The organism is Stenotrophomonas sp. Iso1, assembly GCF_027497995.1.
Lineage (GTDB): Bacteria > Pseudomonadota > Gammaproteobacteria > Xanthomonadales > Xanthomonadaceae > Stenotrophomonas.
Genome location: NZ_JAODBT010000003.1, coordinates 172525 through 229591, shown reverse-complemented (window position 1 = coordinate 229591; position 57067 = coordinate 172525). Strand labels below are relative to the sequence as shown.

The following is a 57067-nucleotide window of genomic DNA, read 5'->3' as shown; positions in this document are numbered from 1 at the left end:
CACTTCGGCGCGCTGGGTGATGCGGGTGGCGGGTATGCCAAATACCCGGACCAACGCAGCGAAATCGGGGTTGTCGGACAGATCGATCTCGCTGTAACGCTCGGCGAAGAACAGCTCCTGCCACTGGCGGACCATGCCCAGCGATGCGTTGTCCAACAACACGATCTTCACAGGCAGGCGGCAGCGGGCAATAGTGACCAGCTCCTGCACGTTCATCATGAAACTGCCATCACCGGAGACCAGCACCACGGTACGGTCCGGACAGGCGAACTGCGCGCCCATCGCGGCTGGCAGGCCGAAGCCCATCGTGCCCAGTGCACCGGAAGTCAGGTGATTGCGCGGATGGTTGAAGCGGCAGTGCTGCGCCACCCACATCTGGTGCTGGCCCACATCGCAGGCGATGACGGTGTCCGGCGGGGCCACTTCGCTCAGGCGTTTGAGCAGCGCCGGTGCATAGATGTCCTTGCCCGGCGCGTCATACCGCGCAGCGAATTTCTCGCGGTTGGCGGCACAGCGGGCACGCCAGCTGTTGCAGTTGCCACGGATGCGGGCCAATGCCTGCACACCGGTCTTGAGGTTGCCCGGGATGGCCAGGTCGGCGCTGCGCAGCTTGGAGATTTCATACGCATCGGCATCCAGGTGGATGACGCGTGCGAACGGCGCGAACTCGGCCAGCTTGCCGGTGGCACGGTCATCGAAACGGGCGCCGACCACGATCAGCAGGTCCGACTCCTGCACCGCCATGTTGGCGGCGCGGGTGCCGTGCATGCCCAGCATGCCCAGGTACTGCGGATGACTGGCCGGCAATGCGCCCAGGCCACGCAGCGTCAGCACGGTGGGAATGCCGGTGGATTCGACGAACTGGCGGAACTCGTTCACCGCATCGGCCAGACCGATGCCGCCGCCGCCATAGATCACCGGTTTTTCGGCAGCGGCAATCATCTCCACCGCATCGGCCAGACGTTGTGCATCCGGTGCCGGCACCGGATCGACCGACGCCGGCACGTGGTCAGGCAGATGCGAGGCATCGCCCAACTGCACGTCCTTGGGCAGGTCGATCAACACCGGGCCGGGCCGCCCTTCACGGGCGATACGAAAGGCTTCGGCAACCACCTGCGGCAGCTCGTCAACGCTGCGTACCAGCCAGCTGTGTTTGACGATCGGCATGGTCATGCCGAACACATCCAGTTCCTGGAACGCATCAGTGCCCAGCAGCGAGGTGCCTACCTGTCCGGTCAGGCACACCATCGGTACCGAGTCGAGCATCGCATCGGCGATACCGGTGACCAGGTTGGACGCGCCGGGGCCGGAGGTGGCCACGCATACGCCTACCTTGCCGCTGGCGCGGGCGTAGCCATTGGCGGCGAGTGCCGCACCTTGTTCGTGGCGTACCAGGATGTGCTTGAGGCTGGAATCCACCAATGCGTCATAGAACGGCATGATGGTGCCGCCTGGATAACCGAACAGCGTTTGCACGCCTTCGGCCTCCAGGGCCTGCGTCAGCCAGCGTGCACCATTGCGGGATGCAGCTTGGGTGGAAGTGTTCATGCAGCGACCTTTGCCTTTTGCGGGTGGGGGACCGCGGGATTTACGCGTTCTGGGCTTGCAGCCAGACCATCTTGGCGCGCAGTTCCTTGCCCACCTTTTCGATCGGATGTTCCATGTCAGCCTGCTGGAACTTCTTGTAGTTCGGCAGGCCGGCGTCGTACTCGGCTTCCCAGTTCCGGGTGAAGGTGCCGTTCTGGATATCGGTCAGCACGTCCTTCATGCGCGCCTTCACCGACGCGTCGATCACGCGCGGGCCGCTGACGAAATCGCCGTACTGCGCGGTTTCGGAGATGAATTCCAGCATGCGGGTGATGCCGCCTTCGTAGAACAGGTCCACGATCAGCTTCAGCTCGTGCATCACTTCGTAGTAAGCGATTTCCGGCTGGTAGCCGGCTTCCACCAGCGTTTCGAAGCCGGCCTGCACCAGCGAGGACGCGCCGCCGCACAACACGGCTTGTTCACCGAACAAATCGGTTTCGGTCTCTTCCTTGAAGGTGGTCTTGATGATGTTGGCGCGTGCGCCGCCCAGGCCGGCGGCATAGGCCAACGCCAGCTGCTCGGCCTTGCCACTCTTGTCCTGGTGGACCGCGTAGATGCACGGCACGCCGCGGCCGATTTCGTACTCGCGGCGTACCAGCGCACCCGGGCCCTTCGGCGCCACCAGTGCCACGTCCAAGTCTTCGCGCGGGGTGATCATGCCGAAATGCACGTTCAGACCATGGGCGAACAGCAGGCAGGCACCCTGCTTCATGTTCGGTGCCAGCACCTCGTTGTACAGGCTCTTCTGCACCATATCCGGGGTCAGCACCGCGACCAGATCGGCATCCTTGACCGCTTCGGCCGGGGTTTTGACGGTGAAGCCGTCGGCCTTGGCCTTGATTTCGGTGGGGCCGCCGGCGCGCAGGCCGACCACAACGTCGTAACCGGATTCACGCAGGTTCAGGGCATGGGCGCGGCCCTGGCTGCCGTAACCGACAACGGCGATTTTGATCTGGGGCAGTTCGTTGGTGCTCATGGTGCTTGGGTTCCTTGCGATGAAGAGAATCGTGCAGTGATAAAAAAACGGCCGTCGCGTCAGGACGCAGCGGCCGGGTGGGGCTGACGGATCACCCTGCACGCCGAAGCGGAGCGCTTGGTGTCGCATGCGGTGTGTTCGGGTTTGGCGGTATCGGTCGAGAACATGGTTTCAGATGAAATAGAGGCTGGAAACGAAAAACCCCGCACCGGGGTCGGCGCGGGGTCTTTTATCGAATCTGGCTTTTTCTTGTTACGCGCCAGTTCGCCCCGCACCTGTTGGCTCGGTAATAAGTACGAGTACAAGCAGCGACGCCGCGGCGGAGGCCGGGGTCGAAGTCAGGTGGGCGGTGGTGTGGCGTTGCAACATAAGACCGAGATAACCATCTGTGCGATGGGCGTGTCAACGCTTGCAGCTGTGATTGTCAGGAAATCCTTCGTAAGCCGCTTCACAGCGGCTTGGTTTCGACTGAAACCTAGGCGCCTTGGGGAAAGTACGGGGCCACATTGCGCGGAAAACTGGGGTTGGTGGCCTTCTGTTTTGAAGAATGCGGCAACCGAATGAGGGGATCTGGTCGCTTTCAACGGTTTGTCAGATAGAGGGCTGCTTTTGCGTGGCTCAGGGCGGGGGATTTCATGGCGCTGTCATCGGAACTGAAAATGGCTGTGACGTCGAAGGTCAGCTGTGAATGGTCAGAAATGGGCCAGGGCCGGCAGCTGGTGCAACTGATGGGGCGTAACGAGGGATTGCCTGCGCCCCTGATCTATCGCAAGGGCTGGGCGCTGCTGGGCTATCTGGCCGTGGAGTCCAATCGACTGCATTCACGCACGATGCTGGCGTCCTTGTTCTGGCCGGGGCTGGGCGAGACCAGTGCGCTGACCAATCTGCGGCAGGTGTTGAGCAATCTCAACCGCTATTGCAGCCAGGAATTGGGGCCGGGCGTGTTGTGTATCGAGCGCACCCGTGTAGGGCTGATGCGCGACGCCCAGCCATTATTCGACGTCGACCTGGTACGAAGCGCGCCTTGCCGGCTGCTGCAGATGGTGCCTGAGCAGCGCAACTTCCTCGACGACATGGAGGATCTGGGGGGAGTGGACTTCCTCAGCTGGCTGGAGACCACGCGCCAGGAAATGGAACGTCAATTGGTGGATGCAACCGAAAGATGTTGCGACGAATCATTGGAGGCCGGTGAGTGGGAGCACGCGGTGATGTTGGCGCGTGCGCTGGTCGAACGTGATCCGTGGAGCGAAGCGCATGCGCGACGGATGATGCGTGCGCATGCCGGTATTGGCATGCCAGCCTCGGCGTCGCACGTGTACTACCGATTCGAGGCATTGCTGCGCGAAGAGCTGGGCCTGGCCACGGCCGTGGAGACCCGGGAGTTGTTGGCACAGATCAATGCCTCGTCGCTTCCGTCGTTGCAGTCGCAGGAGTTCGCCATGCAGGCGACCGCTTAAGGGGGCGCGCTGCCCGTCGAGATAGGGCGGTATGCGGGACCGGCCTGATGTGACGGGATTCCCGCGTATCAGGTAACAAGGCGTTGCCCGCCATTCTGGCTCGTCGCCGAGGGTTAGGGCCGAGGCATGGGCACATGGGCTATCGTTCGGGGAAGTCCCTGCCTGGTTCGTCCCATGATCCGTACGACCCCGCTTTTGCTCATGCTTGCCGGCATGCCGTTGCTGTCTGCTCACGCCGCAGATCGAATCACTGGTCACGAATTTGCCACCCGCTCGGAGGTGATCGCGCCGCACGCCATGGCCGCCACCTCGCAACCGCTGGCCACGCAGATTGCATTGGATGTAATGAAAGCTGGCGGCTCGGCGGTGGATGCAGCCATTGCCGCCAATGCCGCGCTGGGGTTGATGGAGCCCACCGGCAATGGTGTCGGCGGTGATCTGTTTGCCATCGTCTGGGACCCGAAGACGCAGAAATTGCATGGCTACAACGGCTCGGGGCGCTCGCCGCGTTCGTTGACGCTGGCCGAGTTGCAGCGTCGCGGTTTGAAGGAGATTCCAGCGACCGGACCGCTGCCGGTGTCGGTGCCGGGCGCGGTGGATGGCTGGTTCGCGCTGCATGAACGCTTTGGTCGCAGGCCGATGGCTGACAACCTGGCCCCAGCGATCCGCTACGCCCGCGAAGGCCATCCGGTCGCCGAAGTGATTGCCTATTACTGGGACCGCTCGGTGCCGAGGTTGTCGCCGCAGCCAGGCTTCAAGGAGCAGTTCACCCTTGATGGCCGGGCGCCGCGCAAGGGTGAGATGTGGCGCAACCCCAACCTGGCCGACACCTTGCAGAAGATCGCTGACGGCGGCCGCGATGCGTTCTACAAAGGTGAAATCGCCCACACCATCGGCGATTTCTTCAAGGCCAATGGCGGTTATCTCAGTTATGAGGACATGGCCGCACATCAAGGCGAATGGGTGGACCCGGTCAGCAGTAACTACCGTGGCTACGATGTGTGGGAGTTGCCACCCAACAGCCAGGGCATCGCCGCGCTTCAGATTCTCAACATTCTGGAAGGCTACGATTTCTCGAAGATTCCTTTCGGCTCGGCAGAGCATGTGCATCTGTTTGTCGAGGCCAAGAAGCTGGCTTTTGCCGATCGTGCACGTTTCTATGCGGATCCCGCGTTTTCACCGGCACCGGTGTCGCGGTTGGTCTCGAAGGAGTACGCCGCCCAGCGCCGTGCGTTGATCTCGATGGACAAGGCGTTGAAGGAAGTGCAGCCGGGCACGCCGAAGCAACTGGAAGAGGGCGACACCATCTACATGACCGTGGCCGATGCCGACGGCATGATGGTGTCGTTGATCCAGTCCAATTACCGCGGCATGGGCAGTGGCATGGCGCCGCCGGGGCTGGGCTTCATTCTGCAGGACCGCGGTGAGATGTTTGTGCTGCAGAAGGACCACCCCAATGGCTACGCGCCGGGCAAGCGGCCGTTCCAGACCATCATCCCGTCCTTCATCACCAAGGACGGCAAGCCGTTTGCGAGTTTCGGCGTAATGGGCGGTGCGATGCAGCCACAGGGCCATGCGCAGATCGTGATGAACCTGGTGGACTTCGGCATGAACCTGCAGGAGGCCGGTGACGCGCCGCGTATCCAGCATGAAGGTTCCACCGAGCCGACCGGGCAGGCCACCGTGATGCGCGAGGGAGGTGAGGTCAACCTGGAAACCGGCTTCCCGTATGAAACCGTGCGTAGCCTGATGCGCAAGGGGCATCGGGTGGTGTTCGCGGATGGCCCTTATGGTGGCTATCAGGCGATCCAGCGTGATCCGGAAACCGGGGTGTATTACGGCGCTTCGGAAAGCCGCAAGGACGGGCAGGCAGCGGGGTATTGATCTGCCGTTTCCTGGCCTTTGTCGCCCGGTCAGCACCGCGCTCCCGGGAGGCATGTAGGGCTGCAGACGGAGCATGACGCTGGCTGATCTCGCGCCTTCTGCCGCAGGGTGAGCGTGTCGGCACACGCTGCACCTCCGGCCCTCACCAGCGCGATGCGCCGAGAGGGCCGAAAGCAGGGGCTGCTAACGCCTTTGCCGCTGGTGAGGAGAGAACCAGAAAGGGGTTTTCTGCCACCACACCTTTGTCAAAGGCGAAGCGGTGGATTCGGGAGCAGGCTGGTTTTTGCTCCAGCGTCAGTTTCCTCCAGCCAAACCCCAAACAGCCTTCAACCTACTGGCCGCTATTGGCCACCCGTTCGGCTTCTATCCGCGCTTCTTCTTGCGAGGCCTGCTCACGTTCAATCCACGCCTCGATGATATGCCGTGTGCGCTGCGCCAACCGGCGCTGTCGGTTGTACTCGGCATCCAGCACGCGATAGAGCGACACCATCACCAGTAACATCAACAGCGCAAACGGCAATGCGGCGATGGTGATCATGCCCTGCAGCGCGTCCAAGCCTCCGGCGAGCAGCAGTACTGCTGCAATCAATGCGACCGCCACGCCCCACACCAGCTTGCGTGACAGCGGCGGGTCGCCTGGTTCGTCGATGGACATGCTGGCCAGTACCAGCACTGCCGAGTCAGCCGAGGTGACGAAGAAAATCACCAGCAATACCAGCGCCAGCACCGACAACAGCAGCGAGGCCGGCAGGCTATCGAACAGCGTGAACAGCACGGTTTCGTAGCCATTGCCCAGCGCCTGCACCAGATCGACATGGCCGAACAACTGCGCCCACAACGCCGTACCGCCGAATACCGAGAACCACAGGAAGCCGAGCATGGTGGGTGCCAGCACCACGCCTACGACAAACTCGCGCACGCTGCGGCCACGCGAGACGCGTGCGATGAAGGCCCCGACGAATGGTGCCCACGCAATCCACCACGCCCAGTAGAAAATCGTCCAATCCGCCACCCAGGTGCTACCCGAGAACGGTGACATGCGCAGGCTCATCGTCACCAGCTGATTGAGGTATGAGCCGAGCGTGGTGGTGAACGTATCAAAGATGAAACCGGTGGGGCCGAGCACCAGTACTGCGGCCAGCAACAACGCCGCCAGCGCCAGGTTGAAGTTGGAAAGCCACTTGATACCGCGGTCCACGCCACTGGTGGTGGACAGCATGTACAGCACGAACGCCACCGCGATGACGGTCAGCTGCAATGGCACGCCATTGGTCAGGCCGAACACGCGATGCATGCCGGCGGCAATCTGGATGGTGCCGAAGCCGAGCGTGGTGGCGACGCCGATCGCGGTGGCCACCACCGCCGCGATGTTCACCATCTGGCCAAACCAGCCACGATGGTGGCGGCCGATCACCGGCTGCAGCATGTCACTGATCAGCCCCCGCCCATTGCGGTTGTACTGGAACCACGCCATGGCCAAGCCGATCAGCGCGTAGATTGCCCACGGATGCAGGCCCCAATGGAAGAAGGCGTAGCGCATCGAGGCGCGAGCTGCGTCCATGCTGAGGGGAGGGAGCCCCTCCGGAGGTGTGACGAAATGCGAGACCGGCTCGGCCGCACCCCAGAACACCAAGCCGATGCCCATGCCGGCGGCGAACAGCATTGACAGCCAACTGGCACGGGAGAAATCCGGCTCGGCATCCTCACCGCCAATGCGCAGGCTGCCGAAGCGCCCGAAGGCCAGATAGGCGAGGAAGGTCAGGGTGAGGAACACGATCACCAGGTACAACCAGCCGGCGCCACGGACGACATGGACCAACGCGGTCTGCACCACGTCGTTGAAGGGACCGGGCGCGACGCCGGCGATCAGCACCAGTACGGCGACCAGTGCGATGGAGATACGAAACACCATGAAGGAGCTTCTCCGATCAAAAAAGGGATTGAGGGAGGCGAGCCTGGGCTTGCAAAGAAACCGGTGGCATCCGGACACGGCCGGTTGGGACCGGTGAAAGGCAGAGGACAATTAAGTCGGTATGCTGCGGCGCAATGTTACTGAACGGCACGTCATGGTTCTGTTAGGACGGCATGACGCACCGCACTGCATCGCGCCGTTTCCGGTGCTTTGTGATCTAATGCCGCCCGAAGCGGGGGTACCGCGGCCAATGGGCCACGGTTGAGATATACCCTTCGAACCTGATCCGGCTCATACCGGCGTAGGGAAGCTTCGTATGCCGGCAATCGCTGCGCCCGAGAAGGGCCTCTGCTTGACCCGCGTGCGCCTTCGCTTCGTTCCGTCATGCGAATCCCTCGCAGACACCCGCACCGCAAGTGTGGGGATTAACAGGACGAATGCCGATGAACGCACAGCCCAGCCTGCAGCAGCAGGCCCAGCAACTCTCTGAATCCGTGACCCAGCCGATCCCCGGCTCGCACAAGATTTTCGTGCCAGGTTCACGCGCTGGCCTGCAGGTGCCGATGCGCGAGATCGCGCAGACCCGCACGCCGACCCTGTTTGGCGGTGAAGAGAATCCGCCGATCACGGTGTACGACACGTCCGGCCCGTACACCGATCCCAATGCCCGCATCGATCTCGCCGCCGGGCTTGCGCCGCTGCGCGCGGGCTGGATCGAGGAACGCGGTGATACCGAATTGTTGACCGGACTGAGTTCGGCGTTTGGCCGCAGCCGCCAACAGGATTTGAAACTGGATGCCGTGCGTTTCCCCGGACGCATGCTGCCGCGTCGCGCCATGGGCGGTGCCAACGTGACGCAGATGCATTACGCGCGTCGCGGCATCGTCACTCCGGAAATGGAATACGTGGCCATCCGTGAGAACCAGCGGCTGGATGCGGTGCGTGAGGCAGGTCTGTTGGCCCAACATCCGGGGCAGAGCTTCGGTGCCAGCATCCAGCAGATCATCACCCCGGAATTCGTGCGCGATGAGATCGCCCGCGGCCGCGCGGTGCTGCCCAACAACATCAATCACCCGGAAAGCGAGCCGATGATCATCGGCCGCAATTTTCTCACCAAGATCAATGCCAACATCGGCAACAGCGCGGTGTCCTCTGGCATTGCCGAGGAGGTGGAAAAACTGGTGTGGGCGATCCGTTGGGGCGGTGACACAGTGATGGACCTGTCCACCGGCAAGCACATCCACGAAACCCGCGAATGGATCATCCGCAACTCGCCGGTGCCGATTGGTACGGTGCCGATCTACCAGGCGCTGGAGAAAGTGGATGGCCGTGCGGAGGAACTGAACTGGGAAATATTCCGCGACACGCTGATCGAGCAGGCTGAGCAGGGCGTTGACTACTTCACCATCCATGCCGGTGTGCTGCTGCGCCACGTGCCGCTCACTGCCAAGCGGGTAACCGGTATCGTCTCGCGCGGTGGTTCGATCATGGCCAAGTGGTGTCTGGCGCATCACAAGGAAAATTTTCTCTACACGCACTTTGAAGACATCTGCCAGATCATGAAGGCCTACGACGTGTCCTTCAGCCTGGGCGATGGCCTGCGCCCGGGCTGCATTGCCGATGCCAATGACGCGGCGCAGTTTGGTGAGCTGGAAGCGCTGGGTGAGCTGACCAAGATCGCCTGGAAACATGATGTGCAAACCATCATCGAAGGCCCGGGCCATGTGCCGATGCACCTGATCAAGCAGAACATGGAGAAGCAGCTGGAAGTATGCGGCGAGGCGCCGTTCTACACGTTGGGGCCGCTGACCACCGACATCGCACCGGGCTACGACCACATCACCAGCGCCATCGGCGCGGCGATGATCGGCTGGTATGGCACCGCAATGCTCTGCTATGTCACGCCAAAGGAACACCTGGGCCTGCCCAACCGCCAGGACGTGCGCGACGGCATCATGGCCTACAAGATCGCAGCACACGCGGCTGATCTGGCCAAGGGCCACCCGGGCGCGCAGGTGCGTGACAACGCATTGAGCAAGGCGCGTTTCGAATTCCGTTGGGAGGACCAGTTCCACCTCGGCCTGGATCCGGAAAAGGCCAAGGAATTCCACGACGAAACCCTGCCCAAGGACGCGCACAAGCTGGCCCACTTCTGCTCGATGTGCGGCCCGCACTTCTGCTCGATGAAAATCACCCAGGACGTGCGTGATTACGCTGCCGAGCAAGGATTGGAGGAAGCGGGCGTGCTGGAGGCGGGCATGGCCGAGAAGTCGATGCAGTTCCGCGAGCAGGGCGCTGAGGTTTACCGCATCGAATGATGCCTGCCTGCCGCAGGCCTCCCCACCGGGCGGCCCGCGGCAGGCGGTTGACGCACGCCAACGGCAGGGCGTGCTAGCGTTCTGCCGTCCACAACTGGGGAGGTTGTCATGAAGCTTCGATCCGTATTCCGGCTGGTCTCGTTGTCCTTGGTGTTGGCGCTGGCCGCCTGCGCCAGCACCCCGCGCGTCAGCAGCCAGGCTGACCCGACCGGTGAGTTCGCGCGTTACCGCAGTTTTTCGTTCTTTACGCCGCTGGCGCTCGAACAGAACGGCTACACCACCATCACCAGCAATCGCATCCGCGATGCGGTGCGCACGCAGATGCAGGCACGCGGCTATGTGTATGACGAGGCCAACCCGGACCTCTGGGTGAACCTCAATGCCTACCTGCAGGACAAGACGCGCGTGACCACGATGCCGGAAGTGGACTACGACTATTACTACAGCTACCGCGCACGCAGCTATGTGGCGGTGCCGTACTGGCGCGACCGCACCGACGTGCGTCAGTACACCGAGGGCACGCTCAACGTGGACATCGTGGATGCCCGCCAGAAGCGGCTGGTCTGGGAAGGCGTGGCGGTCGGCACCGTGGGCCGTGCCACGCCCGAGAAGCGGGCTGCAGAAATAGATGCGGCCGTGGCCGCGATCTTTGACCAGTATCCCTACCGTGCCGCAGGGCTCGCCCGTTAAGCCGGGTAGCCACATGCAGCCACGGCATTTGTTGTCGCGCGTGCACAGGGAGGTGCAGCCATGCCATCGCATTTGAGGTGGATTGCGTACGCGCGGCGACATCCGTCGGCCTGGTTGTTGGCCGTGCAGTTGTTGGGTGTGTTGTTGTACCCGGCGATGGAGCACATGCCGGCTGGCCGCGCGTTGTTTGGCGCGTTCGGAATGGCGGTGCTGGGCTTGGCGGTGTGGGTGGTGCGGCGCAGTCCGTTGACGATCTGGCTCGCTTTGCTACTGGCGGTTCCCGCCGTGATCTTCTCGGTTGCCGGTGCGCTGTTTGATCGGCCGTCATTGATGACAACGGCGCAGGTGTTTGAGTGTCTGCTGTATTTCTACACGGCCTGCAGTCTGACGGCCTACATGCTGCAGGACCATAAAGTCACCCGCGATGAATTGTTTGCTGCAGGAGCTACTTTCACCCTGCTGGCATGGGCATTCGCATTCGCGTATTCAGTGTGCCAGCAGTGGTATCCGGGCAGTTTTGTTGCCAGCAGTGATGGCGATTTCAGAAGCTGGATGGAGTTGCTTTATCTCAGCTTCAGTTTGTTGTCAGGCGTAGGACTGAGTGACGTGGTGCCGGTGCATCCGCAGGCACGCGCATTGGTCATGCTGGAGCAGTTTTCAGGCGTTATGTATGTCGCGCTGGTGGTATCGCGCTTGGTGGGTTTGACCATACACAAAGCGTCAAAAAGCTGAACGCCAGATAAAAAATCGCGCCCGAAGGCGCGAATCGTGCAGCGATTATGTGAATTCCGTCGGCGAGAGAGAGCCTGATGTCTTCCGGTGTGAGCACACCGGCAACTTGCTTAGAGTAATATTCGTTCCAGTTGGAACATTTGCTCTTTGCGTCGATGACTTTTGCTGATCTTGGCGATTGGGCGCTGTATTTTTTCGCATGTTGGACACCGGAGTTGTGTCTGGCCTGCGTTCTTTCCTGATCGTGATGCAGACAGTCGACAATTCGAGGCCGGAAGCTGACCGGCTCAACATCGGCGCATGCGTGGTACTGCTCTCCTCGCGTGAGGTGCATGGCCCCGGCGCACGCAACGTGCAGCGTTTGACGCCGAAGAGTGTGGGCGTATTGCTGGTGCTTGCGCGTCGTGCCGGCCAGGTGGTGACGCGCGACGAATTGTTTGCGGATGTGTGGCCGGACACCATGCCGACCAACGACGTACTCACCCAAGCGGTGACCCAGCTGCGCAAGGTATTTGCGGCGGCCGACGGCGGTGACGACAGCGCTCCTTATATCGAAACCATCGCCAAGACCGGCTATCGGTTGTTGGCACCCGTGGTGTGGGACGAAACGGACCTCTCCGGCGCCACGCCGGAAAATAGCGAGATTGCTGCAGCCGCGCGCAGTGACGTGCCAGCGGCGGTGGCAACATCAACCAAATCTGCACGCGAGCTGCGTCGAAAGCTGCGCCGTCGTGTACTGCTGGCCGTGGGCCTGGTGCTGTTGGCCAGTACGGTAGTGATGGCGTGGCTGTTGTGGGGCCGCGCTTCGCCGAACTCGCCGGGTGATGAAGTGGATGCCAGCGGAACCCGCGTGGTGGGTAGCCCGGCGCGACCCTATCGGCTGATTACGTCCAATGCGGCGTTCGAGACCACCCCCACGTTGTCGCCCGATGGTGCACTGGTGGTGTTTGCCAAAGAGGCAGTAGGGCGCTCGACATTGTGGATACAGAGCACCGGCAGCACCCCGCCGGTAGCGCTGGTTACGACGCCCGCCGATGCGTCTGACCGCTTCCCGGTGTGGTCACCGGATGGGCGCCAGATTGCGTTTGCCCGCTTCATGCCGCACGCGGGCTGCGAAGTGCTGCTGGTGTCGGCCACCGGCGGTGATGCGCGTCGCGCCACCCGTTGTGATGGCACTGACATGCTCAGTTTCAGTTGGTCGGCGGATGGTCGCAGCCTGCTGTTCGGCTCAATGACCGGTGCTTATGCCAGCCGAGGTATCCGCTCTCTGGAATTGGCTTCCGGGCGTTGGTCATCGCTGTCGTACGAGATGGGGGCCGATGATTTTGACTACGCCCCGCAGTATTCGCCCGATGGCAGCAGGATTGGTTTTGTCCGCAACCCTCAGGTGGGTGATTTGTGGATGATGGACGCCGATGGCAGCAACGCTGAGCGGCTGACCGACGATGCCGCCGAGATCCGAGGCTGGAGTTGGCTGCATTCGGATGAAATTGTATTTGGCCGACGTGTGGACAGTGAGTCGCGCCTGTATCGGCTGGATGTCGCCACGCGAACTTTGCGCGACATGGGCGTGGACGATGCACGCAACCCGGCGGTGTCACGTCATGGCGGTAATTTGGCTTTTACGCGGGACCGGCCGCAATTTGGCTTGTTCCGGATTCCCTTGACGGAAGGCGGTGGCGAGCGCGTGCGCTTGTTTGCGTCCTCCGGGCGCGATGCGCAGCCGATGGTGTCGCCGGACGGCGCCCAGCTTGCTTTCACCTCGGATAGATCCGGCACGTTCGCGTTGTGGTGGGGCCGATTGGCCGAGCCCAATTCGTTGCGGGTGGTGGAAGGGCTGCGCCCGGAAGCGCGACAGCCGATGGATTGGTCCAGCGATTCCCACAGCCTGCTGGTAAATGGGCGCGACGCCGACGGGCTACCGGGCATTTATGAAGTGATGCCGGAAGACGGACGCTGGAAGAAGCTGGCGGTACCGGTGCGCGAGCCGTTGCAGGCGATTTACGGAAGCGTGCCGGGGACATTGCTGGTGGTGGAGCGCAGCAATGATGATCGGATGTCGCTGGCGTTGTTCGACCGCACGCAAACACCATGGAAACGTATGGCCTCACTGGAAGGCGTTTCGCAGGTGCGGTTGGACCGTGTCGGCAATCGTGTTCTGTTCACGCGGCTGGGCAGTGGCGGTTTGTGGCAGGCCGGGCCGGACTTGGCCGCGGACAGCATCCTGCCGGTGAACAAGGAAGTGCCGACGCGCTGGCGCTACCGTACCTGGGCCGTGGCCGGCAGCGGCATGATCGGTTACATGAGTATCGGCGCCGGCTGCGCCAGCCAGTTCAGTGTGATCGACGGTGAAGGTACCGGTACCGGCCGATGCCTGGACCCGAGCAAGTTCAGTTCCAGCAACGGCATGAGCCTGGCGCCCGACGGCAGCGCCGCATTCATTGCTTTGGGCGTCGCCGATGGTGCCGACATTGGTGTGATGCGCGTGCCCAAGCGTGCGCCGCGAAGAGTGCTCGGCGTCGCCAAGTGGTTGCTGTGGTTGGAGAAACCGCTTTCGTAGTTCTTTCGTAAGAGGCTTCCGGAATCTTTCGGAGCAATCTCGCAGGATCTTCCTGACGCTGCCGGCCAGACTTGGCAAAACCATCGCCCATTGAAGGCAAAGAGATGGTGCAGCATGCGACAGGTTTCCTGGGTGGATCGTGGGCAGTCGGTTTCGTTCGAAAAGGCAGAGGACGGTCCGCGTCCGTGCTGTGTGGGCGTTGCACGCCTGGGCAGCCTGCAGACCTCGGGCACGGTGTTCACCGTATGGCTGCAGCTGCGTGGCACCACCTGGGTGGAATCGAAGGAGGGCAAGTTCCGTCTGCGTCAGCGCGAGTGGATTGCCTTTGAGAAAGAATCCCGTCCGTTGATCCAGGCGGGCCGCGATGGCATCTGCATCGGCGTGAGCCTGGATGCAGATGCACTGCGCATGCTCGGCACCGTAGCCGACTGCAGTGTGTACACCGGACGTGGCCGCATGAGCCTGGCTGAAGCTCGCATGGCGCTGCGTCTGTGGCGCGAGGCCCAGAGCCCGGGCAGCAGCGTGCATCAGCTGCGGCCGTTGCTGCTGCACTTGGCATCCTTGCAGCGTGAGTTGTCCGGCACCGTGCAGCGTTGCCCGGGCCGTTCGCGCATGCGCAAGCGACAGGTATTTGGACGCATGCAGCGCGCGCGCATGTACCTGGAGGGCAACAGCCACCGCGTAGTGCGCATCGGCGAGCTGGCGGAATTGACCAACTTCTCCAGTTGGTACTTGTCCAAGACGTTCCAGAGCCTGTATGAAGAAAGCCCGCAGTCGCTCTCCGCACGCCTGCGCCTGGAGCGCGCAGCGATGTTGTTGCGCGATACCGACATGATGATCGGCGAAGTGGCTTCTGCCAGTGGCTTTGATAACTGTTGCAGTTTCGCGCGTGCATTCCGCGCTCGCTTTGGCACATCGGCAACGCGTTACCGCGACATGCCTGAAACGCTGAAGCCAGATTCGGCAAAGTTTAAGAGCGGTTCGCGCAAAACAATCGAGGCTGCGTGAACGTAACGTTCAGGGGTGTTTAACACACCACTAACGTAATCGGAGAGATTGATGAATTTTCGTACTCCCGCTGTGCGGCTGGGCTTGCTCCCGGCTGGCATCGCGCTGGCACTGACGCCGGCTTTTGCTTCGGCGCAGGACGCCGCTGCCGGTGCCACCACGCTTGATCGTCTGGAAGTTACCGGTTCGCGCATTCGTGGCGCTGACATGGAAACCCAGCAGCCGATCGTGACCTTGAGCCGCGAAGCACTGGAAAAGCAGGGCTTCACCTCGGTCGCCGACGTGCTGCAGAACCTAACCTCGGCCGGCTCCCCGGCCATCTCGCGTTCGGATTCGCTGTCTTCGGGCGAGAACGTGGGCGGCTACTACGTCGACATCCGCAACCTTGGCGCACAGCGCACCCTGGTGCTGATGAACGGCAAGCGTCTGGGTGCCACCACCGGCGGCCTGCAGGATCTGAGCCAGATCCCGATGGGCGCGATTGAGCGCATCGAAATCCTGAAGGATGGCGCGTCGGCCATCTACGGTTCGGACGCCATTGCTGCTGTGGTCAACGTGATCACCCGCAAGCGCTTTGACGGTGCTGAAGCCAGCGTCTATGTCGGCCAGTACGGCGAAGGCGACGGCGAGACCACGCAGTACTCGATGACCCTGGGTTCGGAAGGCGAGCGCGGCGGCATCACCATGTCGGCCGAGTACTACAAGGCCAAGCCGGTCTGGGCAAAGGATCGTGATTTCAGTGCCCACGGCAACTCCGGCCCGAACTACCCGGGTGCAGGCGCCAGCGCCATCAACGAAAAGGGTTCGTTCTGCGACCCCTGCGCCACGCCGGGCATCAAGGCGGGCCAGCCGGGCTACGTCTCCAATGACGACGTGCTCTGGTACACGCTGAAGGACGGCGGCAACCCCAGCAATCGTTCGGACTACCGCCTGCAGACCGCCGCTGACTCGGTCAACGCCAACGAGCAGATGGGCGTGCAGACTGGCATAGAGCGCAAGTCGCTGTATGTCAACGGCAACTACGATCTGACCGACGCGATCACCTTCAATGCGGACGTGGTCTACAACGAGCGCACCACGGACCAGCAGATTGCCGGCTACCCGTACCAGGCTGCTTCGTTCGGCACGCCGCTGTCGGCTGACAGTGCGTTCAATCCGAATGCCGGTGACACGACGTTCCGTCGCCGCCTGTGGGAAATGCCGCGTACCACCGAAAGCAAGCTGAAGACCCTGCGCTTTGCGCCGAACGTGGAAGGCTACTTCGAGTTTGCCGGCCGTACCTTTGACTGGGACGTCGGCGCGCTGTGGAACCGCAACGAATCCACCAAGATCGGTCGTGGCGACATGAGCCTGATCGCAGCCGAGCAGGCGCTGGGTGCATCGTTCATCAACGCTGACGGTGTGGCTCAGTGCGGTAGCGCTGCCAACCCGGTTGCGCTGTCCGATTGCCGTCCGTGGAACCCGCTGCTGCCTTACGGCGTTGCAGGCCCGGGCTCGCTGGCCGACGCGGCTACGCAGGCCTTCCTGTTCCCGCAGTTCACCAACACCGGTATCACCAAGACCACCAGCTTCACCGCCAACCTCGCAGGCTCCATCGTGACCCTGCCGGCCGGTGACCTGGGCTTCGCCATGGGCGTTGAGCACCGTGAAGAACAGGGCCGCTATGTTCCGGATGCGTTCGCGCAGTCGGGCCAGAGCACCGGTCTGGGTTCGACCACCACGTCGGGCAAGTACGACCTGGATGAGGTGTACCTGGAGCTGAACATCCCGGTTCTGAGCGACATGCCGTTCGCCAAGGAACTGAGCTTCAACGTTGCCAGCCGTTACTCGGACTACAGCAACTTCGGTGACACCATCAACTCGAAGTTCGGCTTCGTGTGGCGTCCGATGAGCGAGCTGCTGGTCCGCGGCACCTACGCCCAGGGCTTCCGTGCTCCGACGATCGACGATCTGTACGGTGGCATCAACAGCAGCTTCGAGCCGTACACCGATCCGTGCGGCCTGGGTTCGACCAACAGCGTCAATGGCAACGCAGCCTGCAACGCCGCTGGTGTGCCGCTGGGTTACACCCAGCTGGACCAGAGCATGAAGCCGTGTACCTCGTACCCGTGCGCCACACCGGACCAGTTCATCTCCGGTGCCAACGCCAACCTGAAGCCGGAAACCTCCACCAGCAAGACCGTTGGTCTGGTGTGGAGCCCGCGTTGGGTGCAGGGTCTGGACATCTCGCTGGATTGGTACCGCTACGAGATCAGCGACATGATCATCAGCGACAGCGTCGACCGCATCCTGCGTGATTGCTACGTGCTGGGTAATGCGGCACGTTGCGCCGGTATCACCCGTGCGTCCGACGGTCACATCAGTGCTATGACCTACGGCCTGGCCAACTTGGGCCAGATGGAAACCGAAGGTTTCGATCTGGGCGTCAAGTACCGCCTGCCGGAACTGGCCATCGGTCAGTTCAACATCGATTGGCAGACCAGCTACCTGTCCAGCTACGACGAGCAGGGCCAGAACAGCGCCGGTGACAACATCACCATCGGTCGCGTGGGTGAAGCCGGTCTGTTCCGCGTGCGTTCCAACGTGGGTGTCAACTGGGAGTACGGCGATTTCGGCGTGAACTACACCGCTCGTTACTACTCGGGCATGAAGGAAAGCTGCATCACCAACCGTCCTTGCACCGAGCCGGATCACATGGCTAACGGCGAAGGCGATGCAATCCGCAAGACCGGTTCCAACACCTTCCACGACCTGCAGGTCAGCTGGAAGGCACCGTGGGATGCGACCGTGGCCATGGGTGCGAACAACCTGTTCAACCACCAGGGTCCGATCATGTTCTCGGCGCCGAACTCGAGCTTCCCGTACTACGGTGGCTTTGACATCGGTCGTTTCCTGTACATGAAGTACACCCAGCGCTTCTGATCCATCGAAGTTCTGTGCAACATGACAAAGGGTGGGCCTTCGGGCCCACCCTTTTTCTTTGCCACATCGTTGGCAACGCAACCAGGCAATCACGCAACTGCGTGATCAAGCCGCAGTGTCGAGCCATGCACCGCAAGTGCCTTATCGATTGAGCCACGGCAGAGTACGACTGCGCTCTAAACACATGCTGTCGAGAAACGTTCGGCAAAAAAAACGGCCGCACAAGGCGGCCGTTGATCTGCTTCGGTGTGCTTCGTCGGAACTTATGCGTCGACGTTGATGCCCATCATTTCGTCAGCCATTTCGCGCCATTGCGCCAGTTTGGGCAGCACGCCGACGCGTGCCAGATACTCTTCATCGACCGCGTGCCCGGCGGCCAATGCGCAGGCCACATGCACCGCGCCTGCCACCCAGAAGCTGCGCACGTTGGAGCGTTGTGGCTGCAGGTGGAAGGCCACCGCTTCGATGATCGGCATCGGCAGGCCCCACAGGCCCAACAGGTATGCGCCTGCTTCGGCATGGCCAGGACGCTCGTCGCCGGCTTCAAGCGGCAGGCGTTCGTCGCGCACGCCCGCCAGCAACAGACCGATGTCGGCCAACAGCGCGGCAGTGGCGCCCAGTTCGGCGCTGGATGCCGGCAACATCTTTGCGGCCAGCTGCGAAGCCATCAGTGCACGCGACTGCAGGGCGCTGCGCTCGCTGCCAGACATGCCGGGCAGGGCGAACACTTCGCTGGCGAGCACCAGGTCACGCAGCGTGGAAAGCCCGAGGCGTGTCACTGCGCCGCGCAGGTCGGAGATCGCGCGGCCGTTGTTGAAGAATGCCGAATTGGACAGCTGCAATACCTTCGCAGCGATGGCCGGATCGGTGGCGACCAGCTTGGCGATGTCGGCGGTGTTGCTGTCCTCGTCGGCTTCCAGCGCGTGCATCAGGCTCAGATACAGGTGCGGCGGCGAGGGCAGTTTCTCGATGCGGCCGATGGCGGCGCGCAGACGCGTGCCGTCCAATAGCTCACGCAGCTCCTCCAGGCTGGTGAGTGCTTCGAGCAGCACTTCCGGCGCCAACGGCAGCGGCAGGAAGCGATGCGCCACGCCGATGATGCGTGCAGAAGGCACGCGCTGGCTGCTGTCACCATCGATCAGGGCGATGCGGATGGTTTCCGGGCGCAGGGTGCGGATCTGGCCAAGCAGCGTGACCGGTGACAGGTCGGGCAGGGTGGGGGCGGCGATCACCGCATCGATGGTTGCCGAGGCCACTGCCACGATGGCGGCACTGCCATCGGGTACCGACTGTACTTCCCACTCGTCGCCCAGATCGTCGACGTATTGGAGAAGCTCGGCGGGCAGGCTGGCTTCGCCACCGACTAACAGGATTCGCAAGACACATTCCCCTTGGAAAAACACACGGCCACATACAGAAACAGGCCGGATAACCGGCCTGCAAATGTAGCGAATCACTGGCAGCTGGTCATGTTCCGCACGGACGAAACGTGATCGCTGTCGCTGCAGGAGGTCAAGATATGACTGCCTGCAGCAGGTGATCAGCCTTCCTGTGCCTGCTGAGCGAGGAACATCTGGTGGGCTTCGACCAGGATCTTCTTGGCTTCGGCGGCATCGCCCCAGCCTTCGATCTTGACCCACTTGCCCTTTTCCAGGTCCTTGTAATGCTCGAAGAAGTGACCGATGCGCTCCAGCCAGTGGCTGGACACATGGTTGATGTCTTCAACGTGGGCATAGCCACTGAAAATCTTCGCCACCGGAACGGCCAGGATCTTCTCGTCGCTGCCGGCTTCGTCGCTCATTTTGAGCACGCCAACCGGACGGCAACGCACCACCGAGCCCGGGACCAGCGGCAGCGGCAGCACGACCAGCACGTCAGCCGGGTCGCCATCGCCACACAGCGTCTGCGGCACGAAGCCGTAGTTGCAGGGGTAGCGCATCGGCGTGGAGAGGATGCGGTCGACGAAGATCGCGCCGCTTTCCTTGTCCATTTCGTACTTCACCGGCTCCGAATCCTTCGGGATCTCGACGATGACGTTGATTTCTTCCGGCGGGTTTTTGCCCGGCGAGACAAGCTTCAGGCTCATTGCGCTGACTCCGAGTCGTGATGTGTAGGGGAAACCACGCATTCTACGCGCCCCCTTATTGCGCTGCATCAAGCCACTGCCTGGATAGCGGGAGATCCGCGCGAGATGTGATTTTTTAGCCGTAAAAACAATGAGTTGATGGGAGGGAGAGGCCGCATGAAGCGCGCCCTCACCCGAACCCCTCCGCGCGCCCGGACCATGCGTCAGTGCAAGGGCGGTCGAGGAGCAGCTCGCTCCCTGTTGCTTTCAGCCCGCAAGTGGGAGGGGGCGGATTGGTGGGTTTACCGGTACCGCCTCGGCTCGTTGCACAACAAGCCCCTCTCATGCTGGCGGGAGAGGGGTTGTGGTGAGGGCACTCTGGCTTCAAACACCCCGCGACAAGACCACAACATTGAAGGCGGCGGCCTGCGCGCTGCAGGGCAGCCACACGGCGGTCCAAAGAACCGGCCGACAACGCGTAAGCAAGGCCTGGCTTGAATGCACACCTGCGCACGGGCAGGTAGCCTGTCCCGATGGATTCCCTGATTGCAGCTTCCGCGCGCGCACTGGCCGCCGGCGATGTCCTCGCTGCGCTCAAGCACGTTGCGCTGCGTGATGATCCAGCAGCGCTGGCGTTGCGTGGGATTGCCATGGCCCAGCTTGGCGAACTGGCGCGTGCGCGCGAGCTGCTGCGACGTGCGCGACGCGGGTTCGAGACGCATGAGGTATTGGCGCGTGCGCGCTGCGGGTTGGCAGAGGCCGAAGTGTCGCTGGCCATGCGCGAACTCGGTGGTTCGTCGCGCCCCCTGCTGGCTATCGCAACGATTCTGGAATCGCGTGGCGATCATGCCAATGCGCTGCAGGCGTTGCTGATTTTGGCGCGCCGTTTGTTGTTGCTCGGAAAGCTGCAAGAGACCGCCAGCATCCTGGCGCAGCTTGATGGAAGGCCGATGCCCCCCGCGTTGGCCGCAATGACCGAACTGACCTCCGCCGCCCTGGCGTTGCGCGGGTTGCGGGTCAACGAGGCCCGCGAGGCGCTGGAGCGGGCGCGCGTTGCAGCGGGGAGTGCGGGCATTCCTGCGCTGCAGGCAGAAGTTGACGAAGCCTGTATCAGGCTGGGTCAACCAGCTGCCCGTCGTGTGGCCATGGGTACCGAGCATGCGTTACGCATCGATCAGGTACAGGCGCTGCTGGATTCCGGCGCATTGGTCGTGGATGCCTGCCGCCGTGGCATACGGGTGGGCACCGACTGGCAATCGCTGGCAAGGCGCCCGGTGTTGTTTGCCTTGGCCCGCGCGTTGGCTGAAGCCTGGCCGGGGGGTATCGAACGTGACGCGCTCATCGCGCGCGCATTTGGCATGCGCCATTGTGATGAAACCCTGCGCGCACGCCTGCGCGTGGAGATCGGCCGCCTGCGAGCACTAATCGTTACGCAGGCCCGCATTGAAGCCACGCCGGACGGCTTCCGCCTGCTGCCGTGCACGGCAACCGAGGTGATGGTGCTGGCGCCGCCGATCGAAGGCGAACAAGCCGCTCTGGCCGCGCTGCTTGATGATGGCGCGGCATGGTCCACATCCGCGTTGGCGCTGGCGTTGGGAACGAGCCAGCGCGGCGTGCAGCGGGCCTTGGTTGAGTTGGAAACGGCCGGGCGCGTGCGTTCGAGTGGACGTGGCCGTGCGCAGCGTTGGCGGTCGATGCCGCTGACCGGATTCACGACGATCTTGTTACTCCCTGCTGCGCTGCCGATTGACTAGGGTCGTTGGCAGGCACTGAATCCCCGACGTGCCAGGAGATTGCAACGATGAACAATGAAACCCTCAACCCTGCACGGGCATCAACGAAGGTAAGCCCGGCCGAGGTAGTGCGCGATTACGGCCCATTTGCCGGCTCGGACTGCATCAACGGTGTCAGCTTTGACGGACGCAACGTATGGGCAGCTACCGGCGCTGCGCTGGTGGCCTTTGATCCGCACAGTGGTGACCCGGTACAGACGCTGGCATTGCCCTGCGATGCCGGTACTGCCTTTGATGGCATTCACCTGTATCAGATCGCCGAAGCGCGCATCGACAAAATCGATCCGCGTAGCGGCGAAGTGGTGTCCTCGATTCCCGCGCCCGGTGCCGGCACCGATTCGGGCATGGCCTGGGCCGAAGGCAGCCTGTGGGTGGGGCAGTACCGGCAGCGCAAAATCCACCAGATCGACCCCGCCAACGGGGCCATTCTGCGCACGATTGAATCCGACCGTTTCGTCACCGGCGTGACCTGGGTGGATGGCGAGCTCTGGCATGCCACGGGCGAAGCGGAGCAGAGCGACATCCGTCGTATCGACCCAGAGACAGGTGCCGTACTGGAGCGCCTGCAGATGCCGGACAGCATCAGTGTCAGCGGCCTGGAGGCCGATGGTGGCGATTTGTTCTATTGCGGCGGCGGCCTGAGCGGCCGGGTACACGCCGTGAAACGTCCACGTTCACGCTGAGCAGCGTATGCAGCCGGCTGCAAGCTGCGGCCATTGGCCTTGCAGGTCAAAAGCACTCCAGCCCGCTGCAGCCCTTGAAACCCCTCTCCCGCAGCGGGAGAGGGGGCGGGTCATGCACCGTTGGCTTCGATTACAGCAGCGGCACCAACAGCAGCGCGACGATGTTGATGATCTTGATCAGCGGGTTGATTGCCGGCCCGGCCGTGTCTTTGTACGGATCACCCACCGTATCGCCGGTCACTGCCGCCTTGTGCGCTTCGCTGCCCTTGCCGCCGAAGTGACCGTCTTCGATGTACTTCTTGGCGTTGTCCCAGGCGCCGCCGCCGGTGGTCATCGAGATGGCCACGAACAACCCGGTGACGATGGTGCCGATCAACAAACCGCCCAATGCCTTCGGCCCGAGTAGCAGGCCAACCACCACGGGCACGGCAACGGGCAACAACGAGGGCACGATCATTTCCTTGATCGCAGAGCGCGTCAGCATGTCCACGGCCTTGTGGTATTGCGGCTTGGCGGTGCCCTGCATGATGCCGGGGATTTCGCGGAACTGGCGGCGGACTTCTTCCACCACCGCGCCTGCCGCACGGCCCACCGCTTCCATTGCCATCGCACCAAACAGATACGGAATCAGACCGCCGATCAACAGCCCGATGATCACCGTGTGGTCGGACAGATCGAAGGTGAAGGTCTCCCCCGGATGTGCGATCTGCAGGTTGTGCGTGTAGTCGGCAAACAGCACCAGCGCCGCCAGCGCCGCCGAACCAATCGCATAACCCTTGGTCACGGCCTTGGTGGTGTTGCCCACCGCATCGAGCGGGTCGGTGATGTTGCGGATTTCCGGCGGCAAATCGGCCATTTCAGCGATGCCGCCGGCGTTGTCGGTGATTGGCCCGTAGGCGTCCAGCGCGACGATCATGCCGGCCATCGACAGCATTGCGGTGGCGGCGGTGGCAATGCCGTACAGCCCGCCGAAGTAGTGCGCCAGCCAGATCGCCACGCACACCGCGATTACCGGCAGTGCGGTGGATTTCATCGACACGCCGAGGCCCGCGATGATGTTGGTGCCGTGGCCGGTGGTCGATGCCTGCGCCACATGCTGCACGGGCTTGTACTGCGTGCCGGTGTAGTACTCGGTGATCCACACGATCAGGCCGGTCAACACCAGTCCGATCAACGCGCAGAAATACAGGTTCAACGGCCCGTGGCTGTTGTCGGCCATCAACTGCGTGGTGACCGGCCAGAAGGCGATGGCGGCCAGCACGCCGGAGACGATCACGCCCTTGTACAGCGCACCCATGATCGAGCCGCCGTCTTTCACCTTCACGAAGAAAGCGCCGATGATCGAAGCGATGATCGACACGCCACCCAGCACCAGCGGGTACAGCACGGCGTTGCGGCCGACCTCGTCCATCATCATGCCGCCCAGCAGCATGGTGGCGATCACCGTCACCGCGTAGGTCTCGAACAAGTCCGCCGCCATGCCAGCGCAGTCACCGACGTTGTCGCCAACGTTGTCGGCGATCACCGCCGGGTTGCGCGGGTCGTCTTCGGGAATGCCGGCTTCCACCTTGCCGACCAGGTCCGCGCCCACGTCCGCACCCTTGGTGAAGATGCCGCCGCCCAGTCGCGCGAAGATTGAAATCAGCGAGCTGCCAAATGCCAGGCCCACCAGCGCATGCAGGTTGTCAGCCTGACTCAGGCCCAGCCGCTGCAGCAGCATGTAATAACCGGCCACGCCGAGCAGGCCGAGGCCGACCACCAGCATGCCGGTGATCGCACCTCCGCGGAACGCTACATCCATCGCCGCGCTCATGCCCTTGCGAGCCGCTTCGGCAGTACGCACGTTGGCGCGCACCGACACATTCATGCCGATATAGCCGGCTGCACCGGACAGCACCGCACCAATTGCAAAACCGATGGCGGTGTACCAACTGAGAAAGAAGCCGACTAGCACAAACAACACCACGCCGACGATGGCGATGGTCAGGTACTGGCGGTTGAGATAGGCCCGCGCACCTTCCTGGATGGCGGCGGCGATTTCCTGCATGCGGGCATTGCCGGCAGGTTGTCGTAGGACCCATTGGGCCGAGATGATGCCGTAGACGATGGCGACAGCGGCGCAGACAAGCGAAAGCACAAGACCGTACTGTTCGAGCATGACCCCTCCAGCGTTGGTGGATGCCATCCAGCTGTGGATGAAGCGGGGACACGCCGGGTAGATCGAAGCACTGGAACAGACCCGGGCCGCATGCGGCTGTGGTACGTGTCGCTGTGTTCAAACAAACTGAGGCGCGCCGAGTATGACTGGCGGCTGTCTCGGCCGCCAGCCGCCATAGGCCTTGCCAAAGGGTTCAGCAGCAGGCTGGCAACGTCGGCAGCCTGCTGATATGGAATCGCCGACGATGAAAACACTCCCCTTGATCCTGCTGGCCGCACTGCCCCTGCCGCTGTTTGCAGCCAATGCCAAGCCCGAGATCGAGCGCCCGGCCGCCAGTGCTCAGGCAAATGCTGCGTTGCACACGGTGCGGCAGATTCCCGAAGCCTGTACCCGTATCGAAGGCCGTTTCACCGGTGAGGCCGGCGCGCCCTATGACATGCAACTGGTACGCACCAGCGAACAGTGCCAACCGCGTGCCATGTTTCTGGACTTCGCGAAGGTCAACCCCAGCGAAGCGAACGGTTGGAAGCTCAATGAAGTGGTGCGAATTCCCTCGGCGGCCTGTCGTTCGCAACAGGCGTTGGTTGAGGTATGGCGCAAGCCAGCGGGCCAACAGGTAGCGCTGGACGGGCAAGGCCAGAACCGGGTCTATCTGGAAGACGCCAAGGCACAGGCCGCCACCGGCCGACTGGCTGCATTGCCCGCGTATGCAGCGAAGTTGGACGTGCAGGGTTCATCCTGCCGCTGAGTGCTCCGCGTCTGTTGTTTCAATGACGCGGAGCAGTGGCCGCGTTGTTGTCCTGATCTGCCAGGTGTTGGCCGAAGCGATAACCGGCCGCACCCAACAGGCAGACGATGAGGAAGCCAAGCATTCCGATCAGTATTTTCCTGAACATGATGCGCTTGCCTACAGGGAATGTTGATCCGAAGGGTGCGCCGCTGGCTGCAGCGACGCACCTGCGTGAAGTCATCACCACGAATGGGCAGCGGGCACGGCGGAGGTTGAATTTGGATTGGCCGCGCAGGCGGGCTGTTGACTGGATAGGCCGTCAATCCGTCGCCCGGGTACGCGCAGCGCAAGCGGGAATCACAAACCGAGCAGATTCCCGATGCGTCATTCCCGCCGGCGCGGGAATGACGAGTACGAACAGGGCCAAAGAACGAAAGAGGAGAGCACGCTCCTTGACCAGGTCTGGAACCTGCACCAGACAGTAGTGCGCCTACAAAGAATTGACGACTTGAAGGAGCCTGGGAGACTCACTTCCCAGTCGTCCGCCTACGTTCAGCGCAGCGCCGTCTTCAGCCCTCCCAGCCCGGCAATTTCTTCGCCACCGCCACGTTCTTCAGCGTCACGTACTTCGGCAATCCATCGCGCCCGTAAGGCAGCGGCGCCTCGCCACGGATCAGCGGTTGCAGATAACGGCGAGCCTTTTCGGTGATGCCGAAACCATCCTTGCGGATGAAGCCCGCCGGCATCTTCTTCTCGTGGTTGGCAACCTTGGACAACGGCGCGGCTTCGATCTTCCAGCGATACGGCACATCGGAGCTGCGCACGATCACCGGCATCACCGAGTTCTGTCCCTTCAATGCGAACTGCACCGCTGCCTTGCCCACCGCCTGCGCCTGTTCCCAATCGGTCTTGGAAGCGATGTGGCGCGCCGAACGCTGCAGGTAGTCGGGCAGGGTCCAGTGCACCTTGAAGCCCAGCTCAGCCTTGACCCGGCCAGCGAGGTACGACGCCACGCCGCCCAGTTGGGTGTGCCCGAACGAATCCTTGATGCCACCGGCATCGGCGACGAACTGACCGTCGGCGGTGTGGATGCCTTCGCTGGCCACGACCACGCAGAAGCCGACCTTGGCGACCACTTGCTTCACCTTGGCCAGGAAGGCGGCCTCGTCATAGGCGCGCTCGGGTAGCAGGATGATCTGAGGTGCATCGTCGGGATTTTCACCTGCCAAGCCGGCTGCCGCAGCCAGCCAGCCCGCATGGCGACCCATCGCCTCGTAGATGAAGACGCGGGTGGAGGTTTCGGCCATCGCTGCCACGTCCAGCGCTGCTTCGCGCACCGACACCGCGGTGTACTTTGCCGCGGAACCGAAGCCTGGGCAGGTGTCGGTGACGGCCAAATCGTTGTCGATGGTTTTAGGCACGCCGACGCAGGTCAATGGGTAGCCGTACTCCTTGGCCAGTTGTGAGACTTTCAGCGCGGTGTCGGCCGAATCGTTGCCGCCGTTGTAGAGGAACCAACGCACGTCATGGGCCTTGAAGACCTCCAGCAAGCGCTCGTATTTGGCCCTGTCCGCGTCCAGTGACTTGAGCTTATAGCGACATGAGCCGAAGGCGCCGCCAGGGGTGTGAGCCAGCGCGGCAATGTTGGCGGCCGACTCTTTCGAGGTGTCGATCAGCTCCTCGCGCAATGCGCCCAGGATGCCGTTGCGGGCGGCCAACACCTTGATTTTTTTGGATCTTGCCTCGGCGATGACGGCGGCGGCAGTGGCGTTGATGACGGCAGTGACGCCACCGGATTGGGCGTAAAGCAAGGTGCCTTGGGACATGGGAATACTCTCCGGGCGGGGGACATTTCCGGGACATTGGCCGGATGCGGTAAGCTGCGCATATTGCGGTGCAGCGTGAATCGGCCCATGAGTCTAACGCCGCTGTCCGTCCCGTTTCCTCAAAACATATGGGAGTCAGGAATGCGATTGGTTCTGTTGGGACCGCCCGGTTCGGGCAAGGGCACGCAGGCAACCCGCCTGAAGGAAGAGCTTCAGATTCCGCACATTTCCACCGGTGACCTGCTGCGTGCCGAAGTGGCCGCCGGTACTGAGCTGGGCAAACAGGCCAAGGCCGTGATGGATTCGGGCAACCTGGTTTCCGACGACATCCTGCTGGGCATGCTGGAATCGCGTCTGTCCCAGGCTGACGTCGCCAAGGGCTTCATCCTCGACGGTTACCCGCGCAATGTGGCCCAGGCTGATGCGCTGGGCGAACTGCTGGCCAAGCTCAACCAGCCGCTGGATGCCATCGTGCAGTTGGACGTGCCGACCGAGTTGCTGGTCGAGCGTATCGCTGGCCGCGCCCAGGAACAGGGCCGTGCTGATGACAACCCTGAGTCGGTGCGCAAGCGCCTGCAGGTTTACAGCGACTCCACCGCGCCGGTCATCGATTTCTACGCTGCCAAGGGCACCCTGGCCCGCGTGGATGGCGTCGGTGAGCTGGGCGACGTGCTGGCCCGCATCCTGGCGGCGATCAAGCAGTAAGGGAACAAGGCTGCGGTGGGTGACTCCGCAGCCAGTGGCTGGTGGTGATATCACCCGCCCCAAACGCAAACGCCCGGCTTCAATGCATGAAGCCGGGCGTTTGCGTTTGTAGATGCCAGCAGATGAGCTTGCTCAGAGCCCCGCAACATGAGCTCCCTGGGGATGGCCTCTTGGGGAGTAGGACCGGAGGGTGCTGCGGCTGGCAACGGGCATTCTGTGTGCGAAGTGATCGTAAAGGTATCGGGGATAACCTTACATACGCATGGGTTTGCCCTACACGGATACCGGTCCGTGTTTGCATCGGCGACAATCAGGCAATGAGCAAGATCCATATCCTCGGCATTGCCGGAACTTTCATGGGCGGTGTAGCCGCCTTGGCCCGCGAACTCGGGCATCAGGTTGAAGGCAGCGACCAAGCGGTGTACCCGCCGATGTCCACACAGCTGGAAAACCTGGGTATTACGCTGTCACAAGGCTATTTGCCCGGCAATATCGGCGACGATTGTGACGAAGTCGTAGTCGGCAACGCGCTTTCACGCGGTAACCCCGCCGTGGAAGCGGTGCTGGATCAGGGCCGGCGCTACACCTCCGGTGCGCAATGGTTGTCCGAACGGGTATTGCCCGGCCGCGACACGCTGGCGGTGGCCGGTACCCATGGCAAGACGACGACGACCACGATCCTGTCGTTCCTGTTGCAGGCCGCCGGGCGCGAGCCGGGCTTCCTGATCGGTGGCGTGGCCGAGGATTTCGGGGTGTCTGCGCGTCTGGGGCGTACAGTTGCGCCGCCTTCCGGTGTGACGTGTCAGCTTCCGGCGGAAGAGGACACGGTGTCGGCTCAGGTAGATCGGCCACTTTTTGTTGTAGAAGCCGACGAGTACGACACGGCATTTTTCGACAAACGCAGCAAGTTTGTTCACTACCGGCCGTTGGTGGCGATCCTCAACAATCTTGAATTCGACCACGCCGATATCTTCCCGGACGTGGCTGCGATCCAGCGCCAGTTCCACCATTTGGTGCGTACCGTCCCGGGCCGTGGGCGCTTGATCGTCAATGGCGAGGACAAGCACCTGGCCGACGTGTTGGCGATGGGCTGCTGGACGCCGGTGGAGCGATTTGGCTTTGATCCGTCACTGGAATGGAGCGCACGCCTGATCCAACAGGACGGCAGTGCATTCGCGGTGCTGCACCGAGGTGTCGAAGTCACAACGGTGGAGTGGTCGTTGCTGGGCCGGCATAACGTGCTCAATGGCCTGGCAGCACTTGCAGCCGCAAACGCGGTGGGGGTGGATGTGGCCAGCGTGGCACCGGCATTGGCTCGCTTCCACAGCGTCAAGCGCCGGATGGAAGTCATCGGTCAGGCGCAGGGCGTGACCATCTACGACGATTTCGCCCATCACCCCACGGCCATCCATACGACGCTGGAAGGCTTGCGCGCGAAGGTCGGTGATGCCCGCATCGTGGTGGCGATGGAGCCTCGCAGCAATTCGATGCGGCTGGGTGCGCATTCCGATGCGCTAGCGCCGTCGCTGGATATCGCCGATGCGGTGGTATTCCTCGCACGCCCGGAGTTGCCATGGGATGCCGACAGGGTGATTGCAGCCGTGCGTGGTGATGCACGGGCGGTGGCCGATACCGATGCATTGCTGGCGCAATTGGGCAAAGTAACGCGCGATGGCGACCACGTGGTGTTTATGTCCAACGGTGGCTTTGACGGTGCGCCACGCAGGTTCTTGGCGCAGCTGCAGGAGGATTAAGGCCGCATGCTTCGGGGGAAGTGGTTGGTGATGTTGCTGGCGGGTGGCGCGAATGCGGAGCCGCCCACTTTTTCTGCGGCTGATCTACTGGGCACCTGGGAGTGCGGACCGACCTCGATGCACGGCCCGGGCTTCGATCTCGACGTTCTCATAAAGACGACAAATCACCCTGACGGAACGTATACGTCATCCAGTACTTCGATCATAAAACCGCATGGCAAGAGTGCCGTTACCAACCTTGATGAATCGAAAGGCACATGGGTGTTGCAGGGCGATCTGCTCACTACTGTGGTGGAGAGCGCTCGGTTCATTTCATCCACAGACCCAACATTCTCCCGGAACGAAGGGCAGCTTCTGCTGGAAGATGAGCTTCACAAGAAGCGCACCTACGAGGCGCGCCTGTTGGAATTGAAGGACGGTCATTCGCGGACTGTTCCCGTGGGATCGCTATATCCGGAAGCCGTTACGGAGTCCTCATGTAGGCTGCTCCCTTCTCCCAGCTAGGCGTGCTCCGCAGTTGATTGCGCGAGATGTGCAGGATTCCTGCAGCGTTGTTCACCGAGCGCATTTGGCTCGGGTTGAATCATGGCATCGCCTGCATCTGCGCGTGCATCGTGGCTGAAGCCGCTTCTGCCGCTACGGTGTGACTTCAGCGCGTTGCTTTGCTGCTGTAGCCCATTGCTGCTGAAATCTGTGCGGCTGCTTCCAACAATGCCTGTACGTGCGCTGGATCCGGTGTGCTGGGCAGGTAGTGGATGGAGCCGACGATGGCCAGCGTGCCGAACAGTTCGCCATTGGCCTGCAGCAACGGTGCCGCCAGTGCGTTGATGCCGATGTACAGCTCTTCTGGTGCGTCGGCCCAGCCGCGTTTGCGGACCAGCTCGATCTCGGCCGACAGACGGTCCGGGTCAACGATGGTGCGGGGCGTGCAGGCCGGAAGCGGTTGGGTGAGGTAGGCGCGGCGCAACTTCTCTGCACCGAAGGCCAGCGCGATCTTGCCCTGCGCCACACTGTTGTGATGAAAGCGGGTACCCGGGCGCAGGCTGATCTCCACTGGCGCGGTGCCACGCAGCAGGTCGATCACCACCACTTCGTTGTCAGAGAAGGTGGAGATCACGATGGTCTGCCCCACCTTGTCGCGTAGTTGCTCGAGGATCGGCTTGGCCAGGCTCATCACATCGAAGCGACTGGTGCAGGCGCGGCCCAGCAGGAACATCTGCCAGCCCACGCGGTACTGGTTGTTGTCCGGGTCCTGATCGACATAGCCATGCTCGCGCAGCACGCTCAGGTGGCGGTGTACGCGGGCCTTGGGCATGCCCAGCAGCTGTGCCAGGCGGGTGACACCCAGTCCACTCGGCGCCGAAGCCAGCGCCTCTATGACCTTCAGCGAGACGATTGCAGTGGGCAGGCCGTGATCGGCGGTGTCGTCCTGGGCGCTCACGCCGCTGGCAGCGGTGGGCAGATCCTTTTCTTCGATCGCAGCTTGGTGGGGCATCGGCTATCTGTAGGTGGTCGCAAGGGGGCGTGCACGACCGGCATGGCCGCGCACGTGTGCCGATTATGGCAGGTCGATGTATCGCTCTGCGAAAACCTTGTACCGCTGAGTCTTCTGCAGCGCGGCGTCCTCGGGGCGGACATAGCGGATCGAACTACGCCCCTTGAGCTGGCGCGGCAGCAGAAAGCACCGGATAAACCGGGTTTCCTCGTCTTCGGTGGTAGGCGCCAGCACCGGTGCGTGGCCCAGTTCAAACCATGCATGGCCGGCGGGGTGGTCATGGCGCTGCCCCTGCGTCTCGATGCTGATTTTGCCGTAGTCACAGATGCGGATGCCTGGCCCCTGATGGACATGGGTAAGGGCAACGCCGCCTTTGGGGAAATCCACTCGGTCGCAGCGCATCAGCCACTCAAAGCGCTTGTCCAGCGTGATGGGCGCTTCAAGCTTGAGTTCGCTGCGCGTAGCCGGCGCGGAGGGCAGGGCGCTGGCGGGCTGGTTGGCATCGGTCAGCTCCCAGCGCCATAGCACCGAATTTTGGTCGCCATTGAACAGGGTCAATTGCTCCTGCGAGATGCGTGCCTGGGCTGGATCCAGGGACTGGGCGTCATGTGGTGATTCAACCATCAGACCGCCTTCGCGCACGTACAGCGCCCGGGGACCGGCGGGCAAGTAGACCGGTGGGCAGCCTGCCGGCAGGTGGTCTTCATGAAGGCGGAGGATCAGTTCGGACATCGAAGTCTCACGGTTGTTACGGTAGTTGTATCGTATATCGATACGAAATCATTTGTCTTGTTCCATTTTCTGAAAAAGTCGGATACTTTGTGCCGAAGGTATCGTTCACCGATACTTCCGTATCAGCCAAGATTCCGGAGGGGAAGCCAATGGCGCAGCGTGGTTCAACAATCCAAGAGGTAACGGCCGGTAGCGGCCGCTGGTGGCAGGGCGCTAGCAAACAGCAATGGGGGACGTTCCGTTCGGCCTACCTGGGCTGGATGTTGGACGTGATGGACTTGATGTTGTTTGCGATGGTGCTCAAACACGTCAGCGCGGACCTGGGTTTCGACAAGTCGCAGGCGGGGATGGTGATGTCGGCCACGTTGCTGGCCACGGCGTTTGGCGGTTTGTTGTTTGGTTACCTGGCCGACCGTATGGGCCGCGCCAAGTCGATGATGCTGAGCATCATCTGCTACTCGATTGGTACCGCGCTATGCGGCCTGTCGGACACGCTGGGGCAGCTGATGCTGTTCCGGGTGATCGTTGGCCTGGGCGTGGGCGGCGAATGGTCCGCCGGCTCGGCACTGGTGAGCGAGAGCTGGCCGGCACAGCACCGCGGCAAGATCCTGGCGTGGATTCAGAGTGCGTTTGCTGCGGGTTACGCCGCTGCCGCCATCGTTGCTGCGTTGGTGGTGCCGACATTGGGTTGGCGCTGGGTGTTCGCGGTGGGCCTGTTGCCGGCGCTGTTGGCGTTCTATGTGCGCCGCCACGTCAAAGAGCCGGAAATCTGGGTCAACCAGAAAGAACGCCTGAGTTTCAGCCAGACCATGGGCCAGCTGTTCGGCACGCATGCACGCAGCACGACGGTCGGCTTGGCATTCGTGACGGCGGCGATGTGCGGCTACTGGGGCTTGTTTACGTGGATCCCGACGTACCTGGCGACGCCGGTCGCCGATGGAGGGCCGGGTTTGGACATGGTGAAGTCCACGATCTGGATCGTGATCATGCAGATCGGCGCCGCATTCGGCTTCGTCACTTTCGGCTATATCGCTGACTGGGTGGGGCGCAAGAAGGCCTTCATGATTTTCTTCGTGTGCTCGGCGCTGACCGTGCCGGTGTTCGCGATGATCCAGTCGCCGATGTGGCTGATGGCGTTTGGCATCGTGGTGGCCTACTTCGGCACCGGCTTCTACAGCGGCTTTGCGCCGACCTTCGCCGAGATGTTCCCGACCACCGTGCGCGCCACCGCGCAGGGCTTTGTCTACAACGGCGGCCGCGCCATCGCCGCCATCGCGCCGGCCTTGATCGGCTTCCTCGCCAACAGCTACGGCGTCGCCAGTGGGCTGATGGCCACCGCCGGTTTCTTCGGGCTGGCCGCAGTGATCGTGCTGCTGTTCCTGCCCGAGACCAAGGGCGTTGAGCTGACCTGATTGCAACTGCAGGAGTAAACCCATGCCGATAATTCAAGTGACCCTGGTGCAGGGCCGTGGCGAAGAAAAAGTGCAGCGCTTCATCCGCGAACTTGCGCGGGTGGCACACGCCGAACTGGACGCGCCGATGAGCGCGATCCGGGTGATGGTCAACGAAGTACCCGCGCAGCGTTTCGCGGTGGGCGATGTACTCAAGAGTGATCCGGTTGAAGGGGGCAAGGCGTGAGCATCGTGACCCTGAGTGCCGAGATGGTCGCCCTGCATGGTGCGGAACTGCATGCAGCGCTGCGCACGGGAGTGGCAGTGGAGCCGCTGAGTGAGCGCATCCCCGGCCTCGCGCTGGCCGATGCCTACGCGATCTCCAACGATCTGCTGGCACGCAGGCTGGCCGATGGCGAGCAGGTGGTAGGCAAGAAAATCGGTGCCACCTCGGTGGCGGTGCAACGCATGTTGAAAGTAGATCAGCCGGATTTCGGCTTCCTCACCGACCGCATGCAGGTGGCCAATGGCGGTGTGTTGTCCACGGCCGGCATGATCGCGCCGCGCGCTGAAGGTGAAATTGCGTTCCATCTCAAACGTGACCTGGTAGGGCCAGGTATCACCCACCACGACGTGCTGGCCGCTACGGAAGCCCTGTCGGTGTGTTTTGAAATCGTGGATTCACGCATCCGTGACTGGCGCATTGGCATCACCGACACCGTGGCCGACAACGCCTCGGCCGCTGCCTATGTGTTGGGCGAGCTGCGGGTGCCACCGAAGAACCTTGATCTCGGCACGCTGGGCATGGTGGTTGAAAAGAACGGTGAGCTGGTCGCCACCGGCGCCGGTGCCGCCGCGCTGGGTTCGCCGGTCAACTGCGTGGCGTGGCTGGCCAATACGCTCGGTCGCCTCGGCACGCCGCTCAAGGCCGGTGAAGTGATTCTGTCCGGCGCGCTGGTGCCGCTGATCCCGGTGTCTGCAGGCGATCACATGCGCGTGCGTGTCGGCGCACTGGGCAATGCCGAGATCCACTTCGCATGACGCCCACTTCCTCCCCCACGTTGAATGACAGGAGTTCTGTATGACCCTGAAGGCAGCCATCATCGGTCCCGGCAATATCGGCACCGATCTGATGATCAAGATCCTGCGCCATGGCAAACAACTGCAGATGGCAGCGCTGGTCGGCATTGACCCGGCGTCCGATGGTTTGGCACGTGCATCGCGCATGGGCGTACCGACCATTGCCAGCGGCGTCGGCGGGCTGATCGAATCGGAGCTGTTTGCCGATATCGACATCGTGTTCGACGCCACCTCGGCGTCGGCGCATATCGCCAACGATGCCCTGTTGCGCAAGGCAAAACCGGGAATCCGCGTGGTCGACCTGACCCCGGCGGCCATCGGTCCCTACTGCGTGCCGACGGTGAATCTGGAAGACAACATCGATGCGGCCAACGTCAACATGGTCACCTGTGGCGGCCAGGCCACCATCCCGATGGTGGCGGCGGTGGCATCGGTGACCAAGGTCAAGTACGCCGAGATCGTGGCCAGCATTTCGAGCAAGAGCGCTGGCCCCGGCACCCGCGCCAACATCGACGAGTTCACCGAAACCACCTCGCGCGCGATTGAAAGCGTGGGTGGCGCTCAGGTGGGCAAGGCGATCATCGTGCTCAACCCGGCCGAGCCGCCGTTGCTGATGCGCGACACCGTCTATGTGCTCAGCGCGCTGGCCGATACCGCAGCCATCGAAGCCGCAGTGAACGACATGGTTGCACGCGTCGCCGCCTATGTGCCCGGTTACCGGCTCAAGCAGCAGGTGCAGTTCGAGGTGTTGGATGAGCCGGTCAACGTACCGGGCATCGGCCTGACCACCGGGCTGAAGACGTCGATCTTCCTGGAAGTGGAAGGTGCCGCGCACTACCTGCCGGCCTACGCCGGCAACCTGGACATCATGACGTCGGCCGCGCTGGCCACCGGGGAGCGCATGGCCGCCTCGGTGCTGGCTGCGCGCGCTGCAGCGTGAGGACAACAACATGACCACCAACAAGCTCTATATCTCCGACGTTACCCTGCGTGATGGCTCGCATGCCGTGCGCCACAACTACAGCGTGGCGCAGGTCCGGGCGATCGCATCGGCGCTGGACAAGGCGCGTGTGGACTCCATCGAGGTCGCGCATGGCGACGGCCTGCAGGGCTCCTCGTTCAACTACGGATTCGGCGCGCACAGCGATGTCGAATGGATTGAAGCGGCTGCCGAGTCGGTATCGCACGCAAAAATCGCCACGCTGCTGCTGCCCGGCATCGGCACCGTGCACGACCTGAAGAACGCCTACGCTGCGGGTGCACGCATTGTCCGCGTTGCCACGCACTGCACCGAGGCGGACATCTCGCGCCAGCACATCGAAGCCGCCAACGCCCTGGGCATGGATACGGTGGGCTTTCTGATGATGAGCCACATGACCCCGCCATCGGCGCTGGCCGTGGAAGCGAAAAAGATGGAGGACTACGGTGCTTCCTGCGTGTACGTCGTCGATTCCGGTGGCGCATTGAACATGAATGATGTGCGCGAACGCGTCAGCGCACTGCGTGACGTGTTGAAGCCGGAAACGCAGATCGGCATCCACGCGCATCACAATCTTTCGTTGGGCGTGGCCAACTCCATTGCGGCAGTGGAAGCGGGTGCAATCCGCATCGACGCCAGCCTTGCCGGCATGGGCGCAGGTGCCGGCAATGCACCGTTGGAAGTGTTCATTGCCGCTGCCGAGCGCATGGGCTGGAACCACGGTTGTGACATCTACACGTTGATGGATGCCGCCGATGACATCGTGCGCCCGCTGCAGGACCGCCCGGTGCGGGTGGATCGCGAAACCCTGGCGCTGGGTTATGCCGGTGTCTATTCCAGCTTCCTGCGCCATGCAGAAGCCGCGTCCAAACGTTTCGGTATCAATACCGTCGACATCCTGGTCGAGCTGGGCAAGCGCCGCATGGTCGGCGGGCAGGAAGACATGATCGTGGACGTGGCACTGGACATGCTGCGCGCACGCGGCGAACAAGCGCAGGAGAAGCGGGCATGACGCTGGACCGTTCCATCATTGAGGGCTGCGCCCAGCAGCTGCTGGCCGCCGAGCAGGACGTGCGTGAGGTGACCAAGATCACCGAAGCGCATCCGCAGATTGACGTTGGCGCGGCCTACGATATCCAGGAATGCCTGCGCAGCCTGAAGCAGGCAGCGGGCGTGCGCATCGTCGGCATGAAAATGGGGCTGACCTCGAAGCCCAAGATGCAGCAGATGGGCGTGGACACGCCGATCTATGGCTTCCTGGGGGATGACAACGCCGTCGATGACGGTGCGGTGGTCGATACCGCGCGTCTGATCCACCCGAAGGTGGAGGCAGAGATTGCCTTCGTCCTGCGCGAGACGCTGGCCGGCCCGGGTTGCGACATTGGCAAGGTACTGGCGGCCACCGATTACGTGGTGCCGGCCATTGAGCTGATCGACTCGCGTTACGAGAATTTCCGCTTCGATCTGCCCAGCGTGATCGCCGACAACACGTCGGCCTCGCGCTATGTGCTGGGTTCGCGTCCGACTGCGGTTGAAGGGCTGGACCTGGAAACGCTGGGTGTGGTGATGGAAAAGAACGGCCAAGTGGTCGAAGTCGGTGCCGGTGCCGCCGTGCTCGGTAATCCTGCCGAAGCGGTGGCAATGCTGGTGAACATGTTGGCCGAACGCGGCCAGGTGTTGCCGGCTGGCAGCGTGGTGTTATCCGGCGCAATCACCGCTGCTGTCGCGGTGGCAGCGGGCGACAACGTGCTGGTGCGTGCGGATGGCTTGGGTACCACGTCGATGCGATTCGTGTGATCCATCGATGGCGTGATTTGACTTAGGCCGGGTGGGTTGAAGCTACTCCAGTACGCATTCCCACCTGCACGGGAATGATGTCCTGGAGCCGGGTCGGGTCGCGTAGCGAGAAGCAGCAAACAACGGCGTTTATACGACCGGCTTTCAGCAGAAAGCCGGAACGGTCTTCTGTTGCCCTGGGAGGGGAAAAATGATCGGTAACAAAAAGCTGGCCGCACTGGCCACGACTGCAGTACTTGCCGCGATGCCGTTGAGCGCGCTGGCACAGGCCATGGACGCGAAAGCCATGGAAACGCGGATGGCGCAGCTGGAGCAGGAAATGCAGCAGATGCGGGAGATGCTGCAGACCTATCAGCAACGGGAGATTGCCAATTCCAATGCAGGCCCCAGTGCCACCGCACTGGATGCCACCCGTGTAGCGGCAACGCCGACAGCACCGGCAGCAGTGATGCCCAATGCATTGCCAGGTACGAAGTTCTCCTTCGGCGGCTTCATCAAACTGGACTCGATGTACACCCGCACCAGTGATGGCGAGATCGCCGATGGTTCGGCGGGGCGCCTCTTCTATTTTCCGGGAGCGACGCCCGTGGCTGCCGACGGTACTGGCCACAGCGCCAGCTATACCGACGTGCATGCGCAGTTCTCGCGCTTCTGGTTCGGTGCCGATACCACGACCGACAACGGTGACAAGCTCAAGGCCTATATCGAGGCCGACATGTACGGTGGCGGCAGCAACGCCTTCGCCGGCAACGAAGTCATCACCAACACTTACGCGGTAACCCTGCGCCAGGCGTATGTGAGCTGGAACAATTGGCTGGCCGGCCAGACCTGGTCCAATTTCCAGGATGTGGCGGCGCTGCCGGATACGGTGGATTTCACTGGCCCGTCGGAAGGCACCATCTTTTCGCGACAGGCACAGCTGCGGTACACAACGGGCGCATGGTCGTTCTCGGCAGAAAACCCGCAGACCACCATCACTCCGTTTGCTGGCAAGGGCGCGCGCATCAACAGTGGCGACGACGTGATGCCTGACCTGACGGCACGCTGGCTCAAGCGCGGCGACTGGGGCCACTTCACGGTTGCGGCGTTGTTGCGCAATTTCCGCTATGACGACCATAACGACACGGGCGGCGCATTGAGCGTGTCCGGCAAATTCAATATGGGCGTGAACGACGACCTGCGTTACATGGTCAGCGGCGGTGCCGGCGTGGGGCGCTACCTCGGCTTCGCGCTTGGCAGCGACACGGTGCTGGACGAGGAAGGCCGTCTGCATGCGATGGATGGTTACGGCGGCTTTGCCGCGTGGCGCCATGCATTCTCACCGAAGCTGCGCGGCAATCTGGTGTACTCGGTGGCAGTGCTGGACAACAATGCTGCACTCACCGGCTACGCGGTCACGGAGAGGGCGCAATCGGTGCGTGCCAACCTGATCTATTCGCCCTTCCCCAAGCTGGATCTCGGCGTGGAGCTGAGTCACGCGCAGCGTCGTCTTGAGAACGGTGAGGAGGGCGACATGAATCGCATCCACACGCACGTGAAGTACAACTTCTGATGTGACCAACCTGGCGGCCGTGCGCCGCTGCCGGGATACAGGCGGGTGGGCTGGGGTAACATCTCTCCCGGTCCATCCGTTTTTTATCTGATGACATCACTGCAAAGCCTGCCATTGTTTCCACTGCATTCGGCGCTGCTGCCGGGTGCTGTCCTGGGCCTGCGTGTGTTTGAAGCGCGGTATCTGGATCTGGTACGCGAGTGCGGCCGCAATGGCAGCACCTTTGGCGTATGCCTGATTCTTGAAGGTGATGAAGTGGGCTCGCCGGCAATCCCCGCGACGTGGGGCGTGGAAGCGTTGATCGAAGATTTTGATGTCGGCGCCGATGGCGTGCTGGTGTTGCGTCTACGTGGTGCGCGTCGCTTCCATGTACTGGAAACGCAGGTGCGCGACAACGGGCTTGTGGTTGCCGACGTGGAGTGGTGCGAGCCCGACAGCGACGACGAACTGCAGCCTGAGCATGCGCTGCTGGGGACGCTGCTTGAACGCATTCTCGAACAGGCCGGTGGGGAGTACGCCTCCGCGGGTCCGGCTCAGCTGGATCAGGCGGCCTGGGTAGGCTGGCGGCTTGCCGGCTTCCTGCCATTGCAGGAACAACAACGGCTGCTCCTGCTACAGGAAGCCGATCCCTATCGACGCCTGGATCGGCTGCTGGAGTGGATTCCCGAACTCGGCGTGTCGCAGGAAGAAGACCTGTAATCGCGAAGCGCCCGGCGTAGGCGTGGTGTAAGTCGCCAAGTCACGACAGCATCCGAGGCAGAAGACAGGCGGTCTTCAAAGATCAGCACAACTCTGAAAGCTCACCGATGCGCTGCGCTTGCCCGGCTACATCAGCCGGCGCGTTACTGCGCCGGCTTGTCTTGGTTGCGAATCATCAACAACGGCAAACCGGTTTCCGGCTGCGTCTGTTGCTGGCTGTGCATGCCGTCCACGGATTTTTTTACCGCATCCAGCGCCGGATCGACGCCGCGCAGCGGCCGCCACATGCCGAACAGCTTCAGGTGGCGCTGATAGCGCAGAGTCTGCGCGCTGCCCAGCCACACCGGCTCTTGTCCCGGCTGCAGGCGGATTTCTGACGGCCACAGTCGCAGCGCATACATCTCATCCGGGCGCGTGCCCGGACGCAGCATCAGCATCGCCTCGACATTGGTGTCCAGCGTGGCGGGCAATACCGGTACTTCCTGCGGCTTGGCCTTCTGATCAAGCATCACCAGTGCCTGCTGCCAGCCAGCCTGCGGTTGCAGGGTCCAGCCATTGCGTTCAAATTGCTGCTGCAGCGGTGCCAACGGGCCGGCCACCTGTACGTCCAGCGGCCAACGCTGGTCGTCATCGAATTCATTGCGACGTGCTGGCAACTCGCGCCAGCCGTCCTGCCACCATTGGCTGGTATCCATCAACCGAGTTGCCTCGGCCACCGGTTCGAACTTGGCCAATTTGGCCGGCACGTTGCGGGGCGCGTACCAGAGCGCAGCCAACACAAACGTGCCGTAGAACAGCCATGCCACCGGCTTCACCCAGAACGAGCGGTTGAAGCGGCGCCGGTAGGCCACGCCCAACAGCAACAGCCAGAAGATGCCGAACAGCATGCCGCCGATGACATCGCTGACCCAGTGCGCGCCCAGGTAAATGCGGGCAAATCCAATCACCGTGACGACCACGCCGGACAGCAGATACGGCCACACGCGGGTGCGGCCGGGGAGTTCGCGGCCAATCAGTACGGCAAAGAAACCAAAGGTGATGGTGGCCATGGTCACCGCCACCGACGGGAAGCCGAAGCCGCTGCTGGCCGACGGCGGACGCACCACGTCCACCGTGGTGCCGAGCAGTTTGGTCAGGGCCAGACCGAAGGCCAGTGCGGCCAGCCAATGCACGACCGCCATCCAGCGCCGGCGCCAGGCCAGGTAGCCCATGCCGGCAGCGATGGCCGGCAACAGCACTTGCCAATCGCCCAGCGATGCCAGTGCGGCCATCGGGTAGTCGGCCAACGGGTTTCGCAGGGCCAGCATCAATTGGTGGACGGCCAGGTCCAGCGCCAGCGGCTCACCGTGGCCCACCACCACCATCAACAGCGCAAACCAGCCCCAGCCCAGCAGCAACAGCATCAGTGCCAGTGTCGCCAGCGGCACGGATTCGCGCCGCTTGGGGTCGAACAGGTCACTCAGTGCGCGGCCCAGCGGCCGTGGATGGCGTTGCGACCAACGCAGCACGCGCGCAAGCCAGCCATCCATGCGTGCGGCTGACCAGCGGTAGCTGTACAGCACGATGGCCCATACTAGGCTCAGGATCGCGCCGAGCAGGACAACCACCAGAAACAGATGGCCGGCCACGGCTGCCACCGCGTCATAGGCTTGGCCCAGCGCCCAGCCTGGCAACAGGAATAGCACTGCCCAGGACAGGCAGGCAATGCCGCTGGCCTTGAGGTAGTTGACGAAGGGCATGTTCGCCATGCCCGCGATGGCAGGCACGAACGGACGGATGGCGCCCACATAGCGGGCCAGCAGGATGCTCTTGAAGGCATTGCGGCGGAACAGAAGTTCGCCGCGGTCCAGCAGCTGAGGGTAGCGGCTGAACGGCCACACGCCGCGCAGGCGGTCACCCCAGCGCCGGCCGACCCAGTAGCTCAAACCATCGCCGGCGAAAGCGCCGATCGTGGCGCAGGCCACCGCATAGGGGCCGGACAACTCGCCCATGCCGATCAGCACGCCCACGGCGATCATCAGCGGCAATGCCGGCACGATGGCGCCCAGAATAATGACGGCGTCGCAGAAGGCGATGGCGAAAATCGCGACACCGGCCAGGACGGGATGAGCAGCGATCCACGTCAGCGTGGTGTCGATCCAGGAATTCATCGGGCGATTATAGAGGCAGGGTTCTGTCAGACCGACAGATGCGCCGCAGGTTCATTGTGATCAGAAATCCGCTCGTTCACCTGTCGGAGCGCTGCATGAAGGGCGTGAAATCAGTGGCACCGCCTAGAATGTAGCCATGGCAGAACCGACTCCCGAGACATCATTCATCGCGCTGAAGGCGGACAGCTTTGGCCGCATCCTGCTGGTGGAAGGCGCGCAGGGCCGTTTTGTACGGCGTGACCTGGGCGCGACCCCGTTGTGGCTGCGGCTGCCGGCCTGGTGGCTGGCGCGGCGAGAGGCGCGGGCATTGGCAAAGCTTGACGGCATGGAGGCCACGCCGACGCTGCTGGCCTGGGATGGCCGCTGGCTGGACCGCAGCTACATGGAGGGCGCGGCCATGTATCAACGGCCGCCGCACGGCGACTTGGCCTACTTCCGTGCCGCACGCCGGCTGCTGCAGCGCGTGCATCGGCACGGCATCGCCCATAACGACCTCGCCAAGGAGGCCAACTGGCTGGTGCGCGAGGATGGATCACCGGCCTTGATCGATTTCCAGCTGGCGATCTGCGGCAACCCGCGTTCGCGCTGGATGCGGTTGCTGGCGCGCGAGGACCTGCGCCACCTGCTCAAACACAAGCGCATGTATTGCCGGCAGGCGTTGACGCCGGTGGAGTTGCGCGTACTCAAGCGGCATTCCTGGGTGCGTGAGCTGTGGTTCGCCACCGGCAAACCGGTCTATCGCTTTGTCACCCGCCGCATCCTGCATTGGGAAGACAACGAAGGGCAGGGGCCGAAGCCCTGAGAGGCACGAGTGAGGGAACAGACGCCAGGAGTGAGAGAGCAACCGCAGCCATGCAGCTGGGCTTTCCCTCACTCCTGATCTTCAGCGCAGCTCCACCAATTGCTTGCCTTTGAAACTGCGTTTGGTGTCGAAGTCGTAGCCGATGGTGACATGACCTTCGTCCGCACAGGCATGGCAACTGCGCAGCGGCGTGGTAAATCGTAGGCGCACGCCACCATCGGGCAAGGCGTCGCTGCCACTGGCCTCGGCCGGTGCGAACGGGCTGGCATCCGGGTGCTTATCGATAAATGCCTTGTACTCGGGCAGGTTGCGCACACCTGCATCCAACACTTCCTCATCCACGTCCACGGTCTTGCCGGCAGCATCCACCAGCCATATCCCCTGGTTGGTGTTGGCGCGGAACGGGAATTCCAGCGTGGCCACGCCAACGCCCTCAACCGGTTGCCACGCACTGATGTAGCCGGGCTTCCCCTGTGCGGACAAAGTGCGCGCTGCGTTGATCGCAGAAGGCGACGCGCCGCGGGTTCGCAGGATGTTGATCAAGCAGGCATCGGCTGCCGTCGTCGCATCGCGGCAGGCGTCCAGCGAACCCTGCCATACAGCGCGGGCATCGATCTTTGTCACGTTCTCGCCCAAGCCGGTGGTCTGCGCAGTCACATCCTTGGTGATGGGGGAGGATTCCGCCGCGATGTGGGGCTTCTGGCAGGCGCCCAATGAAAGGGCCAGAAGCAGCGGGGCGGTGTAAAGCAGGGGTTTCATTGCAGGATCCTGAAAAAGAGCGCCCCCAGTATCGGCATGGCGCATGAACAGGAAATGTCGCCGAAGCGATATCAGTGCCGACCGCAAAGAATTGCTGGCATCGGCATAATGCGAGTTGGTTTCCACATGGGCGGAGTAGGCATGAACAGCTTGCAGGGCAAGACCCTTTTCATTACCGGTGCCTCGCGTGGCATCGGCTTGGCCATTGCCCTGCGCGCCGCGCGCGACGGTGCCAACGTTGCCATCGCTGCCAAGTCGTCAGTGCCCAACCCCAAGTTGCCGGGCACCATCCACAGCGCCGCCGAAGCAGTGAATGCGGCAGGTGGCCAAGGGTTGGCGCTGAAGTGCGACATCCGTGAGGAAGACCAGGTCAATGCAGCCGTTGCTGCAGCCGTGGACACGTTCGGGGGCATCGACATCCTCGTCAACAATGCGTCTGCGATCTGGCTGCGCGGTGCGCTCGATACGCCGATGAAGCGCTTTGACCTGATGCAGCAGGTGAACGCACGCGGCAGCTTCTTGTGTGCCCAGGCATGCCTGCCGTATCTGCTGCAGGCGCCCAACCCACACATTCTGACGCTGGCGCCACCGCCGAGTCTGGATCCGAAATGGTGGGCGCCGCACACCGGTTACACGCTGGCCAAGATGGGCATGAGCTTTGTCACGCTGGGCTTGGCAGCAGAGTTCGGTCCGCAGGGCGTGGCAGTGAATGCACTGTGGCCGCGTACAGTGATTGCCACCGATGCGATCAACATGATTCCCGGTGTTGATGTCGCCGGTTGTCGTCGTCCAGAAATCATGGCTGATGCCGCGCACGCAGTGCTGACGCGTCCGGCCGCAGGCTTCAGCGGCCAGTTCCTGATCGATGACGAAGTGCTGGCGCAGACCGGCATTACCGATCTGTCCGGCTACGCCATGGATCCTTCGCGGCAGCTGCTGCCGGATCTGTTCCTGGACTGAGAGATCCAAGTGAGTGAGAGCAGCGGCGGTTGCCATTGTTCTCGCTCACCCATCACTCGTTGTCACACACCTTTGGCCTTCAGGGCTCGATGTGCTCGGGCAGCTCATGCCCGCAGCGATTGCAGTAGTGCGCTTTGACCTCGTGGCCTTCGTGACCACAGACCGGGCAGCCGCGGTTGTCGTGGCGGCGCTCGCGCAGCATGTTTCCGGCCAATTCGGCGGTGTAGATGCCGGTGGGCACGGCCAGGATGCTGTAGCCGACCAGGATCAACGCCGAGGTGATGAAGCGGCCCAACGTGGTGTGCGGGACGATGTCGCCAAAGCCCACCGTTGCCATTGTCACCACGGCCCAGTACATGCTGGTGGGAATGTTGCTGAAGCCGTACTGCGGGCCTTCGATGACGTACATCAGCGCGCCGGCAATGATTGCGATGGTCACGACCATCGACAGGAACAGCAGGATCTTGCGACGGCTGCGCCATAGCGCTTGCATCAGTTCGCCGCTTTCTTCGATGTAGCGGGTGAGCTTCAGGATGCGGAAAACCCGCAGCAGGCGTAGCACGCGCACTACCAGCAGGCTCTGCGTGCCGGGGATGAAGAACGAAATGTACGACGGCAGGATGGCCAGCAGGTCGATGACGCCCCAGATGCTGAACGCATAGCGCAGCGGCCGGCGTACCACCAGCAGGCGCAGCACGTATTCGGCGGTGAACAGCAGGGTGAAGCCCCACTCGACCACATAGAAGCCGGTCGCCCACGACGCGTGGATGCGCTGCACGCTATCCACCATGACCACCAGCACGCTGGCGAGGATGGCGTAGACCAGCAGCAGATCGAAGCGGCGTGAAGGTGGGGTGTCGGTGCGATGGATGATGTCGAACCAGCGGCGGCGCCAGCCGGTTTCGGTGGCCGGGTTCAATTGGGGGGCAGAGAAAAGTCGCATGGGCGGCATTGTGCCGCAGCCGGTGGAATGGGGGACAATGCGCCCTTCATTCCCACCCAAATCCGGAACGCCATGACCGCTGTCGCCGAACCGTTGCTGTCCCTGTCCAACTACTACCTGCCGGTGTACCGCCCGCGCCAGCTGGTGCTGGAGCGAGGCCAAGGCGCGCGGTTGTGGGACACCCAGGGCCGGGAGTTCATCGACCTGGCGGCCGGTATCGCGGTGTGCAGCCTGGGCCACAACAATCCGGACCTGAAGGCCGCGCTGTTCGAGCAGGCCGACAAGCTGTGGCACACCAGCAACATGTTCTACAGCGAGCCGCCGCTGCACCTGGCGCAGGAGCTGGTGGACGCCTCGCGCTTTGCCAAGCGTGTGTTCCTGTGCAACTCCGGTGCCGAGGCCAACGAAGTGGCCATCAAGCTGGTGCGCAAATGGGCCAGCGTGCAGGGCCGTGCGGCGGAAAAGCGCTTCATCGTCACTTTCCGTGGCAGCTTCCATGGCCGCACCCTGGCCACGGTGACCGCGACCGCACAGCCCAAGTACCAGGAAGGCTACGAGCCGCTGCCCGGCGGCTTCCGTTATGTCGATTTCAACGACGTGGCCCAGCTTGAAGCAGCAATGGCCGGCGGCGATGTGGCGGCAGTGATGTTCGAGCCGGTGCAGGGCGAGGGCGGTGTGATGCCGGCCAGCGCCGAGTTCATGCGCCGCGCCCGCGAGCTGTGCGACCAGCACGACGCGCTGCTGGTGCTGGACGAAATCCAAGTCGGCATGGGCCGTACCGGTGAGTTGTTCGCGCATTGGCATTGGGGCGTGACCCCGGACATCGTCACCTTGGCTAAGGCGCTGGGCGGCGGTTTCCCGATTGGCGCCATGCTGGCCGGCCCGAAGGTGGCCGATGTCATGGGCGTCGGCGCGCACGGCAGCACCTTCGGCGGCAATCCGCTGGCGGCGGCGGTGGCGCGCGTGGCGCTGCGCAAGCTGGCGTCCGATGAAATCAAGGCCAACGTGCAGCGTCAGTCGGCAGCCTTGAAGGCAGGGCTGGAGGCCATTGGCGAAGAATTTGGCGTGTTCGAGCAGGTGCGCGGCATGGGCTTGATGCTCGGTGCGGTACTCAAGCCCGATTACGTGGCCGACATCGGCACGCTGCTGGATTTGGCTGCCGAGAAGCAGGTATTGATCTTGCAGGCCGGCACCAGTGTGTTGCGCTTCGTGCCGGCACTGAACATCACCGATGAAGAACTGGCTGAAGGTCTCAAGCGTGTGCGCGGGGCAATTGCGGCTTACGTCGCGTCGCGCGGCTGAATCCGGCGCAGATCCACTGTCCACGCAACCCGGGTAAGCGCAGTGCATCCGGGATCATCAATGCCCTCGAAGTATTTCCCTGTCAGCGGGATGCTTCGCGGGCATTGTCGTTTGCATGCAGTGGCTCCAATCAAGCCAGCAGATGGAAACGCCGCAACAGCCGTCGCAGCGACTGCGCGTGATAGGCCGTGTCGGCGTGCAGGCCCGCAGCGCGGGCGCCCTGCACGTTGCGGAACAGATGGTCGACAAACAGCGCACGCGCAGGCTCGCATCCCAATGCGGTGCAGGCGGCGCGGTAGGCATCGGGATCGGGTTTGCGGATGCCCAGTACTGCGCTGCCCAGCACGGTTTGGTTGGGAAGCATCTGCTGGATGACCGGCAGCGTGAGCGCGCCGTTGTTGGTCAGGATGGCGACGGATACCTCGCGGTGGACGCGATCAAGCAGCGCCACGCAATCGCGTCGTGGGACGGTTGCCGCTGCACGTGCACGGTGCCAGTCGCTTGCCTGCAGGTTGCAGTCCAGACGGTCATTCAATGCCTGCAGCAGTTGCTCACCATTCAATTCGCCGCGTGCATGCGCCAGCTCCAGGCTTTCACTGCGCAGCGCGGTGTCGAGCTGCGCGGGAGTACTGGCGACGGCTTCGGCCAGCTGCTGCAGGAAGCGGCGGTGGTCATAGTCGGCGAGCAGACCGTCGAAATCGAGCAGCAGGGCGTGTAGTGCGGGCATCGGTGAGGCAGGTGCGAAGAAGGAGGGAAGTATCGGTGTTGCAAGGCATTGGCGCATCCCTGCGACATCCCGTCGCACATGTCCACGCGGGCCATTGCCTAGAATCAGCACAGATCAACTGATTTGCGGAGTCCCGAGTGAAGCGTTCCAGCCTGTTGTTGGCCCTTGCCGTCCTGTTGCCTGCGGCCCCGGCCATGGCCCGTACCTGCGCGATCACGCTGGAGAGCAACGACCGTATGCAGTTCTCGGTGCCGGAGATCCGTGTGGCGGCAGACTGCACGCAGGTGAACCTCACCCTCAAGCACACCGGGCGCATGCCGGCCACGGCGATGGGACACAACTGGGTGCTGACGCGCACGCCGGATTTCCAGCCAGTAGCGACCGCGGGCATGCGCTCAACCTTGTCCGACAGCTACCTGCCGAAGAATGATGCGCGGGTGATCGCATTCACGCCGGTGATTGGTGGCGGCCAGACCACGCAGGTGCGTTTTGCCACAAACAAGCTCACGCGCGGTGGTGATTACACGTTCTTTTGCTCGTTCCCCGGGCATTGGGGAATGATGAAGGGCAAGTTGGTGTTTGGTTGAGTAGGCGCGATTTGTGTTGTGTGGGTGGATGGGGCTTTTGAAGGCAATAGCTCCCTCACCCAACTGCTCTCCCGTGAACGGGAGAGGGGCGCAAGCAATGCAGTCTGCATAAGCGGCCTCCCTTCTCCCGCGTGCGGGCGAAGGTGCTCGAAGGGCGGATGAGAGGATGCTCTTCGCGAAACAAAAAAGGCCGGCATGAAGCCGGCCTTCTCATACGCGTAAAACCCAGCAGATCAACCCGCCGCAACCACCTTGAACGCCTCACGCGCCGCAGCCAACGTCGCGTCAATCACCGCGTCGTCATGCGCGCTGGACAGGAAGCCGGCTTCATACGCCGACGGCGCCAGAAACACACCGCGTTCGAGCATCGCGTGGAAGAATCGATTGAACGCGGGAATGTCGCACGCGGTCGCTTGCGCGTAGGTCTCGACCTTTTCGTCGGTGAAGAACAGGCCGAACATCGCACCGACCTGCGTAGTGGTCACAGCCACGCCGGCCTCGGCAGCGGCGGTTTCCAATCCAGCGCACAGGCGTGCGGTAGTGGCGGTGAGTCGGTCATGGAAGCCCGGCTGCTGGATCAACTCCAGCATCGCCAGACCCGCCGCCATCGCCACAGGATTGCCGCTGAGCGTACCGGCCTGGTAGATCGGGCCGGCAGGCGCGATCTGTGACAGCAGCTCACGACGACCGCCGTAAGCGCCCACCGGCATGCCGCCGCCGATGATCTTGCCGAAGGTAGAGAGGTCCGGAGTGATGCCGTAGTGCGCCTGCGCACCGCCCAGTGCCACGCGGAAGCCGGTCATCACCTCGTCGAAGATCAACAGCGTGCCGTACTGCGTGCACAGCGTGCGCAGATGCTGCAGATAGCCTTCGCGCGGCGGGATGCAGTTGGCGTTGCCAACGACCGGCTCGATGATCAAGCCGGCGATGTCGGCGCCCTGCTGCTCGAACAGCGCGGTGGCCGCGTCGAAATCGTTGTAGGGCAGGGTGAGGGTGAGTTCGCTCAAGCCGGCAGGTACGCCCGGCGATGTCGGTACGCCCAAGGTCAACATGCCGCTGCCGGCTTTGACCAGGAACGAGTCGCCGTGGCCGTGGTAGCAGCCCTCGAACTTCACGATCTTGTTGCGGCCGGTCGCACCGCGCGCCAGACGGATGGCTGACAGCGTGGCCTCGGTGCCGGAGTTGACCATGCGCACCATTTCGCAGGACGGCACCAATCGGGTGATGGTTTCGGCCATGGTCACTTCTGCCGCGCATGGCGCACCGAACGACAAACCGTTACCGATCGCCTGCTGCACCGCTTCACGCACTGCCGGGTGGTTATGGCCGACGATCATCGGGCCCCACGAACCGACGTAGTCGATGTAGGCGTTGTCATCCACGTCGTAGAGATACGCGCCATCGGCGCGCTGCACGAAGAAGGGTTCACCGCCGACCGACTTGAACGCGCGCACCGGTGAATTGACGCCGCCGGGGAGCAGCTTCTGGGCGCGCTCGAACAAGGCGTGGGATTGGGCGTGGTTCATTGCGAAAGCTCCTGTGTAAGGCATTTGATCAAAGCCCCTCTCTCATGGGAGAGGGCGTGGGGTGCGGTAGGAGCCCCGGTATTGCAGGCTTCGCCCGTACTCCCATCCGCCCTTTCGGGGCACCTTCCCCCGGCGAGGGAAGCGGGAATTCGTAGTTTTCATGCGCCATGGGCGCTTTTAATCCAACGTGAAACAACGGCGATAGGCCTGTAACGCAGCGACCGGATCAGCTTCGGAAAATACGCCGCTGATGATCGCGATCAGGTCAGCGCCGGCCTCTACGACAGGCCGGGAATTGTCCGGCGTCAGCCCGCCGATAGCCACCCGAGGCACGCCCAGTGCGGCACTTTGTCGCAGCAGTTCGGGTGATGCCCGGCGCGGCGTTATCTTGCTGCGGCTTGGGAAAAACGCGCCGAAGGCGACGTAACTGGCGCCGGCCTGCACCGCGCGCTGGGCCAGTTCCAACTGGTCGTAACAGGAGGCGCCAATGATGGCTTGCGGCCCGAGCAGGGCGCGGGCAGCGGCGATGTCGCCATCGTCCTCGCCCAGATGTACGCCGGCGGCACCTACCGCATGGGCCAGTGCCGCATCGTCGTTGATGATCAGCGGCACATTCGCCGCGGCGCACAACGCCTGCAGGGCCTGCGCCTGTGTCAGGCGGTTCGACGCATCCACCGCCTTGTTGCGGTACTGCAGCCAGGTGGTGCCGGCCAGTAGCGGCTTCACCCGTTCCAGCAGGCGCGCGCTGTCGGTTTCGTCCGGGGTGATCAGGTAAACGCCGCGCGGGGCGGTGAGGGCATGGGGCATGAATGGCTACCGGTACGGCGGCGGGAGTGTGACAATCAACGCCGTTTCTTTGTCCGGCGATTATCCCCGATGTCCGACGCCTCGGCCTCCCTCTTCCGCAACTGGATGTGCGTTGTCTGCGGTTTCATCTACCGCGAGGCCGATGGCTTGCCGGAAGAGGGCATTCCACCGGGTACGCGCTGGGAAGACGTGCCTGACACTTGGACCTGCCCGGATTGCGGCGTGACCAAGGACGATTTCGAGATGATTGAACTGGATTGACGTCGCACGTTGGCGCGACGACGGCTGCTGAATCGGCAGCCGGCAGCAATCGCTCGTATCTGTGGAGCGTCCGTAGGGCGACATGAAGCCGCCGGCAGGGTGGGCGAACGCCGTTTCTACGCAGGCGGTACGCCGCTGCGGCCCGTCAGCCGGGATCAAATTCCCGGCCTACAGGCGCTATGCCACCTCAATGCAGCCTCGGTCGCTCGCCGCCTAGTTCGATCAGGCGATCGCGGACGCTGCCGGCGTCGGCCGCTTCCGGTTCCATCTTCAGGTAGGTGGAAAAGTCGGCACGCGCGCCGGCCAGGTGCTTAAGTTCCAGATACGCCAAGCCACGGTCGCGCACGGCGTCGGCCTGTTTGGGTGCCAGTTTGAGGATGCGGTCGGCGCTACGTGCGGCGCGATCCCACTCGCCGCGTTCGACATACACGCCATGCAGATTGCGCAGCATGCGCATCAAGATCGCCCGGTGCGGGGCCGGGTCGAGAATTTGTGCCAGTACAGTGTCATCGGGCGTTTCACCGCCCAGATTGCTGCGGGCGCGCTCGCGCAGTTCATCCACGCTCAGCGGGCGGCCGCCATTGAATGGATCCATGATGAGTACGCCATCTTCCACCGGCAGCCTCACCAGGAAATGGCCTGGGAAGGAAATGCCTTCCAGCGGCAGGCCGAGTCGGCGAGCGACTTCTATCTGCACCAGCGCCAGTGAGATGGGGTTGCCCAAGCGACGCTCGAACACCTCATTGAGGTAGCTGTTGCGCGGGTCGTAGTACTCGTCGTTGTTGCCGCTGTAGCCCAACTCGTTGAAAAGATGGTGGTTGATTGCGGCGATCTTCAGTGGCCATTCGCCAGTGGCCTCGACTTCCACGCGCAGATGGTCGGCGTGTGACTGCAGCATCCGGTCATAGGCGGCGGGGTCCAGTTCTGGGTATTCGTCGCTGGCGATCAGCAGCGCGGTCGGCAGCAGGGGCAGCGCGTCGTCGGACAGGCTGGCCAGTTCATCCCAGATCGGCAGGGTGAGGCGTGTATCAGACATGGCTTCAAGACTGCGGGCAAAGCGGCGCCGGTTCAAGGCCGGCGCGGTGCGGCGTGTGGCGCAGGTTCAATCGGCCTTGGGAATACCCGGGCCGAAGGTCAGCTCGGCACCGTCCTGCAGATTGAGCTTGGCGGCTTGGCCAGCATTGAGTTCAAGCACATAACGCGCCGGCTTGAAGCTGGGGTAAGGCGGGCACATGTCGCCGGCCGAGCAGGGCGGCACGTCACGCTGTTGGCTGACCAGGCGACGCTCGGTGTCGAAGTACAGGATGTCCAGCGGCAGCTTGGTGTTCTTCATCCAGTACGCCTGCGGTTCCTGGCGGTCATGGATGAACAGCATGCCGTGGTCGGCATCCATCTGTTCGCGGAACATCAGGCCACGGGCGCGGGTGTCGTCGTCCTGCGCCAGTTCCACCTGGTAACGGCTACCGGCCAATTCGACCCAATGCCTGCCATCGGCGCTGGCGCAACCGGCAAGGGTAAGCAGGGAGATCAACAGGAATGAGCGCAGCAAGTACATGGGCGGGGCCTGAGAGCGGGGAGTAAGAGATGAGAGAGAGTGGGCAACAGCCCGGACGCTCACTGCATGTTGCTGCTTTGGAACTTCAGGGTGAAAGAGGTGGGAGCGGGAAGTCGCGGCGCGGTGGGCAGATGCGGCCTTCCTGAACCTCATTCACCCCGTGGCTTCAAAGTACTTGCGGCGGCTCGCCACCGACAATCACCACGTCGGCCGGGCGGCGGGCGAACAGGCCCACGCAGACCACGCCGGGGATCTGGTTGAGCTCCAATTCCAGCTTCACCGGGTCGGTGATGGCCAGGTTGTGGATGTCGAGGATGACGTTGCCGTTGTCGGTGACCACGCCGTCGCGCCATACCGGTTGGCCGCCGGTGCGGGCCAGGATTTCGCGCGCCACCAGGCTGCGTGCCATCGGGATCACTTCCACCGGCAGCGGGAACTTGCCCAACACCTGGACCTGCTTGCTCGGGTCGACGATGCAGACGAACTTCTTGCTGGCCTCGGCGATGATCTTCTCGCGGGTCAGTGCGGCGCCACCACCCTTGATCAGGTTCTTGTTGCCGTCGCACTCATCGGCGCCATCCACGTACAGCGACAGCGTGCCGGCATGGTTTAGATCCATCACTTCGATGCCGTGTGACTTGAGCAGGGCGGTGCTCTGGTCCGAGCTGGAAACCGCGCCTTCGATCTGGTCCTTGATGCGGGCCAGTGCCTCGATGAAATAGGCAACGGTGGAGCCGGTACCGACACCGACAATCATTCCCTTCTCGACATACTCGATGGCTTTTTCGGCGGCCAGGCGCTTGGCTTCAGACATGGTGGGCTCAATCAGGTGGGAAGAATTTGTTCGTTGCAGGAGCGGCTTCAGCCGTGAGGCCGCCAGTGATGCAGGGCCTCGTACAACCTGCATTCAATGCGTTCAGCCTGGCTTCTTTTCCAGCGACAGCAGCAGCTTCCACTGCGCGGCGGTTACCGGGAAAACAGACAGCCGGTTGCCCTTGGCGGTCAGCGGAAAACCTTCGCCCAGCTGCTCGGCATGCTGTTTGATTTCGTCCAGTGCGATCACCTGCGCCAGCTTGCGCTCGAAACCTACGTCCACCAGCATCCAGCGCGGTTCCTCGCGGGTGCTCTTGGGGTCGTAATAGTCCGATTGGGGGTCGAACTGTGTGTCGTCCGGGTAGGCCTCACTTGCCACCGTGGCGATGCCGACAATACCTGGCACCTTGGTGTTGGAGTGGTAGAACAGGATGCCGTCGCCCACCTTCATGCCATCGCGCATGAAATTGCGCGCCTGGTAATTGCGCACACCGTTCCATGGTTCGGTGCCTACGCGCTGCAGGTCGTCGATGGAAAAGGCGTCCGGTTCGGACTTCATCAGCCAGTAGCGCTTGCGGGCGGTCATGCGTTCAACGGTTCCGGGTAGAGAGTGGCCTGCTCGGTACAGATCGCATCGACCGTCACGTCCCAGTCTTCGACAGGGAGTGTGGGTACTTGCTGGGCGGCAAAACCGACCCCAACCAACCACGGCGGCGCGGCCTGGCGCTGCCGGAATGCGAAGCTGCGATCATACCAGCCGCCTCCCATGCCCAGCCGCTGGCCCAGCGGGTCGAAACCGACCAGCGGTGCCACGACCAACGCCATCTCCTCCGGCCGCAGCGCCTGCGCCGGGTCTACGTCCGGCTCGGGAATGCCGTAGCGGTTGCTCACCAATGCCTGCCCCGGCCGCCATGGCGCAAAGCGCAGCAGCTTGCGGTGCAGCACCGGTAGGCAATAGATCTGTTGAGGCGGTAGCTGCATCTGCCAACGGTGCAGCGCGATCTCCCCGTCCATCGCCCAATAGCCGGCAACGTGGCCGCTGATATCGGCAAAGGGCAGGGAAAGCAGGTGCGCGGCGAGGGTTTCAGCGGCGGCGATGCGCACGGCGGCAGGAATGTCGCGGCGGCGTTGGCGCAGTTGCTGGCGAAGGGTCTGGCGGTGGTCGGCAGTCATCGGCACAGGGTAGCGGAGTCAGGTTTGAAAGCCCCCCTCCCGCCCGCGGGAGAGGGGTTGGGGTGAGGGTATTACCCCAACACTCATCCGGCGCTACGCGCCACATTTCCCAAACGGAGAACGGAAAAGAAGAACGGCGCCGTTAGGCGCCGTTCCAGAATATTGCATTCTCCGCGGTGACGATGCGTGCGAAACGACCTTGAACCCGGGGTTCAAGTGGGAACGCTGGGGGGCCATCGGGCTTCCCGCTACAAGGCGGACTTGCACACCCGGCTCCGTCGCGCCCCCGTGGTCGTAATTAAGGGACAAGGCGAATGTTTGCACACGCCGTCGTTCACAGCAGAGAACGCGGGGCAAGTATAGCCGGTTGCGCCGGCGGGGGGAGCCTTTTCAGGCGTGTGTCCAATTCACTTGCCTGAGCGACTCAGCTGAATCAACGCGCGTTGTCGATGGCGATATCCAGGCGCTGGTTGAGCTCATTCAACGCGGCCTGGAAGCGCTGTTGCTGCGAGGCCTGCTCGTCACGGACCTGCTGCAGCTCATGCGCCAGATTGAGCGCGGCCAGCACTGCAACCCGGTCCACGGCCGCCATGCGGTTGCTGCCACGGATCTCGCGCATCTTGGCATCAAGCATGCGTGCAGCGGCGTTGAGGCTGTCGCGCTCGGCGGTTTCGACACCCACCGTGTACTCGCGGTCGAGGATGCGGACGCTGACCGGTTCGTTGTGGCTCACGTGTGCTGCTCCAACGATTTGAGTCGGGTGATCATGGCTTCCACCCGCGAGCGGGCCTGCTCATTCTTGGCCAGCAGCTGGGAGCGTTCATTCATCAATTGTTCCTGCTGCTGGCGCAGGCTCCGGTTCTCATCGGCCAACCGCTGGTTGCGCTCGAGCAGCAGCTCGAGACGGGAAACGAGGGCAAGCAGCTGGCCGGCGGGGTCGAAGGCGTTCATGGTTGGCACGATAGGCATGCCGGGGAGGGGTGGTCAAGGTGGATGACGCAGCCCGATTGATACACTGTGCGGCCGTCGCCATGTTGCCCATGGTTGCGACCCTTTCCCGCTTTACAGAACTGTCACATGAGCGAACTTCCTGTCATCAACGACATTGTCCAGGCCAGCCAGTCGCTGGGCCTGGGTGCTTCCCCGGCTGAACTCCATGGCGGCCTGACCGGTTGGTTGGCTGGCGGCGGTGCCGACCTCCAAGCCTGGCCTGCCAAAGTACTGGCCGACGACAACATGCAGACCCCAGAGGCCGGTAGTGCATTGGACCGCCTGCGCCAAGCCACCGTGGCGCAGTTGGAAGACCCTGACTTCGCCTTCGAACTGGTGCTGGCCGACGCGGCGGAACCGCTGCAGGCGCGCACCGATGCGTTGTTCGAGTGGTGCCGCGCCTTCCTCGGCGGCTTCGGCCTGGCTTCGGGCAAGCGCCCGGCGCTGAGCGAAGAAGGCGAGGAGGCACTGCAGGATCTGGCGCGTCTGGCGCAGGCCTCCAGCGACCAGTTCGACAGTGCCGATGAAGATGAAGATGCATTGGCCGAGATTGAAGAGTTTGTCCGCGTTGCCGCGCTGCTGCTGCACGGCGATTGCGTGATGGGCTCGCGCCACCGTCAGAGCCTCAACTGAGGGACCGCATGAAGCGTCTTTCCGGGATCACCCCCGCCGAGTACGCGCGTCGCCGCCGGCAACTGATGGAAGCGGCCGGTGACGATGCCATTCTGGTGTTGCCGGCTGCGCCTGAGCGCGTACGCAGTCACGACACGTTCTACCCCTACCGTCAGGATTCGGATTTCTGGTACCTGAGCGGTTTTCAGGAACCGGAGGCCGTGCTGGTATTGATCCCGGGCCGCCGCCATGGCGAGACGATCCTGTTCTGCCGCGAGCGTGACCCGGACCGCGAAGCCTGGGACGGCCCGCGCGAAGGTCAGGACGGCGCGGTGGCGCATTACGGCATGGATGACGCCTATCCCATCGAGGACCTGGACGAAATCCTGCCCGGCCTGCTGGAAGGGCGTTCGCGCGTTTATTACCACTTTGGCCGCGATGCGGATTTCGACCTCAAGCTGATCGGCTGGGTGAACCGTGTGCGCTCACAGGTGCGCCACGGCGCGCAACCGCCGCACGAGTTTCTGGAGCTGGGCCACTTGCTGCACGAGCAGCGGCTGTACAAATCGGCGGATGAAATCGCGCTGATGCAGACCGCGGCCGACATCAGCGTGCGCGCGCACCGCGCAGCAATGCGTGCCGCGCGCGCTGGCATTCATGAGTACGAGCTGCAGGCAGAGATTGAGCGTGAATTCCGCCGGCACGATGCCTGCCCGGCGTACAGCAGCATCGTCGGCGCTGGTGCCAATGCGTGCGTGCTGCATTACCGCGACAATCGCAGCGGCAGCCGCGATGGTGACCTGGTGTTGATCGACGCCGGTGCCGAGTACCTTGGCTACGCCAGCGACATTACCCGTACGTTCCCGGTCAACGGACGCTTCACACCGGAGCAACGCGCGCTGCATGACCTGGTGTTGGCCGCGCAGGTTGCGGCGCTGGAACAGGCGCAACCGGGCATTGCCTACGAAGAAGGGCATCTGGCGGCGGTCGAGGTATTGACCGAAGGCTTGTTGCAGCTTGGCCTGCTGAAGGGCGACCTGGAAGAAAACATCCTCGAACGTCATTACCAGCGTTTTTACCGGCACAAGACCGGGCATTGGCTGGGTTTGGACGTGCACGACGTGGGTGATTACCGGGTGGCCGGTGAGTCGCGTCTGCTGGAGCCGGGCATGGTGTTCACCATCGAGCCGGGCCTGTACATCTCGCCGGAGGACCGCAGCGTGGATGCGCGTTGGCGCGGTATTGGGATTCGCATCGAGGACGATGTGCTGATCACCGAGGAGGGTCACCGGGTGTTGACCGGCGCGCTGGAGCGCAGTGCCGACGAGATCGAGGCGTTCATGGCTGAGCGCCTGGGCACGTTGGTTTTGGATTGAGGTGCATGCAGAAACATGGCCCCGGGTGAGCGAGAGCTTATCCGGGGTTTTTTATGGGCGAGGGCGTTGCGGTTGCTTTACTGCTCAAGCGCACCTGCGGCGCAGGAAAGGAAAAGCAATGCGTGTGCTTCTGTAGCACGGGCAAGGGTGAACGCACCCGGGATGTACGAAGGGAATGCAAAACATCAGAACCCGGATGCATTGCACATCCGGGCAAATCATCACGGCGGAAGACCTGG

The 57067-nt window shown here is 62.9% G+C and carries 52 protein-coding genes, 1 other RNA gene and 1 riboswitch (1 of these 54 cut by a window edge); of the genes, 29 read left to right on the top strand and 24 right to left on the bottom strand.

Annotated features, from left to right (window positions below):
• Together ilvG and ilvC are read right to left on the bottom strand one after the other, a co-directional pair.
• Positions 1–1548, bottom strand: the 5' portion of a protein-coding gene (ilvG, locus tag PAN08_RS13940) for an acetolactate synthase 2 catalytic subunit (protein WP_269792110.1). 180 nt of this gene lie to the left of the window's left edge; 1548 of the gene's 1728 nt are visible here — the first part of the coding sequence; the start codon lies at positions 1546–1548; its stop codon lies beyond the left edge, outside the window.
• Positions 1549–1588: 40 nt separating this feature from the next.
• On the bottom strand, positions 1589–2563 hold the full coding sequence (ilvC, locus tag PAN08_RS13935; protein ID WP_269792109.1) for a ketol-acid reductoisomerase: 975 nt from the start codon (positions 2561–2563) through the stop codon (positions 1589–1591).
• Positions 2564–3222: 659 nt separating this feature from the next.
• Here ilvC and PAN08_RS13930 point away from each other — a divergent pair.
• Together PAN08_RS13930 and ggt are read left to right on the top strand one after the other, a co-directional pair.
• Positions 3223–4020 carry a BTAD domain-containing putative transcriptional regulator gene (locus PAN08_RS13930; RefSeq protein ID WP_269792108.1) on the top strand — a complete coding sequence of 266 codons (798 nt, stop codon included), beginning with the start codon at positions 3223–3225 and terminating at the stop codon, positions 4018–4020.
• A gap of 174 nt (positions 4021–4194) precedes the next feature.
• Entirely contained in the window at positions 4195–5904 is a 1710-nt protein-coding gene (ggt, locus tag PAN08_RS13925; RefSeq protein WP_269792107.1) for a gamma-glutamyltransferase, read from the top strand.
• Positions 5905–6235: 331 nt separating this feature from the next.
• On the opposite strand, the gene PAN08_RS13920 is transcribed toward ggt, so the two are convergent.
• Positions 6236–7816: a BCCT family transporter gene (locus PAN08_RS13920; RefSeq protein ID WP_269792106.1), complete on the bottom strand. Its 1581-nt coding sequence runs from the start codon at positions 7814–7816 to the stop codon at positions 6236–6238.
• A 224-nt stretch (positions 7817–8040) separates the two neighbouring features.
• Positions 8041–8142, top strand: a riboswitch (TPP riboswitch).
• 117 nt (positions 8143–8259) lie between these two features.
• Here PAN08_RS13920 and thiC point away from each other — a divergent pair.
• The 6 genes from thiC (at position 8260) to PAN08_RS13890 (ending at position 18046) form a co-directional block, all read left to right on the top strand.
• The gene (gene thiC, locus PAN08_RS13915) at positions 8260–10134 is read left to right on the top strand and encodes a phosphomethylpyrimidine synthase ThiC (RefSeq protein ID WP_269792105.1); all 1875 of its coding nucleotides are present in this window, start codon (positions 8260–8262) and stop codon (positions 10132–10134) included.
• A 108-nt stretch (positions 10135–10242) separates the two neighbouring features.
• Positions 10243–10824 carry a DUF4136 domain-containing protein gene (locus PAN08_RS13910; protein WP_269792104.1) on the top strand — a complete coding sequence of 194 codons (582 nt, stop codon included), beginning with the start codon at positions 10243–10245 and terminating at the stop codon, positions 10822–10824.
• A gap of 60 nt (positions 10825–10884) precedes the next feature.
• The gene (locus tag PAN08_RS13905) at positions 10885–11556 is read left to right on the top strand and encodes an ion channel (protein WP_269792103.1); all 672 of its coding nucleotides are present in this window, start codon (positions 10885–10887) and stop codon (positions 11554–11556) included.
• Between the two features lie 247 nt (positions 11557–11803).
• Positions 11804–14116, top strand: a complete 2313-nt coding sequence (locus tag PAN08_RS13900; protein ID WP_269792328.1) for a winged helix-turn-helix domain-containing protein — start codon at positions 11804–11806, stop codon at positions 14114–14116.
• A gap of 114 nt (positions 14117–14230) precedes the next feature.
• A complete protein-coding gene (locus PAN08_RS13895) occupies positions 14231–15124 on the top strand; it encodes a helix-turn-helix domain-containing protein (RefSeq protein WP_269792102.1) in 894 nt (297 codons plus the stop codon).
• Positions 15125–15175: 51 nt separating this feature from the next.
• The gene (locus tag PAN08_RS13890) at positions 15176–18046 is read left to right on the top strand and encodes a TonB-dependent receptor (protein WP_269792101.1); all 2871 of its coding nucleotides are present in this window, start codon (positions 15176–15178) and stop codon (positions 18044–18046) included.
• Positions 18047–18309: 263 nt separating this feature from the next.
• On the opposite strand, the gene PAN08_RS13885 is transcribed toward PAN08_RS13890, so the two are convergent.
• Together PAN08_RS13885 and ppa are read right to left on the bottom strand one after the other, a co-directional pair.
• Positions 18310–19425 carry an HDOD domain-containing protein gene (locus PAN08_RS13885; protein WP_269792100.1) on the bottom strand — a complete coding sequence of 372 codons (1116 nt, stop codon included), beginning with the start codon at positions 19423–19425 and terminating at the stop codon, positions 18310–18312.
• A gap of 161 nt (positions 19426–19586) precedes the next feature.
• The gene (ppa, locus tag PAN08_RS13880; protein WP_269792099.1) at positions 19587–20132 is read right to left on the bottom strand and encodes an inorganic diphosphatase; all 546 of its coding nucleotides are present in this window, start codon (positions 20130–20132) and stop codon (positions 19587–19589) included.
• 512 nt (positions 20133–20644) lie between these two features.
• On the opposite strand from ppa, the gene PAN08_RS13875 reads away from it, so the two are divergent.
• Together PAN08_RS13875 and PAN08_RS13870 are read left to right on the top strand one after the other, a co-directional pair.
• The gene (locus PAN08_RS13875; protein ID WP_269792098.1) at positions 20645–21865 is read left to right on the top strand and encodes a helix-turn-helix domain-containing protein; all 1221 of its coding nucleotides are present in this window, start codon (positions 20645–20647) and stop codon (positions 21863–21865) included.
• Between the two features lie 47 nt (positions 21866–21912).
• A complete protein-coding gene (locus tag PAN08_RS13870; protein ID WP_269792097.1) occupies positions 21913–22587 on the top strand; it encodes a glutaminyl-peptide cyclotransferase in 675 nt (224 codons plus the stop codon).
• 130 nt (positions 22588–22717) lie between these two features.
• On the opposite strand, the gene PAN08_RS13865 is transcribed toward PAN08_RS13870, so the two are convergent.
• On the bottom strand, positions 22718–24745 hold the full coding sequence (locus PAN08_RS13865; RefSeq protein ID WP_269792096.1) for a sodium-translocating pyrophosphatase: 2028 nt from the start codon (positions 24743–24745) through the stop codon (positions 22718–22720).
• A 244-nt stretch (positions 24746–24989) separates the two neighbouring features.
• On the opposite strand from PAN08_RS13865, the gene PAN08_RS13860 reads away from it, so the two are divergent.
• Positions 24990–25493, top strand: a complete 504-nt coding sequence (locus PAN08_RS13860) for a hypothetical protein (RefSeq protein ID WP_269792095.1) — start codon at positions 24990–24992, stop codon at positions 25491–25493.
• 19 nt (positions 25494–25512) lie between these two features.
• Here the strand turns inward: PAN08_RS13860 and PAN08_RS13855 are convergent, their stop codons facing one another.
• Positions 25513–25641: a hypothetical protein gene (locus tag PAN08_RS13855; RefSeq protein WP_269792094.1), complete on the bottom strand. Its 129-nt coding sequence runs from the start codon at positions 25639–25641 to the stop codon at positions 25513–25515.
• A 403-nt stretch (positions 25642–26044) separates the two neighbouring features.
• Positions 26045–27301 carry a 6-phosphofructokinase gene (locus PAN08_RS13850; protein WP_269792093.1) on the bottom strand — a complete coding sequence of 419 codons (1257 nt, stop codon included), beginning with the start codon at positions 27299–27301 and terminating at the stop codon, positions 26045–26047.
• Between the two features lie 141 nt (positions 27302–27442).
• On the opposite strand from PAN08_RS13850, the gene PAN08_RS13845 reads away from it, so the two are divergent.
• From PAN08_RS13845 to PAN08_RS13835, 3 genes are all read left to right on the top strand, one after another.
• On the top strand, positions 27443–28006 hold the full coding sequence (locus tag PAN08_RS13845; protein WP_269792092.1) for an adenylate kinase: 564 nt from the start codon (positions 27443–27445) through the stop codon (positions 28004–28006).
• A gap of 317 nt (positions 28007–28323) precedes the next feature.
• On the top strand, positions 28324–29760 hold the full coding sequence (mpl, locus tag PAN08_RS13840) for a UDP-N-acetylmuramate:L-alanyl-gamma-D-glutamyl-meso-diaminopimelate ligase (RefSeq protein ID WP_269792091.1): 1437 nt from the start codon (positions 28324–28326) through the stop codon (positions 29758–29760).
• A 27-nt stretch (positions 29761–29787) separates the two neighbouring features.
• Positions 29788–30264 carry a hypothetical protein gene (locus PAN08_RS13835; RefSeq protein WP_269792090.1) on the top strand — a complete coding sequence of 159 codons (477 nt, stop codon included), beginning with the start codon at positions 29788–29790 and terminating at the stop codon, positions 30262–30264.
• 145 nt (positions 30265–30409) lie between these two features.
• On the opposite strand, the gene PAN08_RS13830 is transcribed toward PAN08_RS13835, so the two are convergent.
• Complete coding sequence (locus tag PAN08_RS13830; RefSeq protein WP_269792089.1) at positions 30410–31255, bottom strand: IclR family transcriptional regulator; 846 nt, start codon at positions 31253–31255, stop codon at positions 30410–30412.
• A gap of 63 nt (positions 31256–31318) precedes the next feature.
• A complete protein-coding gene (locus tag PAN08_RS13825) occupies positions 31319–31987 on the bottom strand; it encodes a hypothetical protein (protein ID WP_269792088.1) in 669 nt (222 codons plus the stop codon).
• A 149-nt stretch (positions 31988–32136) separates the two neighbouring features.
• Between PAN08_RS13825 and PAN08_RS13820 the strand changes: the two genes are divergently transcribed.
• The 8 genes from PAN08_RS13820 (at position 32137) to PAN08_RS13785 (ending at position 39485) form a co-directional block, all read left to right on the top strand.
• Complete coding sequence (locus PAN08_RS13820; protein WP_269792087.1) at positions 32137–33399, top strand: MFS transporter; 1263 nt, start codon at positions 32137–32139, stop codon at positions 33397–33399.
• A 22-nt stretch (positions 33400–33421) separates the two neighbouring features.
• On the top strand, positions 33422–33625 hold the full coding sequence (locus tag PAN08_RS13815; RefSeq protein ID WP_269792086.1) for a tautomerase family protein: 204 nt from the start codon (positions 33422–33424) through the stop codon (positions 33623–33625).
• A complete protein-coding gene (locus PAN08_RS13810; RefSeq protein ID WP_269792085.1) occupies positions 33622–34419 on the top strand; it encodes a fumarylacetoacetate hydrolase family protein in 798 nt (265 codons plus the stop codon). Before PAN08_RS13815 ends, PAN08_RS13810 begins: the two co-directional genes overlap by 4 nt.
• A gap of 40 nt (positions 34420–34459) precedes the next feature.
• Positions 34460–35398 (top strand): acetaldehyde dehydrogenase (acetylating), encoded by a 939-nt coding sequence (locus tag PAN08_RS13805; RefSeq protein ID WP_269792084.1) that lies wholly within the window; start codon positions 34460–34462, stop codon positions 35396–35398.
• A gap of 10 nt (positions 35399–35408) precedes the next feature.
• Positions 35409–36449, top strand: coding sequence for a 4-hydroxy-2-oxovalerate aldolase (dmpG, locus tag PAN08_RS13800; protein WP_269792083.1), 1041 nt, complete (start codon positions 35409–35411; stop codon positions 36447–36449).
• Positions 36446–37234: a 2-oxo-3-hexenedioate decarboxylase gene (gene dmpH, locus PAN08_RS13795; RefSeq protein ID WP_269792082.1), complete on the top strand. Its 789-nt coding sequence runs from the start codon at positions 36446–36448 to the stop codon at positions 37232–37234. Before dmpG ends, dmpH begins: the two co-directional genes overlap by 4 nt.
• Before the next feature lie 190 nt (positions 37235–37424).
• The gene (locus PAN08_RS13790; RefSeq protein WP_269792081.1) at positions 37425–38786 is read left to right on the top strand and encodes a DcaP family trimeric outer membrane transporter; all 1362 of its coding nucleotides are present in this window, start codon (positions 37425–37427) and stop codon (positions 38784–38786) included.
• A gap of 90 nt (positions 38787–38876) precedes the next feature.
• Positions 38877–39485, top strand: a complete 609-nt coding sequence (locus PAN08_RS13785) for an LON peptidase substrate-binding domain-containing protein (RefSeq protein WP_269792080.1) — start codon at positions 38877–38879, stop codon at positions 39483–39485.
• 143 nt (positions 39486–39628) lie between these two features.
• Here PAN08_RS13785 and PAN08_RS13780 read toward each other — a convergent pair whose 3' ends face one another.
• Positions 39629–41635, bottom strand: coding sequence for a bifunctional DedA family/phosphatase PAP2 family protein (locus PAN08_RS13780; protein ID WP_269792079.1), 2007 nt, complete (start codon positions 41633–41635; stop codon positions 39629–39631).
• A 136-nt stretch (positions 41636–41771) separates the two neighbouring features.
• Here PAN08_RS13780 and PAN08_RS13775 point away from each other — a divergent pair, with 136 nt between their 5' ends.
• A complete protein-coding gene (locus PAN08_RS13775) occupies positions 41772–42437 on the top strand; it encodes a serine/threonine protein kinase (RefSeq protein ID WP_269792078.1) in 666 nt (221 codons plus the stop codon).
• 81 nt (positions 42438–42518) lie between these two features.
• On the opposite strand, the gene PAN08_RS13770 is transcribed toward PAN08_RS13775, so the two are convergent.
• Positions 42519–43196: a hypothetical protein gene (locus PAN08_RS13770; RefSeq protein WP_269792077.1), complete on the bottom strand. Its 678-nt coding sequence runs from the start codon at positions 43194–43196 to the stop codon at positions 42519–42521.
• A 141-nt stretch (positions 43197–43337) separates the two neighbouring features.
• Between PAN08_RS13770 and PAN08_RS13765 the strand changes: the two genes are divergently transcribed.
• Entirely contained in the window at positions 43338–44156 is an 819-nt protein-coding gene (locus PAN08_RS13765) for an NAD(P)-dependent oxidoreductase (protein ID WP_269792076.1), read from the top strand.
• 79 nt (positions 44157–44235) lie between these two features.
• Here the strand turns inward: PAN08_RS13765 and PAN08_RS13760 are convergent, their stop codons facing one another.
• Positions 44236–45099: an ion transporter gene (locus tag PAN08_RS13760; RefSeq protein WP_269792075.1), complete on the bottom strand. Its 864-nt coding sequence runs from the start codon at positions 45097–45099 to the stop codon at positions 44236–44238.
• A gap of 72 nt (positions 45100–45171) precedes the next feature.
• Here PAN08_RS13760 and PAN08_RS13755 point away from each other — a divergent pair, with 72 nt between their 5' ends.
• Entirely contained in the window at positions 45172–46401 is a 1230-nt protein-coding gene (locus tag PAN08_RS13755) for an acetylornithine transaminase (RefSeq protein WP_269792074.1), read from the top strand.
• A gap of 130 nt (positions 46402–46531) precedes the next feature.
• On the opposite strand, the gene PAN08_RS13750 is transcribed toward PAN08_RS13755, so the two are convergent.
• Positions 46532–47128: an HAD-IA family hydrolase gene (locus PAN08_RS13750; protein ID WP_269792073.1), complete on the bottom strand. Its 597-nt coding sequence runs from the start codon at positions 47126–47128 to the stop codon at positions 46532–46534.
• Positions 47129–47322: 194 nt separating this feature from the next.
• Between PAN08_RS13750 and azu the strand changes: the two genes are divergently transcribed.
• Positions 47323–47715, top strand: a complete 393-nt coding sequence (azu, locus tag PAN08_RS13745) for an azurin (protein WP_269792327.1) — start codon at positions 47323–47325, stop codon at positions 47713–47715.
• A 233-nt stretch (positions 47716–47948) separates the two neighbouring features.
• On the opposite strand, the gene hemL is transcribed toward azu, so the two are convergent.
• Entirely contained in the window at positions 47949–49241 is a 1293-nt protein-coding gene (gene hemL, locus PAN08_RS13740) for a glutamate-1-semialdehyde 2,1-aminomutase (RefSeq protein ID WP_269792072.1), read from the bottom strand.
• Between the two features lie 177 nt (positions 49242–49418).
• Positions 49419–50048, bottom strand: coding sequence for a thiamine phosphate synthase (thiE, locus tag PAN08_RS13735; protein ID WP_269792071.1), 630 nt, complete (start codon positions 50046–50048; stop codon positions 49419–49421).
• A gap of 69 nt (positions 50049–50117) precedes the next feature.
• On the opposite strand from thiE, the gene PAN08_RS13730 reads away from it, so the two are divergent.
• On the top strand, positions 50118–50309 hold the full coding sequence (locus PAN08_RS13730) for a rubredoxin (protein WP_269792070.1): 192 nt from the start codon (positions 50118–50120) through the stop codon (positions 50307–50309).
• Between the two features lie 187 nt (positions 50310–50496).
• Here PAN08_RS13730 and PAN08_RS13725 read toward each other — a convergent pair whose 3' ends face one another.
• The 8 genes from PAN08_RS13725 to PAN08_RS13690 all read right to left on the bottom strand — a co-directional run bounded on the left by PAN08_RS13725 (position 50497) and on the right by PAN08_RS13690 (position 54801).
• Positions 50497–51345: a SirB1 family protein gene (locus PAN08_RS13725; protein ID WP_269792069.1), complete on the bottom strand. Its 849-nt coding sequence runs from the start codon at positions 51343–51345 to the stop codon at positions 50497–50499.
• 66 nt (positions 51346–51411) lie between these two features.
• Positions 51412–51864, bottom strand: coding sequence for a DUF192 domain-containing protein (locus PAN08_RS13720; protein ID WP_269792068.1), 453 nt, complete (start codon positions 51862–51864; stop codon positions 51412–51414).
• Positions 51865–52030: 166 nt separating this feature from the next.
• Positions 52031–52678 (bottom strand): ribose-5-phosphate isomerase RpiA, encoded by a 648-nt coding sequence (rpiA, locus tag PAN08_RS13715; protein WP_269792067.1) that lies wholly within the window; start codon positions 52676–52678, stop codon positions 52031–52033.
• A gap of 102 nt (positions 52679–52780) precedes the next feature.
• Positions 52781–53263, bottom strand: a complete 483-nt coding sequence (locus PAN08_RS13710; protein WP_269792066.1) for an EVE domain-containing protein — start codon at positions 53261–53263, stop codon at positions 52781–52783.
• Entirely contained in the window at positions 53260–53850 is a 591-nt protein-coding gene (locus PAN08_RS13705) for a 5-formyltetrahydrofolate cyclo-ligase (protein WP_269792065.1), read from the bottom strand. The genes PAN08_RS13710 and PAN08_RS13705 overlap by 4 nt, the downstream gene beginning before the upstream one ends.
• 164 nt (positions 53851–54014) lie before the next feature.
• A non-coding RNA gene (gene ssrS, locus PAN08_RS13700) (6S RNA) lies at positions 54015–54199 on the bottom strand.
• 84 nt (positions 54200–54283) lie between these two features.
• Positions 54284–54583 (bottom strand): cell division protein ZapA, encoded by a 300-nt coding sequence (locus PAN08_RS13695; protein ID WP_269792064.1) that lies wholly within the window; start codon positions 54581–54583, stop codon positions 54284–54286.
• Entirely contained in the window at positions 54580–54801 is a 222-nt protein-coding gene (locus tag PAN08_RS13690) for a TIGR02449 family protein (RefSeq protein ID WP_269792063.1), read from the bottom strand. The genes PAN08_RS13695 and PAN08_RS13690 overlap by 4 nt, the downstream gene beginning before the upstream one ends.
• A 126-nt stretch (positions 54802–54927) precedes the next feature.
• On the opposite strand from PAN08_RS13690, the gene PAN08_RS13685 reads away from it, so the two are divergent.
• Both PAN08_RS13685 and pepP read left to right on the top strand, forming a co-directional pair.
• Positions 54928–55473, top strand: a complete 546-nt coding sequence (locus PAN08_RS13685; protein WP_269792062.1) for a YecA family protein — start codon at positions 54928–54930, stop codon at positions 55471–55473.
• Between the two features lie 8 nt (positions 55474–55481).
• A complete protein-coding gene (pepP, locus tag PAN08_RS13680; RefSeq protein ID WP_269792061.1) occupies positions 55482–56828 on the top strand; it encodes a Xaa-Pro aminopeptidase in 1347 nt (448 codons plus the stop codon).
• The last annotated feature ends 239 nt before the right edge of the window (positions 56829–57067 follow it).

Coding starts and splice junctions, on each gene's coding strand:
- ilvC (WP_269792109.1), bottom strand. CDS start 2,563: ATGAGCACCAACGAACTGCCCCAGATCAAAATCGCCGTTGTCGGTTAC.
- PAN08_RS13930 (WP_269792108.1), top strand. CDS start 3,223: ATGGCTGTGACGTCGAAGGTCAGCTGTGAATGGTCAGAAATGGGCCAG.
- ggt (WP_269792107.1), top strand. CDS start 4,195: ATGATCCGTACGACCCCGCTTTTGCTCATGCTTGCCGGCATGCCGTTG.
- PAN08_RS13920 (WP_269792106.1), bottom strand. CDS start 7,816: ATGGTGTTTCGTATCTCCATCGCACTGGTCGCCGTACTGGTGCTGATC.
- thiC (WP_269792105.1), top strand. CDS start 8,260: ATGAACGCACAGCCCAGCCTGCAGCAGCAGGCCCAGCAACTCTCTGAA.
- PAN08_RS13910 (WP_269792104.1), top strand. CDS start 10,243: ATGAAGCTTCGATCCGTATTCCGGCTGGTCTCGTTGTCCTTGGTGTTG.
- PAN08_RS13905 (WP_269792103.1), top strand. CDS start 10,885: ATGCCATCGCATTTGAGGTGGATTGCGTACGCGCGGCGACATCCGTCG.
- PAN08_RS13900 (WP_269792328.1), top strand. CDS start 11,804: ATGCAGACAGTCGACAATTCGAGGCCGGAAGCTGACCGGCTCAACATC.
- PAN08_RS13895 (WP_269792102.1), top strand. CDS start 14,231: ATGCGACAGGTTTCCTGGGTGGATCGTGGGCAGTCGGTTTCGTTCGAA.
- PAN08_RS13890 (WP_269792101.1), top strand. CDS start 15,176: ATGAATTTTCGTACTCCCGCTGTGCGGCTGGGCTTGCTCCCGGCTGGC.
- ppa (WP_269792099.1), bottom strand. CDS start 20,132: ATGAGCCTGAAGCTTGTCTCGCCGGGCAAAAACCCGCCGGAAGAAATC.
- PAN08_RS13875 (WP_269792098.1), top strand. CDS start 20,645: ATGGATTCCCTGATTGCAGCTTCCGCGCGCGCACTGGCCGCCGGCGAT.
- PAN08_RS13870 (WP_269792097.1), top strand. CDS start 21,913: ATGAACAATGAAACCCTCAACCCTGCACGGGCATCAACGAAGGTAAGC.
- PAN08_RS13865 (WP_269792096.1), bottom strand. CDS start 24,745: ATGCTCGAACAGTACGGTCTTGTGCTTTCGCTTGTCTGCGCCGCTGTC.
- PAN08_RS13860 (WP_269792095.1), top strand. CDS start 24,990: ATGAAAACACTCCCCTTGATCCTGCTGGCCGCACTGCCCCTGCCGCTG.
- PAN08_RS13855 (WP_269792094.1), bottom strand. CDS start 25,641: ATGTTCAGGAAAATACTGATCGGAATGCTTGGCTTCCTCATCGTCTGC.
- PAN08_RS13850 (WP_269792093.1), bottom strand. CDS start 27,301: ATGTCCCAAGGCACCTTGCTTTACGCCCAATCCGGTGGCGTCACTGCC.
- PAN08_RS13845 (WP_269792092.1), top strand. CDS start 27,443: ATGCGATTGGTTCTGTTGGGACCGCCCGGTTCGGGCAAGGGCACGCAG.
- mpl (WP_269792091.1), top strand. CDS start 28,324: ATGAGCAAGATCCATATCCTCGGCATTGCCGGAACTTTCATGGGCGGT.
- PAN08_RS13830 (WP_269792089.1), bottom strand. CDS start 31,255: ATGCCCCACCAAGCTGCGATCGAAGAAAAGGATCTGCCCACCGCTGCC.
- PAN08_RS13825 (WP_269792088.1), bottom strand. CDS start 31,987: ATGTCCGAACTGATCCTCCGCCTTCATGAAGACCACCTGCCGGCAGGC.
- PAN08_RS13820 (WP_269792087.1), top strand. CDS start 32,137: ATGGCGCAGCGTGGTTCAACAATCCAAGAGGTAACGGCCGGTAGCGGC.
- PAN08_RS13815 (WP_269792086.1), top strand. CDS start 33,422: ATGCCGATAATTCAAGTGACCCTGGTGCAGGGCCGTGGCGAAGAAAAA.
- PAN08_RS13805 (WP_269792084.1), top strand. CDS start 34,460: ATGACCCTGAAGGCAGCCATCATCGGTCCCGGCAATATCGGCACCGAT.
- dmpG (WP_269792083.1), top strand. CDS start 35,409: ATGACCACCAACAAGCTCTATATCTCCGACGTTACCCTGCGTGATGGC.
- dmpH (WP_269792082.1), top strand. CDS start 36,446: ATGACGCTGGACCGTTCCATCATTGAGGGCTGCGCCCAGCAGCTGCTG.
- PAN08_RS13790 (WP_269792081.1), top strand. CDS start 37,425: ATGATCGGTAACAAAAAGCTGGCCGCACTGGCCACGACTGCAGTACTT.
- PAN08_RS13785 (WP_269792080.1), top strand. CDS start 38,877: ATGACATCACTGCAAAGCCTGCCATTGTTTCCACTGCATTCGGCGCTG.
- PAN08_RS13780 (WP_269792079.1), bottom strand. CDS start 41,635: ATGAATTCCTGGATCGACACCACGCTGACGTGGATCGCTGCTCATCCC.
- PAN08_RS13775 (WP_269792078.1), top strand. CDS start 41,772: ATGGCAGAACCGACTCCCGAGACATCATTCATCGCGCTGAAGGCGGAC.
- PAN08_RS13770 (WP_269792077.1), bottom strand. CDS start 43,196: ATGAAACCCCTGCTTTACACCGCCCCGCTGCTTCTGGCCCTTTCATTG.
- PAN08_RS13765 (WP_269792076.1), top strand. CDS start 43,338: ATGAACAGCTTGCAGGGCAAGACCCTTTTCATTACCGGTGCCTCGCGT.
- PAN08_RS13760 (WP_269792075.1), bottom strand. CDS start 45,099: ATGCGACTTTTCTCTGCCCCCCAATTGAACCCGGCCACCGAAACCGGC.
- PAN08_RS13755 (WP_269792074.1), top strand. CDS start 45,172: ATGACCGCTGTCGCCGAACCGTTGCTGTCCCTGTCCAACTACTACCTG.
- PAN08_RS13750 (WP_269792073.1), bottom strand. CDS start 47,128: ATGCCCGCACTACACGCCCTGCTGCTCGATTTCGACGGTCTGCTCGCC.
- azu (WP_269792327.1), top strand. CDS start 47,323: ATGGCCCGTACCTGCGCGATCACGCTGGAGAGCAACGACCGTATGCAG.
- hemL (WP_269792072.1), bottom strand. CDS start 49,241: ATGAACCACGCCCAATCCCACGCCTTGTTCGAGCGCGCCCAGAAGCTG.
- thiE (WP_269792071.1), bottom strand. CDS start 50,048: ATGCCCCATGCCCTCACCGCCCCGCGCGGCGTTTACCTGATCACCCCG.
- PAN08_RS13730 (WP_269792070.1), top strand. CDS start 50,118: ATGTCCGACGCCTCGGCCTCCCTCTTCCGCAACTGGATGTGCGTTGTC.
- PAN08_RS13725 (WP_269792069.1), bottom strand. CDS start 51,345: ATGTCTGATACACGCCTCACCCTGCCGATCTGGGATGAACTGGCCAGC.
- PAN08_RS13720 (WP_269792068.1), bottom strand. CDS start 51,864: ATGTACTTGCTGCGCTCATTCCTGTTGATCTCCCTGCTTACCCTTGCC.
- rpiA (WP_269792067.1), bottom strand. CDS start 52,678: ATGTCTGAAGCCAAGCGCCTGGCCGCCGAAAAAGCCATCGAGTATGTC.
- PAN08_RS13710 (WP_269792066.1), bottom strand. CDS start 53,263: ATGACCGCCCGCAAGCGCTACTGGCTGATGAAGTCCGAACCGGACGCC.
- PAN08_RS13705 (WP_269792065.1), bottom strand. CDS start 53,850: ATGACTGCCGACCACCGCCAGACCCTTCGCCAGCAACTGCGCCAACGC.
- PAN08_RS13690 (WP_269792063.1), bottom strand. CDS start 54,801: ATGAACGCCTTCGACCCCGCCGGCCAGCTGCTTGCCCTCGTTTCCCGT.
- PAN08_RS13685 (WP_269792062.1), top strand. CDS start 54,928: ATGAGCGAACTTCCTGTCATCAACGACATTGTCCAGGCCAGCCAGTCG.
- pepP (WP_269792061.1), top strand. CDS start 55,482: ATGAAGCGTCTTTCCGGGATCACCCCCGCCGAGTACGCGCGTCGCCGC.